This window comes from Tepidicella xavieri (assembly GCF_004363315.1).
Classification (GTDB): Bacteria; Pseudomonadota; Gammaproteobacteria; order Burkholderiales; family Burkholderiaceae_C; genus Tepidicella; species Tepidicella xavieri.
Map to the genome: position 1 here is coordinate 1 of NZ_SNYL01000006.1, position 57,671 is coordinate 57,671.

Genomic DNA, 57,671 nt, shown 5'->3' on the forward strand with positions numbered 1-57,671 from the left:
AGGGCTGCCAGGGGCTGGAAATGCGGATCCAGCCGGTTGAAAGCCGACGCAGGCAGAGCCTCGGCTGCTTCGATGGGCACTTTTTCAACGGCCTGTTACGCCCAGCACCCAGCCGCGCTGGCCTTCGCCCGCGAGATCGACGCCCAAGAATCCTGGACCGACGGCTGGGCCGAGCGATGGATCCGCCAGGCCCAGCGCCACCCACAGGTCATCCGCCTCATGACGCCCGCGCCGGCCGGCACGCCGCGCAACTGGAACGTGTACCGGGACCGCTTCATCGAACCGCGCCGACTGCAGGCCGGCCTGCGCTTCTGGCGCGAGCACGAGGCCACCCTGCGCCGGGCCGAGCAGGAGTTTGGCGTGCCCGCCTGGCTCATCGTGGGCATCATCGGGGTCGAAACTCTGTACGGCCAGCACACCGGTACCTTTCGCGCGCTCGACGCGCTGGCCACGCTCGCTTTCGACTTTCCGGCCGAACACCCCCGGGCCGAGCAACGCAGCGCCTTCTTCCGCAGCGAACTCCAGGCCCTGCTGCGCCTGAGCCGCGAGCAAGGCGTGCCCCCCACCGCCTGGCTGGGCAGCTATGCCGGGGCCATGGGCTTGCCGCAGTTCATGCCCAGCAACTGGATGCGCTACGGCGTGGACTATGACGGCGACGGACACATCGACTTGCTCAACAGCCCGGCCGATGCCATCGGCTCGGTGGCGCGCTACCTGCAGGCTTTCGGCTGGCAAAGCGGCATGCCGACCCATTACCCGGTGGAATTCGACCTCGACCGCCTGGCGCTCGATGCCCTGCTGGCCCCCAGCATCCTGCCGACCTTCGACGCGCAAACCATGGCGAGCAAAGGCGTGCGCCTGCCCTCACACGGCCGCGAGCATGCGGGCCCGCTGGCCCTCGTCGAACTGGAAAACGGCGACCCGGCGCGAGGCGGCGCCCCGCGCACCTATGTCGCTGGCACGCAAAACTTCTACGTGATCACCCGCTACAACCAGAGCAGTTACTACGCGATGGCGGTGATCGAGCTCGGGCAGGCCGTGGAAGCCCTATGGCGCCAACGTTGAGCAGCCCGTAGACTGTCAGGTTGCAGCTCTGCCACCCAGCCCGCCCATGACCGCCACCCGCCCGGCCCACTTGGAGCAAATGCCCGCTCCCAGCCCTTTCATCCATGACGCGCCGATTGCCGAGCGCATCCAATGGCTGTTCCAACTGGCCGACCGGCATGGGCAGGCTTTCCGCGGCCCGGAAGCGTGGCTGGCGCGGCAACGCTATCTGGCCGAGCACCCCACCGCCATCGCCGCGCTCAAGTGCATGGACGGGCGCATCAACCTGTCGGTGGCCACGCAAACGCCGGCCGGCATCCTCATGCCCTTTCGCAATCTGGGCGGCATGTTCAACCTCGGCTGGCCACATTTGGGCGAGATCCTCACCCACCATGTGCAGAGCATGGTGAGCGCCGGACGCCGCGTGCTTCTGCTCATCACCTACCACTGGTCCAAGGGCGACGTCAAACGCGGCTGCGCCGGCTTTCATTACAACCGGCAAGCCAGCATGGAACATGCCTGGGCCATTCGGCAGCAGGTCTCGCACCTGTTCGGCAACGCGCACCAGACCGTGTACCCGCTGGTATGCGGCTTCGAAACCGACCAGGAAGCCCTGCTGCTGCACAACCCCGCGGGCGAAACGCTGGACATGGCCGAACTCGCCCAGCAGCCCGAAGCGCCCCTGGAGCCCCGACTGGCCGCGCTGCTGCCCGACCTGCCACCGCCCATGCGCGCCGACCTGCTGCCACTGCTCCAGGGCAATATGGCCCATGTGATCGAGGTACAGGCCCAGACCGCGCGCCGCCAGCGCGAGCTGGCCATCGAGCACCGCGAATGGGTCATCTGCCTGGGCCGCGGGTTCGACTTTCTGCACACGCCCAATCTGGCGCTGATCGTCGGCCCTTACAGCCCCGATCTGGCCCACCCGATCCGCACGGCGGCGCAGATCATCCAGAACAACATGGACGCAGGCCGCATCCCCGATGACGGCTTCCTGCTGCTGGCTTCCGTGCCTTACGAAACGATGGGGGTGGAACGCGCGCGCGCAGAACTGAAATCGCGCTTTCTGGAGCAGTTCGCCGCCGACGTGATCCGCCAGGCTTACCCCCGGCTGGCCGAACGCATGCACCGCCAGGCCGCTGTGCTCGACTGGCATGCGCGGCGCCTGGAACGGCTCGACCCGCTGCCCGCGTGTCAGTAAAACCCCGGTCTCGGGGTGCTGTCATCCTGCAGTAAGATCATCAGGTCTAAACCATTCCAACAGGAGACCGTATGCGCTTGCTTCAGAAGCTCGGACTGATCGTTGGCCTGGGCGCCGCCCTCGTGGCGGGCACCGTATCGGCCCAGCAGCAACAATTCATCAATGTGCTGACAGGCGGTCAAAGCGGGGTGTACTACCCGATCGGCGTATCGCTCTCGCAAATCTTCGCCAAAGACATTCCCAACACCCGATCCACCGCCCAAGTCACGCGCGCTTCGGCAGAAAACCTCAACCTGTTGCAGGCCGGCCGTGGTGAACTGGCGCTGACCCTGGCCGACACCCTGTCTGACGCCTGGAACGGCAACGAGGAAGCGGGCTTCCGCAACAAGCTCGACCGCCTGCGCGGCTTCTCGGCCACTTACAACAACTACATCCAGATCGTGGCCAGCGCCGACTCCGGCATCCGCACCCTGGCTGATCTGAAGGGCAAGCGCGTCTCTGTAGGGGCTGCCCGCTCCGGCACCGAGCTCAACGCCCGCGCCATCCTCAAGGCCGCCGGCATGAGCTACAGCGATCTGGCCAAGGTGGAGTACCTGCCGTTTGGCGAGTCGGTCGAGCTGATCAAGAACCGCCAGCTCGATGCCACCCTGCAATCGGCCGGTTTGGGCGTGGCCTCGATCCGCGATCTGGCCACGGCCGTGCGCATCGTGGTCGTGCCCATTCCCCACGACGTGGTCGCCAAGGTGGGTGACCCGGCCTACCAGCCCTCCATGATCCCGGCCAACACCTACAACGGCCAGACCGAGGACGTGCCCACCGCCGCCATCCCCAACTTCCTGGTGACGCATGCCGGCGTGCCCGAGGAAACGGTCTACCGCATGGTCAAGGCCATGTACGACAACCTGGACACCCTGCACGCCGCCCACAGCGCCGCGCGCGCCATCAACCGTGACAACGCCATCAAAGGCATGCCCATCCCGCTGCACCCTGGCGCGGAGCGCTACTACCGCGAAGTGGGCGTGCTCAAGTGAGCCTGGCCCCTCATTGCTGATGCCATGACGCATCCGACGACGGCCCCTTTCGGGGCCGTTTCGGTTTCAACGCCTTCGAGGTTCACATGACCCCTTCCCACGCCAGCGACAGCCACCAGACCCGCGCCAGCCTGGCCGGCGCCATCTTCTGGATCGCGATCGCCTTTTCGGCCTACCAACTGTGGATGGCCGCCTTCCACCCACTGTCCAGCCAGGTCATCCGGGCCATTCACGTGGGCTTCGTCCTGCTGATGATCTTTGTGATCTACCCGCCGTTTCACGGCCGCTCCGGCGGCCTGGGCAAGGTGGGGCGCGTGCTGGGCTGGACACTGGGGCTGGCGGGCTTTGCCACCGGCATGTACCAGTGGATCTTCGAGGTCGAACTCACCGTCCGCGCCGGCGAGCTGGAAGGCTGGGACTGGGTGGTGGGCATCGTGCTCATCGCGCTGGTGTTTGACGCGGCACGCCGCGTCATGGGCTGGGGCCTGCCCATCATCTGCGGCATCTTTTTGTTGTATGCCTTGTTCGGCCAACACCTGCCGGGCAATCTGGCGCATCGGGGGTATGGGCTGGACCAGATCGTGGGCCAGCTCGGCTTTGGCACCGAAGGCATTTACGGCACGCCGACCTACGTGTCGTCCACCTACATCTTCCTGTTCATCCTGTTCGGCGCCTTCCTCGAACAGGCCGGCATGATCAAGCTGTTCAACGACTTTGCCATGGGCACCGTGGGCCATTCCCGCGGTGGGCCGGCCAAAGTATCGGTGATTTCCTCGGGCCTGATGGGCACGATCAATGGCTCGGGCGTGGCCAACGTGGTCACCACCGGGCAGTTCACCATCCCGCTGATGAAACGCTTCGGCTACAGCCCGGCTTTCGCCGGCGGGGTGGAAGCCACCTCCAGCATGGGCGGGCAGATCATGCCACCGGTGATGGGGGCCGTGGCCTTCATCATGGCCGAAACCATCAATGTGCCTTACCTGTCTATCGTCAAGGCCGCGATCATCCCCGCCATTCTCTACTTCGTGACCGTGTTCTGGATGGTGCATCTGGAGGCAGGACGCAAAGGGCTGCTGGGCCTGCCGAAGGAAGAGTGCCCCAATCCCTGGACGGCCGTCAAAGAGCGCTGGTACCTGCTGCTGCCGCTGGCCGGCCTGGTGACGTTGCTGTTCTCGGGCTACACGCCGCTGTTTTCCGGCTCGGTGGGCCTGGCGCTGACGGTGGTGCTGATCTTTGGCGCGGCGGCCATCAGCGGCGTCAACGGCTTGGCGCTGCGTGCGCTGTTCTGGGTGCTGCTGGGCTTTGCCTGCGCGGGCTTCTTCCACTTCGGCGTGGGCACTTTCTTTGTGGTGACGGCCGTGCTGATTGCCATCACCTACCTGCGTCGCATCGGCGGCGACACGCGCCAGCTGGCCGTGCGCGCGCTGGTCGATGGGGCGCGGCACGCCCTGCCCGTGGCCATTGCCTGCGCCTTGGTCGGCGTGATCATCGGGGTGATCAACCTGACGGGCGTGGCGGCAGAAATGGGCGGCTATGTGATTGCCATCGGGCGTGAAAGTCTGTTCCTGGCGCTGTTCCTCACCATGCTGACCTGCCTGATCCTGGGCATGGGCATCCCGACGATCCCGAACTACATCATCACGAGCTCGCTGGCCGCGCCGGTGCTGCTGGAATTGGGGGTGCCGTTGATCGTCTCGCACATGTTCGTGTTCTATTTCGGCATCATGGCCGACCTGACGCCGCCGGTGGCGCTGGCCGCATTTGCCGCGGCCCCCATCGCCCGCGAAAAGGGGCTGAAAATCAGCCTCAATGCCGTGCGGGTGGCGATTGCCGGGTTCATCGTGCCTTACATGGCCGTCTACAGCCCGGCGCTGATGTTGCAGGGCGACAGCTGGACGGCCACGTTGTGGATCGTCTTCAAGGCGCTGGTGGCCATCGGCATGTGGGGCGCGGGGGCGATTGGCTACCTGTTCAGCCCGCTGCAATGGTGGGAACGCATCGTGGCGGTGGTGGCGGCGAGCTTCCTGGTGGTGGCCTTGCCCATCACGGACGAAATCGGCCTGGGGTCGGTGGCCTTGTTCGTCGCCTGGCACGCCTGGCGCACACGGCGTCAGAGCCAGCACCGACACGCCAAAGCGTGAGCAGCGCCATCGGTGGGATCTGTCTGAGCCTGGCCCTGGGGGCCGGCTCGCCAGTGGTGTTCGTGCCGCTGGAACGTTTCACCCTGGCCTGGACGCATTCGATCGAGCGAGTGCGCTGGGAAGAAGACTACGCCGTGGTGCCCGACGGCGCCCGCTGGCAACTGCTGGCCGTGCAAACCCGCATCAAGGGTTCGGGGGCGGGCATGGAGCCGCCGCCCGACGCCCAGTGGCGAGGCGGCTGGTATGTGTATGCCCCCGCGAACCGGCACCCGGCCATGCTGACGCTGAGCCGCTCGGCATTCGTGCCCGACTATGAACTCTGCACGGCAGAGGGTTGCCGCCCGCTGGCCGATCACTTGCCCAGCGACGGTGGCACCACCGTGGTGCGCGCGTGCGGCGCCCACGCCCTCAGGCCGCCATCGGAATCAGAAAGTTCTGGCTGATCCGCGTGCCCAGCATGTTGACCCGATCCAGGAACTGGGTCAGGAAAGCGTGCAAGCCGTTGGCGAGGATCTCGTCGATGCGGGCAAATTGCAGTTCGGCGCGCAGCTTGCCGGCATGGCGCTCGGTTTCGGCGGAGGTTTCGTTGCTCACCGCACGCAGGTTGTTGACCACTTCGTTCATGCAGGCCAGCAGGCTGCGGGGCATGTCGGGGCGCAGAATCATGAGTTCAGCCACCCGATCGGGCGTGATGACGGTGCGGTACACCTTGCGATAGACCTCGAACGCGCTGACGCTGCGCAAGATGGCGCTCCAGTGGTAGAAGTCCAGTTCCTGGTCCTCCTGGCTGGCGGCGCCGTAAAAGTCGCTTTCCACGGCATGGAATTTGACATCGATGAGCCGCGCGGTGTTGTCGGCGCGCTCCAGGAAGGTGCCCATGCGGTAGAAGTGGAAGGCTTCGTCCTGCAGCATGGTGCCGATGGCCACCCCGCGCGAGAGGTGAGAGCGGAACTTGACCCACTCAAAGAACTCGGAAGGGTCTTTCTCGATGTGGCGGCTTTTGAGCAGGCGTTGCAGTTCGAGCCAGGTCTGGTTCTGGGTTTCCCAGAGTTCGGTGGTGAGCACGCCGCGCACGGCACGGGCGTTTTCCCGGGCGGCGCGCAAGCAGCTCACGATGCTGGAGGGGTTGCTCTCGTCGCGCACCATGAAGTGCAACACGTCCCTGGGCGTGACTTCGCCGTACTGATACTGGTAAGCGGGCATGAGCTCGCTGATGCGCAGCAAGCCCTCCCAACCCACCTGCGCCACCCCGGCCGACTGCGGCAGCAACGAGGTCTGGTAATTCACATCGAGGATGCGGGCGGTGTTCTCCGCGCGTTCGGTGTAGCGCGACATCCAGAACAGGTGGTCGGCGGTTCTCGACAGCATGTGTGTGTCTCCCCTCAGGCTTCCAGAATCCAAGTGTCTTTTGTACCGCCGCCCTGTGAAGAATTCACGACGAGCGAGCCGGCCTTGAGCGCCACGCGCGTGAGCCCGCCGGGCACCATCTGAACCTTCTTGCCGCTGAGCACGAAAGGCCGCAAATCGATGTGGCGCGGCGCGACGCCTTCGGCCACATAGGTGGGACAGGTGGATAGGCTCAGCGTGGGCTGCGCGATGTAGCCCTCGGGCTTGGCCTGCACCGCCTGGCGAAAGGCTTCGACCTCGGCCGTGGTGGCTGCCGGGCCCACCAGCATGCCGTAACCGCCAGCGCCATGCACTTCCTTGACCACCAGGTCTTTCAAGTTGGCGAGGATGTATTTCAAGTCCTCGGGCTTACGGCCCATGAAGGTGGGCACGTTCTGCAGGATGGGCCGCTCACCGAGGTAGAACTCGATCATCTGCGGCACGTAGGGGTAGATGGACTTGTCGTCGGCCACGCCGGTGCCGATGGCGTTGCACAGCGTCACGTTGCCCTTGCGGTAGGCATCGAGCAGGCCGGCACAGCCCAATGTGGAGTCGGGCCGGAAGGCCAGCGGGTCGAGGAAGTCATCGTCCACCCGGCGGTAGATCACGTCGATGCGCTTGGGGCCGCGCGTGGTGCGCATGTAGACGAAGCCGTCCTTGACGAACAAGTCCTGCCCCTCCACCAGTTCCACCCCCATTTGCTGGGCCAGGAAGGCATGCTCGAAATAGGCGCTGTTGTACATGCCGGGCGTGAGCACCACCACGGTGGGTTCGGCCGTGTGGGCGGGGCTGACGGCGCGCAGCGTCTCCAGCAGCAGGTCGGGGTAATGGGCCACCGGCGCGACGCGGTTCTGGCTGAACAGTTCGGGGAAGAGCCGCATCATCATCTTGCGGTCTTCGAGCATGTAGCTCACGCCGCTGGGCACGCGCAGATTGTCTTCCAGCACGTAGTACTCGGCCTGGCCGCTGCCACCGGGCACCGGGGCCCGCACGATGTCGATGCCCGCGATGTGTGAGTACACCCCCCCGGGCACGTCCACGCCCATCATCTCGGGTCGGAACTGGGCATTGCCTTCGATTTGCTCGCGCGGCACGATGCCGGCCCGGATGATTTCCTGCCCGTGATAGATGTCGTGAATGAAGCGGTTGAGGGCATGGACGCGCTGGATCAGGCCTTTTTCCAGTTGGCGCCATTCGTGCGAAGGAATGATGCGCGGAATCAGATCGAAAGGGATGAGCCGCTCGGTGCCGGCGCCGTCCTCGTCTTTGTCGCCGTACACGGCAAAGGTGATGCCCACCCGGCGAAAGATGACTTCCGCTTCTTCCCGCATGTGCGCCATGACTTCGGGCGGCTGCTCGGCCAGCCAGCGGGCGTAGTTCTGATAGTGGGCCCGAACCTGATCGGGAGCGGCATACATTTCGTCGAAGGTCGGTCGGCTCATGATGGCTTCAAGAGGGCGAATCACACCCGATGGCTGGGGACGTTTCCATCTTAGCAAGGAGCGGGCCAGCACGGCCAAAACGGGCCGCAGCCAGCCGACCGCACGCCGTCACGGATATGAAACAAAACCTTCATACAGTCACAGCTCCAGCCTTTCGGGGCTTGCCGAGTCGATATGTCTGCCCAGATTCTTGCCTTGCCTGTTGCCCCAACCCCTGTCAGCGATGTCCGCGATGTCGTCTCGCAAGGGCTGTTGCACATCCATTTTCAGCCCATCGTTCACATGGCCGAGGGGCGCGTCTTCGGCCACGAGGCGCTGATCCGCCCCCAGTCGCCGTCTCCCTGGACGACGCCAGACACGCTCTTTGCCGCGGCCCGGCAATGCGGCTGGACGATCGAACTGGAACTGGAATGCCTGCGCCTGGCCTTGCAAGCCTGGGCCCGCTCGGCCGAGCGCGGCTGGCTGTTCGTCAACCTCAGCGCCGAGGCCTTGATCCAGGCCCTGATGCGCGATGGCCTGGAACGGGTGCTGCGCCAGGCCCGCTCGGCCGGCTTGCCACTGTCGTGCGTGGTGGTGGAACTGACGGAGCACGAGCATGTGCAGAACGTGGACGCGATTCAGCAGGCCCTGTCGATGCTGCGCCGGTACGGCGGCTCGCTGGCGCTGGACGATTTCGGCGACGGGCGCTCCAGCTTGCGGCTGTGGTCGGAGCTGCGCCCGGAGTTCGTCAAGATCGACAAATACTTCATCCGCCACGTGCACGAGACCAGCCACAAGCTCAAGACGCTGCGGGCGCTGCAACAGCTGGCCGACACCTTTGGCTCGCGGCTGATTGCCGAAGGCGTGGAGGACGCCGACGAGCTGATGGTGCTGCGTGACCTGGGGATGGACTTCGTGCAGGGATACTTCCTGGGTCGGCCGCAAGCGCAGGCCGTCGATGCCTTGCCTCAAGAGGCGCTGGACGTGCTGGGCAACCGCGAGATCGCCGTCTTGCCCCAGGACCGCCACGCCTCCAACCGGGGGCTGACGGCCCGCACCCTGCTCAAGCCCGCGCCCAGCCTGCCGGCCACGGCCACGCACGACGAGGTGGCCGCCCTCTTCAACCGCCGCCCCGACCTGCACGCCGTGGCGCTGGTGGAAGGGGACCGGCCCGTGGGCCTGATCGCGCGCAAGACCGTGCAGGACCTCTACCTGCGGCTGTATTTCCGCGACCGCTACGGGCCGCGCCCCTGCACCTTGCACGCCAACCTCAACCCGCTGCTGGTGGACGTGCACACGCCCGTGGAACAACTGACCAAGGTGCTGACCTCCAACGACCAGCGCTACCTGACCGAAGGCTACGTGATCACCGAAGGCGGCCGCTACCTGGGGCTGGGCACCGGGGAACAGCTGGTGCGTGCCGTCACGGAAGCCCGCATCGAAGCCGCGCGACACGCCAACCCGCTGACCTTTCTGCCGGGCAACGTGCCCATCACGCTGCACATCGAACGCTTGCTCGACAACGGGCAGGACTTCGTGGCCTGCTATGCTGACCTCAACCATTTCAAGTCCTACAACGACCACTACGGCTACTGGCGCGGCGACGAGATGATCCGCCTGCAGGCCGAATGCCTGACCGGGGCCTGCGACCCGCGGCGCGACTTCGTCGGCCATGTGGGCGGCGATGATTTCGTGCTGCTGATGCAAAGCGCAGACTGGCAACGGCGCATCGAATCGGCGGTGGCCCACTTCAACCGCCGCGCCCGAGGTCTGTTCGACGAAGCCGCCCGCGCCGCCGGCGGCATCTGGGCCGAAGACCGCCAAGGCGTCCAGCGCTTCCACCCCTGCACCACGCTGAGCGTGGGCGTGCTCAAAGTGGGGCCAGACCAGTTCCACCGGGCCGAGGAAGTGGCCTCGGCCGCGGCATGGGCCAAGCACCTGGCCAAGCAAAGCGCCGGAGGCATCCATCTGATGGACGGCCGCGAGGCCATCGCGCGGCTGAACCAGCAGGCTGCGGCTCACCCCCTGCCAGGGTGATGCCAGTAGCGCCGCGTCACATCGCGGTGGCAGACGACCTCATCCGGCCGCGCGCTGTGACCCATGGCCGCGCCGCAACTGGGGCTGCTCACCCAGCGGATGCCACGCGCCTCCAGGCGCCGCAGCACCGTGGTCGAAGGGTGGCGGTAAGGGTTGCGGTAGCCGGCCTGAATCACCACCCAGCGGGGCTGTACCGTGTCCAGCCACACCGGCCCCGTGGACGTGGCGCTGCCGTGGTGGGCGGCCAAGGCCACCGCCGCGCGCAAGTCGGGCTGGGCCAGCGCCAAGCGGGTTTCTTCGGCCACCGTGATGTCGCCCGTCAGCAACAACGCGGATTCGCCTTCCCCGACCTGCAACACGCACGAGCGGGCATTGGCCGACAGGGCGGCGCCTTCGTCCTGCGGCCAAGGATGCAGAAAGCGAAAGGGCACGCCATCCCATGTCCAGCTCACCGGGGCCTCGCAACGCCGGCTGACCACGCCCCAGCGGGGCTGGGTGTCGAACGAGGTCCACCAGACTGCGTGGGGATAGGCACGGGCCAGGGTGCCCATGCCCCCGGCGTGATCGCTGTCGGCATGGCTGACGACCACGGCATCGGGAGCCTCGCCGTGTCGGCGCAGCAGCGGCAGCAGCACCCGCTGGGCCGCGTCGGCGTGCGGCCCCAGCGGCGGCCCCGTGTCGTACACCAATGTGTGATGCCGGGTGCGCACGATCACGGCCGTGCCCTGCCCCACATCGGCGGCGATCCATTCAAACGTCCCCGTCGCCGGACGGGGCGGCGTGTAGGCCAGCGCCGGCCAGACGAGCAACAGCCCCCAGACGCGCCAGGCCAACGGCAACCGGCTGACCGAGAGCACGCCCCCCAGCACGGCCAGCCAGCCGAGCCAGGCGGGCACCGCCGGCCGGCTCACCGCTGCCCAGGGCATGGCGGCCAAAGCCTCCAGCCCCCGCAAGAGCACCTCGACCGCCCAGGCCCCGACCGTCCACAACGGCGTCACCACCGCCCCGGCCAGCGCCACAGGCGTGACCAGCAGCGTCACCCAAGGAATGGCCACCAGATTGGCCAGCAAGCCCGCGAGCGAGAATTCCCCAAACCACAGCAAGGTCAACGGCGCCAACGCCAGTGTCATCAGCCCTTGGGTGCGGGCCATGCGCTTGAACGCCCCACGCACCCCTTCGCCGGCCTGTGGGAGCGGACCGCCCGTGGCAAACAGCACCGCCACGGCCACGAAGCTGAGCCAAAACCCGGCACGCAACAGGGCCCAAGGATCCAGCCAGGCCACCAGACACATCGCCGCCAGCCACATCACCGGCCAGGGCCAACGTCGGCCGCTGAGCTGTAGCCCCACCACCGCCGTCAGCATCCAGATGGCGCGCTGCGCCGGCACGCCCCAGCCAGAAAACACCGCATACCCCCAACCCAGCGCCAGACCACCCACGGCCGCCGCCACCGGCAAAGGCACCGCCAGCAACAGCCCGGGCCAGAACCGGCTCAGCCCCCGCCAGAGCCCGCCCACCACAGCCACGGCCAGCCAGGCGAACAAGGTGATGTGCATCCCCGAGACGACGACCAAATGCGTCACGCCCGTGAGGCGAAACGTCTCCCACAACGGCCGAGCGATCGCGCCCTGATCGCCCGTGACCATCGCCGCCAGCACCCCGGCCGTGCGGGGGTCGGGCACCTGCTGCCACACCCGGTCCCGTATTGTCTGGCGGGCCCGCTGCACCGGGTAGCGCCACGTATCCTCCAGCCATTGGGGCGCGGGCACGCCCGGCCCCTGCCGCACATACCCGTTGGCCTGCAAGCCCTGTTCCCACATCCACAGTTCGGTATCGAAACCGTGGGGGTTGGACCAGCCATGCGGCCGCTTCAGCCGCACCACCAAGCGCCAGCGCTGCCCTGGCCGCAGGCCGGATGCGTCCAACGCACGCACAGCCCCTGCGGGTGACGCCTGAGCCCCGGGCTGTGGCCGGTCGATGGCGCTGAGGCGGATGCGAGGCGGCAAGGCAACGGGTTCATCGCCCACCCAGGCCCGCTGCGGTGCCAGCTCGAACTGCCAACCCTCATCGGCCCGCCGCGGCATGCCCGCCACCCACCCCTCCACGAGCACGTCGCGCCCTTCGAGCGCCGGGCTCAGCGCCTGGGCCTGGAAATGCGCCGCGCGCCAACCCGTGACCGCATACATGCCCACCACGGCCACCGCGCACCAGACGGCGGCCTGCCACCCAGGCCGCCAGCGCCGCCCCGCCACCAGCGCGATGCAGGCCGCCACAGCCGCCCACGCCGCACCCCAGGCATAAGCACCCGCCGGCCACAGCGCCACCTGCTGCAACTGCAGCCATGCGCCCAGCACACTGCCCCCCATGAAGGGCACCAGCCGCACCATGGCCACCCCTCAATCGCGGCCGCGTGGCGACACACGGATTGGCGCAATCCTTGCTAGGATGGTTCTTGACGACATGCCCTCTTTCCTCCCCCTGATCTTCTGACTGTCGAAGGCTCACATGGCGATCCACGTTGCCCTCCATCATATGACGCACTACCGCTACGACCGGCTCGTGCGTCTGGCCCCCCAGGTGGTGCGCCTGCGCCCCGCCCCTCACAGCCGCACGCGGGTGCTGTCGTATTCCCAGCGCATCGAGCCCGAGAAGCATTTCATCAACTGGCAGCAAGACCCGTTCGCCAACTACCAAGCGCGACTGGTGTTTCCCGAACCGATGCGGGAATTCAAGGTGACGGTGGACCTGGTCGTCGAAATGGCGGTGTACAACCCGTTCGACTTCTTCCTGGAGCCTTACGCCGAGCACGTCCCTTTCACCTATCCCCCGGCCTTGAAGGCCGAGCTGGCCCCGTATCTCATCGCTGGCGAACGCACCCTGCGGCTGGACGCTTACCTGCAAGCCGCCCGGGCCCGGCTGGCCAGTGGGCCGACGCGCACCGTGGATTTTCTGGTGTCGCTCAACCAGCAGTTGCAGAAGGACATTGCCTACACCATCCGGCTGGAGCCAGGGGTGCAGACGCCTGAGGAAACGCTGGCCAAGGCCAGCGGCTCTTGCCGCGACAGCGGCTGGCTGCTGGTGCAGATGCTGCGCCACCTGGGGCTGGCGGCGCGCTTCGTCTCGGGCTACCTGATCCAGCTCGCGCCCGACGTGAAGGCCGTGGACGGCCCCAGCGGCCCCGAGGCCGATTTCACCGATCTGCATGCCTGGTGCGAAGTGTTTCTGCCGGGCGCGGGGTGGATCGGGCTGGACCCCACTTCCGGTCTGCTGGCCGGCGAGGGGCATATCCCCCTGGCCTGCACGCCACAACCCTCCAGCGCCGCGCCCATCGAAGGCGCCCTGGACGAGTGCGAGGTGGATTTTCGGCACCACATGCAGGTGACCCGCATCCACGAATCACCCCGCGTCACCAAGCCCTACAGCGAAGCGCAATGGGCCGCCATCCAGGCGCTGGGCCGGCAAGTGGACGCCGACCTGCAGCGCGGCGACGTGCGCCTGACCATGGGGGGCGAACCCACCTTCGTGGCCACCCGCGACCGCGACGCCCCCGAATGGAACACCGACGCGCTGGGCCCCACCAAGCGCCACTACGCCACCGAACTGTTGCACCGTCTGCGCGATCACTACGGCGCCGGCGGCTTTCTCCACCTGGGCCAGGGCAAGTGGTATCCGGGCGAACAGTTGCCACGCTGGGCGCTGTCGCTGTTCTGGCGTGCCGATGGCCAACCCGTCTGGCACAAGCCGGAACTGCTGGCCGACGAACGCGAGCCGGCCCGCTACACCGCGCAAGACGCCCAGCGCTTCATCCAAACACTCGCCCGCAAACTGGGCCTGAGCACCCAGTACATCACCCCAGGCTATGAAGACACGTGGTATTACCTCTGGCGCGAACGCAAGCTGCCCGTGAATGTGGACCCGTTCGACGCCAAGCTCAACGACGAGCTGGAGCGCGTGCGATTGCGCCGGGTGTTCAGTCAAGGGCTGGAGCAAGTGGTCGGTTACGTGTTGCCCCTGCAGGCGCATGCGCAGCCCGATGGCTCCCCCAAAGGCGTGCGCACCGGCGTGCCCGCCACCCGCTGGGCCACCGGCCCCTGGTTTTTCCGCGACGAGCGCATGTACCTCATCCCCGGCGACTCCCCCATGGGCTACCGGCTGCCGCTGGATTCGCTGCCCTGGGTGGCCCCGGGCGACTACCCCTACCACATCGAGCAGGACCCGGCCGCGCCGAGAGACCCGCTGCCCGAAGGCACCGCGCTGCGCCAACAATACGCCCCCCATCAAATGGGCGGTGGCTTCGCCGAAGGCGGCGTGGTGTCACTGCAAAGCAGCCCCTACCCCGCGCCTGCCGACCGCGCGGTCTCCAGCGACCTGCCCGCCTGGCAAGGTGATCCGATCGGCCTGGGCGTTGCAGGGGCAGCCCCTGCCCAGCCCATGAGCGCCCGCTATCCCCAGCGCGGCGAATCGGCCGCCTGGCTCACCCGCACCGCCCTGTGCGTGGAAGCGCGTGATCCGCAACGCGCCAACGGCCCCCAGGCAGAGGCCACCCTGGGCGGCCAAAGCAGCCACCTCTACGTCTTCATGCCTCCGCTGCAACGGCTGGAAGACTATCTGGACTTGCTCGCCGCCATCGAAGCCACCGCCGACAAGCTGGGCGTGAACATCGTGCTCGAAGGCTACCCGCCGCCCCGCGATCCGCGGTTGAAGATGCTGCAAGTCACCCCAGACCCGGGCGTCATCGAGGTCAACATCCACCCCGCCCACGATTGGGACGAACTGGTCGAGCACACCGAATTCCTCTACGAGGCCGCCCACCAGACCCACCTGTGCGCCGAAAAATTCATGACCGATGGCCGCCACACCGGCACCGGCGGCGGCAACCATTTCGTGCTCGGTGGCGCCACCCCGGCCGATTCGCCATTCCTGCGCAAGCCCGAACTGCTCGCCAGCCTGATTGCCTACTGGCACAACCACCCGTCGCTGAGCTACCTGTTCAGCGGCCTGTTCATCGGCCCCACCAGCCAAGCCCCGCGCGTGGACGAAGCCCGCAACGACCAGCTCTATGAGCTGGAAATCGCGCTCAACCAGATCCACAAAAGCCGCCAGACGCACGGCGCCGACATGCCCCCCTGGCTCGTGGACCGGACCCTGCGCAACATCCTCATCGACGTCACCGGCAACACCCACCGCAGCGAGTTCTGCATCGACAAACTGTTCAGCCCCGACGGCCCCACCGGCCGCCTGGGCTTGCTGGAACTGCGCGCATTCGAAATGCCACCCCACGCCCGCATGAGCGTGGCGCAGCAATTGCTGCTGCGCGCCCTGGTGGCCCGGTTCTGGCACGAACCCTGGCACGGCAAGCTCACCCGCTGGGGCACCGAATTGCACGATCGCTTCATGCTGCCCACCTTTGTGCGCATGGACTTCGAAGACGTGCTCGACGATTTGGCACGCCATGGCTACCCGTTCGACATCGGCTGGTTCGCCCCCCATTTCGATTTCCGCTTCCCGCTGATCGGACAGGTGGCCGCGCGTGGCATCGAGCTGACGCTGCGCCACGCGCTGGAGCCCTGGCATGTGATGGGCGAGGAAGGCGCCATCGGGGGCACCGTGCGCTATGTGGACTCTTCCCTGGAGCGGCTGGAGGTGCACGTCAGCGGCCACAACGACAGCCGCTATGTGGTCACCGTCAACGGGCATGCCCTGCCGCTGCAAAACACCGGCACCGTGGGCCAGTACGTCGCCGGCGTGCGCTACAAGGCTTGGAACCCGCCCTCCAGCCTGCACCCCACCATCGGCGTTCATGCGCCCCTGACTTTCGACATCGTCGATACCTGGAACCAACGCTCACTGGGTGGCTGCCAATACCACGTGGCCCACCCAGGTGGACGCCACTACGACACCTTCCCCATCAACGCCTACGAAGCCGAAAGCCGGCGACTGGCCCGCTTCTTCCGCATGGGCCATACTCCAGGCACCCTGCAAGCCCAGCCTGCGCCACAGAGCAAGGAGTTTCCGTTCACCCTGGATCTGCGCCGCGTCTGAACCGCCTGCTGCGCTTTGCGGCATACTGCCAGCCCGTGACGAAAACCCCGCTGCCCCTGTTCGACGACGACCCCGGCGCCACCAGCGTCTGCGCGCTGGCCGCCCAGGCGGCCCTGCCTGCCGCCCCAGGCCACTATGACGAGCTGCGCGTGGGCGGACGCAGCGGGCAGCCTTTGGCCCCTCACTGGGCCCGGTTTTTCGAATGGCTCGGCTTCGAAGGCTTCGGCGACCTCAACCGCCGCCGCCACAGCCTGGAGCAGCAACTGCGCGACAACGGCGTCACCTACAACGTCTACGCCGACGAGAACAGCCAGCAACGCCCCTGGGCGCTGGACCTGTTCCCCCTCATCCTGACACCCACTGAGTGGGCCGCCATCGAAGCGGGGGTGTTGCAGCGCACCCGGCTGCTCAACCAGATGCTGGCCGACCTGTATGGCCCCCGCGAACTGCTGCAACGCGGGCTGCTGCCCCCTGCCCTGGTGCAAGGCCACCCTGGCTATCTGCGCCCCATGCAGGGCGTGCAGCCCCCGGGGGGCACCTGGTTGCACATCGCCGCGTTCGACCTCGCCCGCGGCCCCGATGGGCGCTGGTGGGTGGTCAACCACCGCACCCAGGCCCCTTCCGGGCTGGGCTATCTGCTGGAAAACCGGATTGCCATCTCGCGCCAGTTCCCCAAAGCCTTCGCCGAGATGCGCGTGCAACGGCTGGCCGCCAGCTACAAAGCCCTGATGCAAGGGTTGTGCAGCCTGTCGCCCAAAGGGCGGGAAGCGCGCGTGGCCCTACTCACCCCTGGGCCCTACAACGAAACCTACTTCGAGCACGCCTACCTGGCCCGCTACCTGGGCCTGAGCCTGGTCGAAGGCAGCGACTTGACGGTGCGGGATCGCCGCGTCTTCCTCAAAACGCTGAATGGCCTGGAGCCGGTGGACGTGCTCATCAAGCGGCTCGACGACCAGTGGCTCGACCCCCTGGAGCTGCGCAGCGACTCGGCGCTGGGCGTCCCGGGCTTGATGCAGGCCGTGCGCGCAGGCCATGTGCTGCTGGCCAATGCCCCCGGCTCGGCGCCGCTGGAGTCCTGCGCCTTGCTGGGTTTTCTGCCGGCCATCTGCGAGCACCTGCTCGGCGAGCCGCTGGCTCTGCCGTCGTTGGCCACCTGGTGGTGTGGCGAGGCGGCCAGCCTGCACCAGGGGCTGCCGCTCATCAAGCAAAGCGTGGTCAAGAGCACCTGGCCACACTGGGGCAGCGAAGCCGTCATCGGCCCCAGCCTCACCCCAGCCGGGGTGGAGCAAATCACCGGGCGCATCGTGCGCCAGCCCGACGAATACACCCTGCAGGCGTATCTACCCTTGTCGCAACAGCCGACCTGGCGCGGCGGCGACATCGCCCCCCGGCCGGCCATGCTGCGGGTGTTTGCCTTGGCCGACGGACCGCAATCCTGGCGGGTGCTGCCGGGCGGCATGGTCCGGCTCGCCCCACCCGGCCAGGCCATCGCCTCCATGCAGCGTGGCGGCAGCAGCGCCGACTGCTGGGTCCTGACCGATGGCGAGGTGGACCGCACCAGCCTGCTGCACAGCGCCCCCAGCACGCTGAGCATGGCCATGCAAAAACGCATCGTCACCAGCCGTTCGGCAGAAAACCTGTTCTGGCTGGGCCGCTACACCGAACGCGCGGAAAACAGCGTGCGGCTGGCCCGCACCGCCTTGCGCAGCCTGCAGGGTGAAAGCGAGGGCGAAGGCGAATCGAGCCCCGAACTGCAGGCCTGGCTGTCGGCTTGCGCCAAGTACAACGGCCTGGTGCTGCCAGCGGTGCCCGATGCCCAGCAGTCGCCACGGGTGTTCGAGCGCGCGCTGCTGGCCATGCTCAGCCCCGACTCCCCCGCCCAGAGCGTGGGCTACACCCTCAAGGCGCTCAGCCGCGCCGCCAGCCATGTGCGCGAGCGCTTGTCGCAAGAACAGCGCAACCTCATCGAACGCCTGCAAGCCGAATTCAGCGCCCAAACCCAGGGCCTGGGCGCCGATGACGACTTTGCCACCCAAGAAGCGCTGGACGCCTTGGAGCAGGCCAGCGAACTGCTCTCCGCCATCACCGGGGCGCAGACCGACCGCATGATGCGCGATGACGGCTGGCGCATGCTCAGCATCGGCCGCCACATCGAGCGGCTGGCCACGCTGTCTCACGCGCTGGCCGAAGCCCTGCAAAGCGGGGCGGCCTTCGAGCACAGCGGGTTCGAAGCCTTGCTGACCTTCTTCGACAGCACCATCACCTTCCACGCCCATTACCAGCAGCGGCGCGACCTGGTGGCCCTGCTCGACATGCTGGTCACGCAACGCGACAATCCCCGCTCACTGGCCTGGGTGCTGGCCACGCTGCGCTCCCGCCTGCAAAAGCTCCCCACGGCCCATGTGGGCGGCCCCGATCAGTTGCTGCAAGGCCTGCCCGATCCGCAAAGCTGGGACCTGATCGCCCTCAGCGGCGCCATGTCCGGCCCCGCCGGGCAGCAAAACGCCTACCTGGGCCTCATCGAACTCCTGCAGACCTGCACCCAGGCGGCCTATGACCTGTCGGACCGTTTGGGCCATCTGTACTTCAGCCATGCGGACCGGGTCAACCGCAGCTTCCTGCTCTGAACGACCATGCGGCTGCGCATCCTGCACCACACTCGCTACGCCTACCAGGCGCCGGTCGTGCTGGCCCAGCACCTGGCCCACCTGCGTCCGCTGGACGATCATGGACAGACGGTGCTGCGTCACGATCTGCATATCGCGCCCACGCCGATCCTGCAGGAAACCATCCGCGATGCCTTTGGCAACTGGCGCACCTTCTTTGCCCTGCAAAGCCCGCACGAAACGCTCGATGTCACGGCCGACAGCCTGATCCAGACCCAGGCAGGCGAGCCCCTGCCCGACAGCCCGCCTTGGGAATCGGTCCGCGAACGGATGCAGTACCGCGCCCAAGCCCCATATGAGCCCAGCGCGGAATTCGTGTTTCCCTCCCCCTATGCGCCACGCCACGAGGCGTTTGCCGACTTCGCTCGCCCGGTCTTCACCCCTGGGCGGCCTTTTCTGCAAGCCTGTGAAGCGCTCATGGCGCTGATCCACGCCGAACTGCGCTACCTGCCGGCCAGCACGGCCGTCAACACCCCGGCCCAGCAAGCCCTGGCCCAGCGGCAGGGCGTGTGCCAGGACTTTGCCCACATCATGATCGGTTGCTTGCGCAGCCTGGGGCTGCCGGCCCGCTATGTCAGCGGCTACCTGCTGACCCACCCGCCTGCGGGCCAGCCGCGCCTGATCGGCGCCGATGCATCGCACGCCTGGGTGGCCGTTCCCCATGTCCAAGCGCCACCCAGCGCCGGCGAGCCTGCTCAGGCCACACGCTGGGCGCATTTCGACCCCACCAACCACCGCAGCGGCCTGCATCGCCCCGGCGAAGACTATGTCATCCTGTCCGTCGGGCGCGACTTTGGCGATGTCTCGCCGCTGCGGGGCGTCATCCAGGGTGGCGGCGAGCACACCCTGGATGTGGCCGTGACCGTGGCGCCGCCCGAAGAACTGGCCACGCTCATGGGCAATGAAACCGCCTGATCCGCCCATCCCCGGCCCCGTGCGCACACCGCCCCCCTCGCACCGCTGCATAGAATCGGACACGACAGACCGTGCTGGGTGTTTCGCGGTGAAACGCCCCGGCCTGCTTCGGAGGACACCCACATGCCCCACAACGTGTACGACACCCTGCAATCGCTACAGATCCAACTGCCCGAAGTGGCCACGCCGGCCGCCGCCTACGTGCCGTTCGTGCACACCGGCAAGCTGGTGCTGCTCAGCGGCCACATCGCCAAGCGCGACGGCAAGCCCTGGGTCGGCCAACTCGGCCTGACCATGACCACCGACGAAGGCAAGGCCGCCGCCCGCGCCGTGGCCATCGACCTGCTGGGCACGCTGCACGCCGCTTGCGTGGCCGCCGGCACCGACCTCAATGGCGTCAAGCGCATCGTCAAGGTGCTCAGCCTCGTCAACTCCACCAACACTTTCACCGAGCACCACCTGGTGACCAATGGCTGCTCCGAGCTGTTGGGGCAGGTGTTCGGCCCGCAGGTGGGCGCGCACGCCCGCAGCGCCTTCGGCGTGGCGCAGCTGCCGTTTGGCGTGTGCGTGGAAATCGAGCTGATGGCCGAACTGGCCTGACGGCCCGCCTCACCGATCGCCTCAAGCGGGCGGCGGCAGGGCCAGCCCGCTTTCCTCGTAAATGGTGGCAAAGTCCGTGGTCAGCTCCACGCTGCTCCACGCCACCGGGTCGCCCGGCGTCAAGGTGATGCGCTGCCAGCCGATGTCGCCTTCGCGGCGATAGATCTCGATCAACGCCTCGTCCTGCGCGATCAGCACATATTCCTGCAGGCTGGGCAGGGTGCGGTAGGCCATCAGCTTCTCGCGCCGGTCGGTGCCCGCGGTGGATTCGGAGAGCACCTCCACCACCAGGCGCGGCGACTCAACCAGAAAATCCTCGCTGCCGACCTGCTGGTGCTGCGGGTGGCAGGTCACCATCACATCGGGGTAGTAGATGCTCTGCTGCTTGGCCACGCGCAGCTTGGCATCCGCCATGAACGTGCGGCAGGGGCTGCCACGCAGGTGGTGACGCAACAGCGTGTAGACATTGCCTGCAATGATGTTGTGCCGCAGCGACGCGCCGGTCATGGCGTAGATCTGCCCGGCCACGTATTCGTGGCGCACGGGGCTGCAGGCTTCGAGGCGGAGGTACTCCGCCTCGTCCAGGGGCCGGTAGAGTTCTGCTTTCATGGCGGAGTCGTCTCCCAAGGCTGGGGGCGTGACGCCCTATTATCGCCAAGGCAAGCGCCTCAGCGCACCCCTTACTGCACGCGCCAGACGGCTGTGGGCTTGAAGCCGAAGCTGGCGTCGCGCCCTTTGCGGCCACGGGCGGCGCGGGCGTTGTTGAGGCTGCGGATTTCCAGCACTTCATCCCGCCATTTGCCACCCCGCCCCACGCCGTCGATGCGCACGCTGCGCAGGTAGGCCACGGCGCCGGCCAGGGTGTCTTTGCCCTCCAGCCCCATGAGCATGAGACCGCGCCCGCCCTTGGGCTGGTGCTTGAGGTCGCTCAGATCGAAGGTGAGGACCCGCCCGCTGCTGGAGACGCAGCACACCTGGGTGGCCGGTGCCAGCGCGGCCTGGGCCTCCCCACCTTCCGGGGCAGTGGGCGGGGCGAGCACGGTTCCGTCCGGGGCGGCCAGCCGCACCACCATGCCGCCGCTGACCAGCGCGGGGCGGCACACCGTCTCGCCCTCGTTCAGGGTGACGAAGGCCTTGCCGCCCTTGAAGCGGCTCGTCATGTCCTCCACCGTGGCCAGGAAACCATAACCGCCCGAGCCACTGAGCAGCCACATGGACGACGCGGGCCCCGCCAGGTAATGCACCGGCTGCGTGCCTGGCTCCAGGTCGATCAAGGTGGTGATGGGCTGACCGTCGCCGCGCGCCCCCGGCAGGCTGGCCACGGGCACACTGTACACGCGGCCATTGCTGCCCAGCACGATGAGCGTGTCCACCGTGCGGCACTCGAAGGTGCCGTACAGGCCATCCCCCGCCTTGAAGGCAAAGCCCCCCGCGTCGTGCCCGTGGCCGGTGCGCGCGCGCACCCAACCCTTGGCCGACACCACCACCGTCACCGGCTCGTCCACCACCTTGATTTCGGCCACGGCCTTCTTCTCGGCCTGAATCAGCGTGCGGCGCTCATCGCCAAAGGTCTTGGCGTCGGCCTCGATCTCTTTGACCATCAGGCGGCGCAGGCTGGCCGGGTTGGCCAGAATGTCTTCCAGCTTGCCCTGCTCCTCGCGCAGTTCCTTCAACTCCTGCTCGATCTTGATGGCCTCCAGCCGTGCCAACTGGCGCAAGCGGATTTCCAGAATGTCCTCGGCCTGCCGGTCGCTCAAGTTGAAGCGCGCGATCAGCGCGGCCTTGGGCTCGTCACTGGCTCGGATGATGGCAATCACCTCGTCGATGTTGAGCAGCACGATCTGCCGCCCCTCGAGGATGTGGATGCGATCCAGCACCTTGTCCAGCCGGTGGCGGGAGCGGCGGGTGATGGTCGTCTGGCGGAAGGCGATCCACTCCTCCAGCATCTGCCGCAAGCTCTTGGGCACGGGCTTGCCGTCGAGGCCCACCATGGTCAGGTTGATGGGGGCCGACGTTTCCAGGCTGGTGTGGGCCAGCAGCGCGGTGATCAGTTCCTGCTGCTCGATGCGGCTGCTCTTGGGCTCGAACACCAGGCGCACGGGCGACTCCTTGCTGGACTCGTCGCGCACGCCATCGAGCACCGCCAGCAGGCTGGCCTTGAGCTGCGTCTGCTCCTGCGTGAGTGCCTTCTTGCCGGCCTTGACCTTGGGGTTGGTGATGTCTTCGATTTCCTCCAACACCTTCTGAGCGCTCACGCCGGGCGGAAGCTCGGTCACCACCAGCTGCCACTGGCCGCGGGCCAGGTCTTCGATCTTCCAGCGCGCGCGCACCTTCAGGCTGCCGCGGCCGCTGCGGTAGGCGTCGTGGATGTCGGCGGTCGGGCTGATGATCTGGCCGCCACCGGGGTAGTCCGGCCCCGGCAGCAGGGCGAACAGGTCGTCGTCAGGCAGTTGCGGGTTTTTGACCAGCGCCACGCAGGCGTCGGCCACTTCGCGCAGGTTGTGGCTGGGGATCTCGGTGGCCATACCGACCGCGATGCCGCTGGCGCCATTCAACAGCACGAACGGCAACCGGGCCGGCAACTGGCGCGGTTCCTCGGTGGAGCCGTCGTAATTGGGCACCCAGTCCACCGTGCCTTGATCGATCTCGTCCAGCAGCAGGGTGCTGATGCGGCTCAGGCGGGCTTCGGTGTAGCGCATGGCGGCGGCACCGTCGCCGTCGCGGCTGCCGAAGTTGCCCTGCCCGTCGATGAGTGGATAGCGCTGCGCGAAGTCCTGCGCCATGCGCACCAGCGCGTCGTAGGCGGCCTGGTCGCCGTGGGGGTGGAAGCGGCCCAGCACATCCCCCACCACGCGGGCGCTTTTCACCGGCTTGGCAGGGGTGTTGGCGTTCGGGCCGCTGTAGCCCAGGCCCATGCGCTGCATCGCGTACAGGATGCGCCGCTGCACGGGCTTTTGGCCGTCGCACACATCGGGCAGCGCCCGGCCCTTGACGACGCTCAGCGCATATTCCAGATAGGCCCGCTGGGCGTAGGCGGCCAGGCTGTCGGGGTCATCGGCGCAAGCGCCAGCAAGTGGGGGGTCGGAAGGAGGCAGGGATTCGAAACTCATGCCTTATTGTCTATGAGCACAGGCAGCGCCACCGCGCAGCGCATCCGAACCGTCAGAACTCGACCGTGCGCACGCCTTGCGCGGTGCCCAGCAGGCACACGTTGGCCTTCTGGTGGGCAAACACGCCGACGGTCACCACGCCCGGCCAGTCGTTGACCATGCTCTCGAAGGCCAGCGGCTCGGTGATGCGCAAACCGCTGACGTCCAGAATGTGCTGGCCGTTGTCGGTGACCCATGGCGCCCCGTCCTTCAAGCGCAACCGGGCCTGCCCGCCCAAGGCTGCGAAACGGCGCGCAATCTGCTGCGCGGCCATGGGGATGACTTCCACCGGCAGCGGAAAACGCCCCAGGGTCTCCACCCATTTGCTTTCGTCGGCGATGCAGACGAACCGATCGGCCAGCGCCGCCACGATCTTTTCTCGGGTCAGCGCCGCGCCACCGCCCTTGATCATGCAGCCGCGGGGGTCGATTTCATCGGCGCCGTCCACATACACCGACAGGCGTTCGACCTCGTTGGCGTCCCACACCTCGATGCCCAGCGCGCGCAGCCGCGCCGTGGAGGCTTCCGAGCTGGAGACCGCGCCGCGGATGCGGTCTTTGACGCTGGCCAGCGCATCGATGAATTTGTTGACCGTCGAGCCGGTGCCGACCCCCACGATCTGCCCCGGCTCGATGTATTGCAGGGCGGCACGGCCCACCAGGGCCTTGAGTTCGTCTTGGGTCAGGGTGCTCATGGGTAAAAAATGTCCGAAGATGAAATGCGTTGCGGGGCCGATCTGCAACAATCCGTGCGATCCGGGGCACGTCGCCCCGCCCAACACCGGCGATTATCCAATGTCCCTGCTGCCTTACTGGTTGGCTCGCCCGTTTCTGTTTCGCATGGAGGCAGAGGAAGCCCATGAACTGACCCTGCGCCACCTGGAACGCATCCAGCGCACGCCGCTGATGGGGCTGCTGGCGCAACCGCGCGTCAGCGACCCGGTCACCTTGGCCGGCCTGACCTTTCCCAACCGGGTCGGGCTGGCTGCCGGCCTGGACAAGAACGCCCGCTGCATCGACGCCTGGGCCGCCCTGGGCTTTGGCTTCGTGGAGGTCGGCACGGTCACCCCGCTCGGTCAGCCGGGCAACCCTAAGCCGCGCATGTTCCGGCTGCCGCAATGCCGCGCCCTGATCAACCGCCTGGGCTTCAACAACGAAGGGCTGGACGCTTTCTTGGCCCATGTCCAACGCTCTCGCTTGCGTCAGGCCCCGCAGGCCGGCGGGCTGGTGCTGGGGCTGAACATCGGCAAGAACGCTGCCACCCCGATCGAGCGCGCCACCGACGACTACCTGGCCGCGCTGCGGGGCGTGTACCCTCATGCCGATTACGTGACCGTCAACATCTCCAGCCCCAATACGCAGAATCTGCGCAGCCTGCAAAGCGACGAGGCGCTGGAGCAACTCCTCGGCGCCCTGGCAGACGAGCGGCAGAAGCTGGCCGAGCAGCATCAGGTGCGGCGCCCGCTGTTCATCAAGATCGCCCCCGACCTGGACGAGTCCCAGGTCAGCGTGATCGCGGACGCGCTCAAGCGCCACGGCATGGACGGCGTGGTCGCCACCAACACCACCCTTTCACGGGACGCGGTGCAGGGCCTGCCCCATGCGCAGGAAGCGGGAGGGCTCTCGGGGGGGCCGCTCTTGCAGGCCAGCAACGCCATCATCCGCCTGCTCAGGGAACGGCTGGGCAAGCATTTCCCCATCATTGGCGTGGGCGGCATTCTCAGTGGGGAAGACGCCATCGCCAAGATCAACGCCGGCGCCGATGTGGTGCAGATTTACACCGGGCTGATCTACCACGGGCCGGCCCTGGTGACCGAAGTGGCCCGCGCCCTGCTCAAGACCCGGGTCTGACTGGCCGGAGCGGGCGCGTCAGTCGCGCAGCAGGCCAGCCACGTGCTCGCCGATGGCCAGCGCGCTCGTCAGCCCCGGTGACTCGATGCCCAGCAGATTCACCAGACCAGGCACGCCATGGTCCTGCGGGCTATCGACGCGGAAATCGGGCGCGGCCTGCCCTGGGCCGTAGAGCTTGGGCCGCACGCCGCTGTAGGCCGGTTGCAGGGCGCCGTCGGGCAGCCCCGGCCAATATCGGCGCACCTCGGCATAGAAAGCGTCGGCCCGGCGCGGGTCCACCGCATAGTCGATGGCGGCAGGGTCATCCACGTCGAGCCACTCCAGATCGGGGCCAAAGCGGGCTTGCCCTCCCAGATCCAGCGTGAGGTGCACGCCCAGCCAGGCATCCTGCGGGGCCGGGTAAATCAGACGCGAAAACGGCGCCTTGCCACTGAGCCCGTAATAACTGCCTTTGGCGAAATACGGCCGGGGCTGCCACTCGGGGCCCAGGCCATCGATGCGCCGGGCCACATCGCAGGCGTGCAGTCCGGCCGCGTTGACGAGCCGCCGACAGGCCAGCGTCCACACCTCCGCTCCCGCCCGCACCCGCAGGTGAAAGCCGTCGCTGGTCGGCTCGGCCCGCTCCAAGGTCGATGCGAGCGCCACCATGCCGCCGGCGCCTTCCAGATCGCCCTGCAGCGCCAGCATGAAACCATGGCTGTCCACGATCCCGGTCGATGGCGACCACAGCGCCGCCACGCAGCGCAGCGCCGGCTCCATGGCCTGGGCCTGCGCGGCGTCCAGCAGGCTCACCGGCACGCCAAGGCGTTGCGCTCGTGCGGCCATGGCCTCCAGGGCGGCCAGTTGGGCCGGATCGCTGGCCACCACCAACTTGCCGCATTGGCGGTGTGACACGCGCCGCGAAGCGCAATACGCGTAGAGCAGCGCCTTGCCCCGCACGCACCATTGCGCCTTGCGCGAGCCTTCCGGGTAATACAGCCCGGCATGAATCACTTCGCTGTTGCGCGCGCTCACGCCGGTGCCAATGGCCGTCTCGCGCTCCAGCACCACCACCTCGTGGCCAGCCAGGGCCAGCGCGCGGGCCACCGCCAGGCCCACGACCCCGGCGCCCACCACCACGGCATCGACACGGTCCATGGTTCAGCGCCGCTTGAGCAGCCCCCAGAACAGCAGCGCCCCGAGCAAGGCCATGCCGCTGAACACCAGGAAGGACCAGTTGGCAATCGTCAGTCCCAGGAAGGTCCAGTCGATCTTGGAGCAATCACCCGTGCCGCGAAACACCATCGGGATGACACGGCGCAACGGAAAGCTCTCGATCATGCCGTACAAATCGCGCCCGCAGCTGAGCACTTCGGGGGGGAACCACTGGAGCCAGCTCTGGCGGGCGGCGGTGAACGCGCCAAACACCGCCATCACCACCACGCCCAGCGCGCCAGCCATGTGGGCGCCACGCTGCGCAAATGCGGCGGCCAGCAAGGCCGCCAGCCCCACGCCGATCAGGGCATAGCGCTGCACGATGCACATCGGGCAAGGGTCCAAGCCCTCGACATGCTGCAGATACATGCCAAAGGCAAACATCCCCGCGCACACAGCCGCCAACAGCAGGAGCCAGCGCCGGGGATGGGCCGAGAGGAGATGCCACACGCTGTTCACGCTCATCATCAAAGACCTCAGCTTTCGGCAAAGGCGCGTTCGATGACGAAGTCGCCCGGCGTGCTGGTATTGCCCTCCACGAACTGGCGCTCTTCCATCATGCGCTTGAGGTCGCGCAGCATCTCGGGGCTGCCGCAGATCATCACCCGGTCCTCGGCCGGATTCAGCTTGGGCAGCCCCAGGTCGGCTTCCAGCTTGCCGGTTTCGATCAGCGTGGTGATGCGGCCGCGGTTCTTGAACGGCTCACGGGTCACGGTGGGGTAGTAGCGCAGCTGCTTGCTGACCATCTCGCCCAGGAACTCGTGCCGCGGCAAATCCACGGTGATGTACTCGTAATAGGCCAGTTCGTTGACCTGGCGCACGCCATGCACCAGGATGACTTCCTGGAATTTCTCATAGGTCTCCGGGTCGCGGATGATGCTCATCCACGGCGCCAGACCCGTGCCCGTGCCCAGCAGATAGAGGCGCTTGCCGGGCAGCAGGTAGTCGATCAGCAATGTGCCCGTGGGCTTGCGCCCCACGATGATCTTGTCGCCAGGCTGGATGTGCTGCAACTGACTGGTCAGCGGGCCATCGGGCACCTTGATGCTGAGAAATTCCAGGTGTTCCTCATAATTGGCGCTGGCGATGCTGTAGGCACGCAACAAGGGTTTGCCATTGGGCTGCTTCAGGCCGATCATGGTGAAGTGGCCATTGGAAAACCGCAAGGACTGATCCCGGGTCGTGGTGAAGCTGAACAGGCGGTCGGTCCAGTGGTGGACCGTCAGGACACGTTCCTCGTTGAATGCACTCATGATGAAAGCAGCAGGCCGACGCCCCGCCATGGCAGGCACGGAGCGGCGACGGTTCAGAAAAAAGACGATGGCGCGGGCTGCCAGCCAGCCGATGCGACAGCCGCAAGTGTAGCCACTGCCCGCTGCCAGCGCCTTGACATCGCGCAAGCCCGCCACGGCATGGGCCTTTGGGCGCTTGGGTTACAGTGACGGCTGGTTGCGGGCAGCCACGCGCTGGCAGCGGCGAAGGCGGATTCTGCCCCATTGCCGATCAAACCCGAAAGAATAAAAACTCATTTGCACATAACGCCAACCCGATCTGAAGGACGATTCATGGCACGCATGGTTCAATGCATCAAACTCGGCAAGGAAGCCGAAGGCCTCGACTTTCCCCCCTACCCCGGCGAACTGGGCAAGCGGATTTTTGACAACGTGAGCAAGCAGGCGTGGGCCGACTGGCTCAAGCACCAGACGATGCTCGTCAACGAGAACCGGCTCAATCTGGCCGATGCAAGGGCCCGCCAGTATCTGGCCCGGCAGATGGAAAAGCACTTCTTTGGCGAAGGCGCCGACCAGGCCGCGGGCTACGTGCCGCCCACCCAGGGCTGAGCCGGCCCGATGGCGGACTCGCCCGTGGCGTGGCTGCCAGACGGCACGCCGCACTGCCCCCGCTTTGACGACATTTACCGCAGCCGCGGCACCGATGCCTTAGGCCCGTGGGCACAGGCGCGAGAGGTGTTCCTGCGCGGCTGCGGCCTGCTGGCCGACAGCCAAACGCCGGCACGCTGGGCACGCCAGCGCCAATGGCACATGCTGGAAACCGGCTTTGGCCTGGGGCTGAACTTCCTGGCTGCCTGGCACGCCTGGCGCGCTGACCCGGACCGCCCGCAGCGGCTGTTTTTCAGCTCCATCGAAGCCTGGCCCGTGAGCGCCGAAGACCTGCGGCGCAGCGCCGCGCCTTTCGAGGCTCTGCGACCGCTGGCCGACGAGCTCGCCCGCCAGTGGAAGGGGCTGCTGCCCGGCACACACCGGCTGGTGCTCGACGACGAACAGGTGCATCTGACCCTGTACGTGGCCGACGTGGAACGCGCCCTGCCCCTGATCGACACCCCGGCCGACAGCGTGTTGCTCGACGGCTTTTCGCCGCGCAGCAATCCCCAGATGTGGAGCCCCGCGGTGATCAAGGCCATCGCGCGGCTGTGCCGCCCAGGCACTGGGCTGGCCACCTGGACGGTGGCCCGGTCGGTGCGCGATGCGCTGCAACAACACGGATTTCGGGTCTGCAAAGCCCCAGGACTGCCGCCCAAGCGGCACCGGCTCGAAGCGGTCTTTGAGCCACGCTGGCCAGTCGGACGCGCATGGCGCGCCGCGCACCACGCCGCGCCACCGGGGCGGGCCGTCATCGTCGGCGCCGGGCTGGCCGGATCGGCCGCGGCCTGGAGCCTGGCTCGGCGCGGCTGGACGGTCGAGGTGCTGGATGCCGCCGCGGCGCCTGCCGCTGGCGCATCCGGTCTGCCCGCAGGGCTGATTGCCCCCCACGTGTCGCCCGATGACGCCCCCCTGTCGCGCCTGAGCCGCGCCGGCGTGCGGGCCACGCTGCAACGGGCCCATGCCCTGCTCGACCACGGCAAGGATTGGGCACCCACCGGCGTGCTGGAGCACCGGGTGGAAGGCAAGCGCGCCCTGCCTTTGGCCGCTGACGATGAAACCGCCCTCTGGATGGCGGACTGGACCGCGCCCGCTGACATCCAGCGTACCGTGCCGAGCGCCCTGCCCCCGCAAGCCCAGGCCTTGTGGCATGCCTGCGGCGCCTGGATTCGCCCTGCCCGGCTCGTGCGCATGCAGCTCAGCCATCCGGGGATACGCTGGCGCGGCGGCTGCCCGGTGAGGACCGCAGAGCGCACGGCCGCAGGCTGGCGGCTTCTGGACGCAAACGGCTCCCCCCTGGCCGAAGCCGATGTGCTGATCCTGGCCTGCGCCTACGCCACTCGGGCATTGCTGGCGCAAGTCACCGGTGCCGAAGCCACGCTGCCGGCCCACCCGCTGCACGGCCAAGTGAGCTGGGGGCCCATGTCGGCCGTGCCCGCCGCCGCCAACTGCCTGCTGCCGCCTTGGCCGGTCAACGGACACGGCAGTTTCCTGCACGGCATCCCGGGCGATGGGGGCCAACCTTTTTGGATCCTTGGCTCCACGTTTGACCGCGGCCAAACCCAGCCCACCGTCAGCCCGGAGGGGCATCGAGCCAACCTCGCGCGGCTGCAACGGCTTCTGCCCGCTCTGGGCGAGGCCATGGCGCCCGCCATCGAGCAGGCCCAGGGCTGGGCCGCCGTGCGCTGCACCCTCCCCGACCGCATGCCGGCCATTGGCGCCATCGATCCGGGGCGCTGGTCTGGCCTGTATGTCTTCACCGGCCTGGGCGCTCGGGGGCTGACCCTGTCTGTCCTCGGCGGAGAATGCTTGGCGGCCCAGCTGCACGGCGAGCCCTGGCCGGTTGAACCAGCGCTGGCCAAAGCCCTTCAGGCCGGCCGCTTCATGCGTTGACCACCGCCTGCTTTATTTCCATATGGAATGACGGCATGAGAAAAATGTAGTTTGCATTCATGTAAACAACCCGTACAGTCGCGAGCCAATCCTCCATTTTTGGTGCCCAAGCCCGCGACGCATGTACGCTTACACCGATTTCGATCGCCAATTCATCCGAGAACGCGCGGCACAGTTCCGCGACCAGCTTCAACGCCATCTGGCTGGCTCCCTCGACGCCGAAGCCTTCAAGCCCCTGCGGCTGCAAAACGGCTGGTACATCCAGCGCCACGCCCCCATGCTGCGCGTGGCCGTGCCCTACGGCGAGCTCTCCAGCCGCCAGGTTCGGGCGTTGGCCCGCATCGCCCGCGAGTACGACCAGCCCAGCCACGAGGTGTTCCAAGGCGCAGTAGCGGCCCAAAACCGGCTCGGCAGCATCCAGCTGCGTGATGGCCGGGCCATCGCCAGCCGGCTGCCCACGGGCTACGCGCACTTCACCACCCGGCAGAATGTGCAGTTCAACTGGATACCGCTGCACTTGGCCGCCGACGTGATGGACCTGCTGGCCAGCGTGGACATGCACGGCATCCAGACCAGCGGCAACTGCATCCGCAACATCACCACCGACGCGCTGGCCGGCATTGCCGTGGACGAAGTGGCCGACCCTCGCCCCTTCGCCGAAATTCTGCGCCAATGGAGCACGCTGCACCCCGAGTTCGCCTTTTTGCCGCGCAAATTCAAAATCGCCATCACCGGCGCGCGCGAAGACCGCGCCGCCATCCACTGGCACGACGTGGGCCTGCGCCTGGTACGCAACGAGGCTGGGCAGCTCGGCTTCAAAGTGCTGGCCGGTGGCGGCATGGGCCGCACCCCCACCATCGCCACGGTGATGCGCGAATTCCTGCCCTGCGACCAGATCCTCAACTACCTGGAAGCGCTGGTGCGCATCTACAACGCCTGGGGCCGGCGCGACAACATCTACAAGGCCCGCATCAAGATTTTGGTCAAAGCCGAAGGCCAGCGCTACATCGACGAGGTGGAGGCCGAGTACCGCCGCATCGTGGAGCAAGACGGCGCCCCGCACACCATCACCGCTGCCGAGTTGGAGCGCGTGAGCCGCTGCTTCGCGCCACCACCACCCAGCGCCTCGGCCCACTGCACCGACGAAAAAGTCGCCCGCATCCTGCGGGCCGCTGCCGACGATGATGTGGAGTTCGGCCGCTGGATCCAGCAAAACGTCCATCCGCACAAAAACCCCGATCTGCGCGCCGTCACGCTGTCGTTCAAGCGCCTGGGGCAAGCCCCGGGCGACGCCACGGCCGACCAGCTCGACGCGGTGGCCGAACTGGCCGACCGCTACAGCGCCGGCGAGGTGCGCGTGACCCACGAGCAGAACCTCCTGCTGCCCTGGGTGCGCTGCGACGCGCTGCCCGACCTGTGGCGCGACGCCCGCCGCCTGGGCCTGGCCCGCCCCAATATCGGCTTGCTGACCGACATGATCGCCTGCCCGGGCGGGGATTTCTGCGACCTGGCCAACGCCCGTTCGCTCACCGTGGCCGAAGCCATCGCCACCCGTTATCAAGATCTGGATGAGCTGCACGACCTGGGCCCAATCGACTTGCACATCAGTGGCTGCATCAACAGCTGCGGCCACCATCACAGCGGTCACATCGGCATCCTTGGCGTGGATAAGGACGGTCAGGAGTGGTATCAGCTCACCTTGGGCGGCTCCGACGGCACCGACTTGAGCGGCCCCCCCGGCGCTGGCAAGGTGGTGGGGCCGTCCTTTTCGGCGCAAGAGATCCCCGAAGCGGTGGAGGCCGTGCTCGACACCTACCGCGAACTGCGCCAGCCTGCGGAACGCTTCATCGAGACGCTGCGGCGCGTCGGGCACGACCCGTTCAAGGCCGCCGCCAACGCCGTGCGCGTGACCACGGCCCGCGCCAGCTCGGAAGCGGCTGCCCTGGCCTGACTCACCTCCACGCAGACCCGACACCTACCCCCATGCGACTGCTGACCACCGAACCCCCATCTACCGCCGGACTGCTGCGGTTGGACAACACCGCCGACGTGCGCCACATCGCCCTGGACGGGGTGCAGTGCATCGAACTGCACTTTCCCAAATTCACCGATGGCCGGGCCTTCACCCAGGCCGTGCTGCTGCGCCGGCAGCGCGGGTTTACCGGCACCTTGCGCGCCACGGGCGACGTGTTGATCGACCAGTTGCTCCAGATGCAGCGCTGCGGATTCGACGAAGCGCTGCTACGCCCCGACCAGGACGCCGCCCACGGCCAACGGCTGCTGCGCCACTTCAGCGGCTTCTACCAGGGCGATGCCCAACAAGCCCGGCCGCATTTTGCCCGCGCGCGCTGACGCTGAGGCCACCTGCCAAGGAACCGACACCATGCCCGAGACACCCGCTTCCCCGCTGCCACAGGCATCGGCCTGGCCAACTGCGGCTGCGCCTGCGCCGGCCCCCGTCCCGGCCACCCGGCTGCATGCCCGCCCATCGGCCGATTACGCCGCCAAATTGGCCGAAACCGAAGCCCTGCTGCGCCATGCCGCCCAGGACCATCAACCCGTCGTCCAGGCGTCCAGCCTCGGGGCGGAAGACGTGGTCATCACCCACCTGGCCAACCGGCTGGCGCTGAGCATCCCCCTGTTCGTGCTCGACACCGGGGCGCTGCACCCCGAAACGCTGCAATTGCTGGCCCGCACCCAGGCTGGCTCGCGCAACCCGGTCACGGTGTACCGCCCGCAGCCCCAGGCGGTGGCCGACTTCGTGGCCCGCGAAGGCGCCGACGCCATGTACCGCAGCATCGAGCTGCGCAAAGCCTGCTGCGGCATCCGCAAGATGGAACCCTTGGCGCGCGCCTTGCGCGGCCACAAAGGCTGGATCACCGGTCTGCGGCGCGAACAATCCTCTGCCCGCGCCGAAGTGCCCCTGATCGACACCACCGAAGCCGGTCTGCCCCCGGGGCACGGCGGCTCGCCCAGCGCCGGGCTGACCAAATTCAACCCGCTGGCCCGCTGGACTTGGGGAGACGTGTGGCACTACATCGCCACCGAAGGGGTGGACTACAACCCCCTGCATGACCAGTTCTACCCCAGCATCGGCTGCGCCCCCTGCACCCGCGCCATCACCCTGGGCGAAGACTTTCGCGCCGGCCGCTGGTGGTGGGAAAGCGAGACGGCCAAGGAATGTGGCTTGCACGTCAAGAAACACCAGGAGACCGCATGAACGCCCGCACCGACCCCCATCTGCTGCACCCCCCCACATCCATGAGCCACCGACTCGACAACACCCATCTCGACGCGCTGGAAGAAGAAACCATCTTCATCCTGCGCGAAGTCGCTGCCGCCTTCGAGCGACCCGCGTTGCTGTTTTCAGGGGGCAAGGATTCACTGGTCATGCTCAAGTGCGCGGAAAAAGCCTTTGGCATCGGCCGGCTGCCTTTCCCGCTGCTGATGATCGACACCGGGCACAACTTCCCTGAAGTCACGGCGTTTCGCGACCAGCGTGCCCGGGAATTGCAGGCCGAACTGATCGTGCGCAGCGTCGAAGACTCCATCGCCCGCGGCACGGTGCGCCTGAGCCGGCCCGATGAAAGCCGCAACGCCCACCAGTCCGTCACCTTGCTGGAGGCCATCGAGGAGTTCCGTTTCGACGCCCTCATCGGTGGCGCGCGCCGCGACGAAGAAAAGGCCCGGGCCAAGGAGCGCATCTTCAGCCACCGCGACGCCTTCGGCCAGTGGCAGCCCAAAGCCCAGCGCCCCGAGCTGTGGACGCTCTTCAACACCCGGCTGCACCCCGGCGAGCACTTCCGTGTGTTCCCCATCTCCAACTGGACGGAGCTGGACGTGTGGCAGTACATCGAACGCGAACACGTCGGCCTGCCCAGCCTGTACTACAGCCACCGGCGCGAAGTGGTGGAGCGCCGCGGGCTGCTGGTGCCCGTCACCCCGTTGACGCCGCCACGCCCTGGCGAAACCGTGGTGGTGCGCGACGTGCGCTTCCGCACCGTGGGCGACATCACCTGCACCTGCCCCGTGCCCAGCACCGCCGCCACGCCGACTGAGATCGTGATCGAGACCCTGACCGCCGACTTGAGCGAGCGCGGCGCCACTCGCATGGACGACAAGACCAGCGACGCCTCGATGGAGAAACGCAAACGCGAAGGATATTTCTGATGGACGCCCTCAAATTCATCACCTGCGGCTCGGTCGATGACGGCAAGAGCACACTGATCGGCCGCCTGCTGGTGGACAGCAAGGCCGTGCTGCAAGACCACCTGGCCGGCGTGCAACGCGGGGGGGAAACCGACCTGGCCCTGCTGACCGACGGCCTCTCGGCCGAGCGCGAGCAAGGCATCACCATCGACGTGGCCTACCGCTACTTCAGTACCGAAGCACGCAAATTCATCATCGGCGATGCGCCCGGCCACGAGCAGTACACCCGCAACATGGTCACGGCCGCCTCCAGCGCCGATGCCGCCGTGGTACTGGTGGATGCCACCAAGCTGGACTGGGCCCAACCCGCCGTGCCCCTGCTGCCACAAACCCGGCGCCACGCGCTGCTGTGCCAACTGCTGCGCGTGCCCAGCATCGTCTTTGCCGTCAACAAGCTCGACGCGGTGGCCGACCCGGCCCTGGCCTTCGGGCACATCCGGCAAGCCTTGGAGCGCTTCGCTGCCGAGGCCGGCATTCCCGTGCGCGCCACCGTGCCCATTTCCGCCCTCAAAGGCTGGAACGTGGTGGATTTCGGCCACGAGCAACCCGGCTGGTGCGGCTATGACGGACCCTCCCTGCTGGAAATCCTCGAACAACTCCCCACCACGCCGCAAGACACCACCGCCCCCGTGGCCTTCCCGGTGCAGTGGGTGGAAAAGCTGCACGATAGCCACGTGACCCACCAGGGCCGCCGCATTTTCTGGGGCCGGCTGGCCGCCGGCACGGTGCAGCCGGGCACCGAGGTGCAGGTGTTCCCCAGCGGCCAGCGGGCCGTGGTGGCTCAGGTGCTGGACCACGTGCGTCGCTCGGGCGCCGTCGGCGCCGGGCACAGTGCCGGCATCGTGCTCGACCGGGAGGTGGACGTCTCGCGCGGCGACTGGCTGCTGGCAGCCCCCATCCACAGCGACGCCCCGGCACCAGAGGACGACTTCGGCGACAGCCCGGCCACACCCGCCAGCGCGTACCCGGCCAGCCGCGAGCTCCAAGCCACCATTGCCTGGCTGGACGAAGATCCGCTGCTGCCGGGCCGGGTGTACTGGGCGCTGCATGGCCACCGCTGGGTCAAGGCCAAGGTGCGCCGGGTGGCGCATCGGCTCAACATCCACACCCTGGCCGCCGAACCCGCCGACCGCCTGGAGGCCAACGCCATTGGCCATGTGGAGCTGCTCCTGCAAGAAGCCATCCCCACCGTGCCGTATGCGCAATCGCGCCAACTCGGCGCATTGATTTTGGTGGATACCGCCAGCCACAAAACCTCGGGCGCGGTGTTGGTGAACTGAGCCGCCCCGGCGGCCGATCGGTGCCTTGCCCCTTAAAATCCACGTTTTGAGCCCAACCGGCCGGCGTGCCCCCTTGGCGTGTGCCGGCCGGCTTCTCATCCACGAAACCGCTGCCCATTGCGCAGCGCCCCCACCATGACCCACGTTGTTACCGAAGCCTGCATCGCCTGCAAATACACCGACTGTGTGGACGTCTGCCCCGTGGACTGCTTCCGCGAAGGGCCCAACTTCCTCACCATCGACCCGGACGAGTGCATCGACTGCGCCGTCTGCATTCCGGAATGCCCGGTCAGCGCGATCTATGCCGAAGAAGACGTGCCCAAAGACCAGCAGCACATGATTGCGCTGAATGCCGAACTCGCCAAGCTGCCGGGCTGGAAGAGCATCACCAAACGCAAGGCCCCCCTGCCCGACCACGAAAAATACAAAGACCAGACCGGCAAGCTGGCGCTGCTGCAGCGCTGAAACGGCGGGGGCGGGCACGTGGTGGAAACCGATGCCGTCGTCATCGGCGCCGGGCCGGTGGGGCTGTTCCAAGTCTTTCAACTCGGCCTGCAAGACATCCGCGCCCACCTGATTGACGCGCTGCCCCACCCCGGCGGCCAGTGCGCCGAGCTGTACCCGGACAAACCCATTTACGACATTGCGGGCCTGCCCGTTTGCACCGGCAGCGAGCTGACGAAGCGGCTGTTGCAACAAATCGCCCCCTTCGCCACGCCCATGCATTTGGGGCAGCAGGTGCAAAGCCTGCAACGCCAGCCCGACGGACGGCTGCTGCTGAGCACCACGGCCGGGCGGCAATGGCTCACCCGCGCCGTTTTTCTGGCCGCGGGCGTGGGCGCCTTCGTGCCGCGCAAAGTCGCCGTTCCGGGGCTGGACGCCTTCGAGGCCGGACCTCACCCTCAGGTGCGCTACTTTGGCGTCGATGCGGCGACGCTCTCAGGTCAGCACGCGGTCATCATGGGCGGGGAAGACGCCGCCCTGGAAACGGCTTTGCAACTGCTGCGCAGCCAGCATTGCGCCAGCGTCACCCTGCTGCACCGCAGCGACCGGTTCAAGGCCGAAGCGGCTTTGGAGCAGGCGGCACGGGAAGCCATCGGCCAAGGCGCGCTGCGCTTCGTGGTGGGCCAGCCCTTGGCGCTGGAAAGCACGCCTGGCCCCCAAGGCCCGCGGCTGCAGGCGCTGCGGTTGGCCACGCCAGACACCCCTGAAGGGCAGACCCAGCCCTTGCCCGTGGACGTGCTGCTGCCCCGGCTGGGCCTCAGCCCCCAATTGGGCCCAATCGCCGAATGGGGGCTGGCGATGGAACGCAAACAGATCGTGGTGGACACCGCCCGCTTTGCCACGAGCGAAGCCGGCATCTTCGCCGTGGGCGATGTCTGCACTTACCCCGGCAAGCGCAAGCTCATCGTCTGCGGCTTTCACGAAGCCACCCTGGCCGCGTTTGCCGCTGCCGAACTGATCCACCCCGAGCGCCGCGTGCTGCTGCAATACACCACCACCAGCCCACGGCTGCATGCATTGCTGGGCGTGGCTAGCCCAGCACGCGGGTAGGCCGCGGCGCATGGCCGTGGTTCAGCGGCCCGCTGCCGCCCCCCGTGGTCACGGCGGCGCCGGCTTCGATGGCCCCGCGAATGTAGCCATGGGCGGCCTGCACCGCTTCTTCCAGGGTATGCCCCAGCGCCAGATGGGCCGCGATGGCAGAGGACAAGGTGCACCCCGTGCCATGCACATTGCGGCTGGCAATGCGCGGGCCACTGAGGCGCTGCCAATATGCCGGTGGCTCGGCGGCCAGCGCCAGCACGTCGGTCACCATGTCGCCGGCCAGGTGCCCGCCTTTGAGCAGCACCGCCTGGGCGCCTTGGGCCAGCAAATCGGCGCAGGCGGCATCGAAATCTTCCAGCGCTTTGACGGGCCGGCCCAGCAGCAGCGCGGCCTCGTCCAGGTTGGGCGTGATCACCGTGGCGCGGGGAAACAGCTCGCGCACCAGCACTTGCACGGTGGCAGGCTCGATCAGCGCATCGCCACTGGTGGCCACCATCACCGGGTCCAGCACCACCCGATCGAGCCGATACGTATCGATGGCCCAGGCCACCGCCTGCACGATGTCGGGCGCATGCAGCATCCCAATCTTGACCGCATCGACCCCGATGTCTTCGACCACCGCCGCGATTTGCGCTTTCAGGAAATCGGCCGGCACCCCGTGAATGCCCTTGACGCCCAGCGTGTTTTGCGCGGTCAGCGCCGTGATGGCCGACATGCCGTAGCAACCCAACGCGGCAAACGTCTTGAGGTCGGCCTGGATGCCAGCGCCACCGCCCGAGTCGCTGCCGGCGATGGTCAACACACGCGCATAGCGCAAAGCGCCCGTGGCGCATGAAGTCGGCGTTGCAGTCATGGGGCGAATTATCGGGCAACCGCCCGCCTCACCGGCGGCCGCGGGCGGGGCTGTGATGTAATTCCGGTTTGTCCCTCATGACCTCTATGCCTGCTTCTGCCTCCATCCGACACAGCGCCGAACCCGTGCTGGTGCTGGGTGCGGGCCTGATGGGGCGGCTGCTGGCCGTCCTGCTGGCCCAAGCCGGTCACCCGGTGCGCATCGTGGACGCTGGCGGCCCCGATGGCCAAGGCGCGGCCGCCCGGGTCGCCGCCGCCATGCTGGCGCCGCTGGCCGAATCGGCCATCACCGAGCCCAACGTCGTGGCCATGGGCCGGCACGCGCTGGCCCGCTGGCCCCAGATTCTGGCGCGGCTGGACGCGCCGGTGTACTTCCAGCAAAACGGCACCCTGATCGTCTGGCACCGGCAAGACGGCCACGAAGCCCGACGCTTCCAAGCCCTGCTGGCCGCCACCGGCCGCGCCCTGCCTGAGCTGCCTGCTCCACAGCCGCTGGAGGCCGGCTGCCTGGCGGCATTGGAGCCGGCCTTGGCCTCGCGCTTTCACCAAGGGCTGTACCTACCGGAAGAAGGGCAGCTGGACAACCGGCAACTGCTGCACGCCCTGACCCAGACCTTGGAGCGGCTGGGGGTGCGGATCGAATGGCACAGCGCCTGGACCGACGCCCAAGCCCTGGCGCACCAGCGCCAATCGGGCGGCTGGGTGCTGGACTGCCGCGGCCTGGGTGCGCGGACCGATTGGCAGGCCCTGCGTGGCGTGCGGGGCGAAGTGGTGCGGCTGCATGCCCCCGACGTGACCCTACAGCGCCCCACCCGTCTGCTGCATCCGCGCTACCCCATCTATATCGCGCCCAAGCCCGATCACGTGTTCGTCATCGGCGCCACCGAAATCGAAACCGATGACCTCTCGCCCGCGAGCGTGCGCTCGGTGCTGGAACTGCTCAGCGCCGCCTATGCCGTGCACCCGGGGTTCGGGGAAGGGCGCATCCTGGAGCTTTGCACCCAGTGCCGCCCCACCCTGCCGGACAACCTGCCAGCGGTCGAAGCCATCGCGCCGCGGATGCTGCGCATCAACGGCCTGTACCGGCACGGCTTCATGATCGCGCCGGCCTTGGCCGATGTGGTGCTGCAACACCTGCACGAAGGCCATGCCACCCTGGCAGAACAACTGGGCCTGCGCTTTCATCATGTCCCCGACCCTGCCGCCTGCGTGGCCGAACACTGACACCGGCCCAACGCCTGTTCAACGCCTGATCCTGCCCCATGCATGTGCTGATCAACCAACGCCCTTACGACCTGCCAGAAGGCGCGAGCCTGGCCGATGCGGTGCAAGTCCTGCAACCTCAAGGCCCGTATGCCGCTGCCGTCAATCTGCGTTTCGTGCCGCGCGCTGAGCATGCCCAGACCCCCTTGCACGAGGGCGACCACATCGAAATCATCGTGCCGGTGACGGGGGGATGACCCCCATTTCCCCCCGGCCCCCGGACCCCGCTCCGACATTCACACCCATCGCCGCCCATGAACGCCACGGCCACCCCGCCCGACGACGCCCTGACCCTCTACGGCCAGCCCTTTGCCAGCCGGCTGCTGCTGGGCACCGCCCGCTACCCCTCGCCACGGGTGCTGCAGCAGGCGATCGAGCGTGCCCAGCCCTGCATGCTCACCGCCTCCTTGCGGCGCCAAGGCGCGGCCGGGCTCGATGCAGGCCATGGCATCTGGCCCCTGCTGCAAGCCATGGGCGTGCCCGTGCTGCCCAACACCGCCGGCTGCCACAGCGTGCAGGAGGCCATCACGACGGCCGAAATGGCGCGCGAAGTGTTCCAGACCCCCTGGATCAAGCTCGAACTGATCGGCGACGACTACACCCTGCAACCCGATACCCTGCAGCTGGTCGGCGCTGCCGAACACCTCATCAAAGCCGGCTTTCATGTGCTGCCTTACACCACCGACGACCTGGTGTTGTGCCAGCGGCTGGTCGATGTCGGCTGCCAGGCCGTCATGCCTTGGGCCGCCCCCATTGGCACGGGCAAGGGCCCGATCAACCCCTATGCCTTGCGGCTGCTGCGCGAACGGCTGGACGTGCCCTTGATCGTGGACGCCGGGCTGGGGCTGCCCTCGCACGCCTGCCAGGTCATGGAATGGGGGTTTGACGCCGTGCTCCTGAACACCGCGGTGGCCTTGGCCCAGAACCCCGTGGCCATGGCCGGCGCCTTTGCCGATGCCGTGCGCGCGGGGCGAGACGCCTTTTTGGCCGGCGCCATGACGCCCCAAGAGACGGCGCAACCCAGCACCCCGGTGCTCGGCACGCCCTTCTGGCATCAAGCCTGACGCCCCTCCCCCATCGCCCTCGCTGCCATGCCCGACACCGCGCTTGCCCTGCAAACCCTCGTGCAACACCACCAGGCCCTGGGTCTGAACAGCCACGTCGAGCCGCACGCCATGCCGCCAGACGACAGCCCCTACGCCATCGCCTACGCGGCCGCGCGGCGTCTGGGCTTCATCCCGGCGGATGCGGACTGCATCGCCCAAGCCTGGCAGCGCCAGTCCGAGCGCACCGGGCGGTTCGACCCCACGGCGTGGCCGTGCGAGCCGAGCGACTTTGGCCTGCCCCCTCCGCAGAGCGCCGGGGGCTTCGCGCCCGCGCCATCGGCCCTGGGGCTGTATGCCGTGCTGCCCGATGCGGGCTGGATTGGCCGCATGGCCCGCGCTGGCGTGCCGACCCTGCAATTGCGCTTCAAGTCCACCGACGCCGAGGCCATCCGCGCCGAAGTCCGGGCCGCGGTCGCCGCGGTGGCGGGCACACCGGCGCAGCTCTACATCAATGACCACTGGCAAGCCGCCATCGAGGCGGGCGCCTACGGCGTCCACCTGGGGCAGGAGGACCTCGATACACTGGCGCCTGAGGATATCGAGCGGCTGCGCGCCAGCGGCCTGCGCCTGGGCATCAGCACCCACGGCTACGCCGAAATGTGCCGGGCCGCCGCGCTGCGCCCCAGTTACATCGCCTTGGGTGCGGTGTTCCCCACCACGCTCAAAGCCATGCCCACCCCGCCACAAGGGTTGGCTCGGCTGGCCGCCTATGCCTGGCTGCTGCGCAGCTGGCCGACGGTGGCGATCGGCGGCATCGGCCTGGAGCACCTGAACGCCGTCGCGGCCACGGGGGTCGGCTCGTTCGCCGTGGTGCGGGCCATCACTGGCGCGAGTCACCCGGAGCAGGCGGCCCAAGCCCTGATGGCCGCCTGGGCCCGCGCACGCGGCGCCCAGACTTGAGGGGCTGATCGCAGCGACTGGATCACAGCGGCTGAACGACGGACGGGTCGGGCCGCTGCAGCCATTGGGCCCACTCGTCGGCCAAGCGCTCGCTGGCGGCCACGGCCGTTCTCCAGTCCCGCATCCGGGCATCCAGGTCGCTGCCGTAGCGGGGGAAGTCGGTGCGGTCTGGCAGCTTGCCGTTGGGCAGCCGGCTCACCCACGCCGGATCGGGCGCCAGCACCACCGTGTGGTCCAGAAAAGCGGTGGCCTTGTGCCGCCATTTCAGGGCTTTGTCGAGCCAGCCGGGCACCACATGGCGCTGGAAATGCGGATACAGCACCAACCCGCGTTCGGGGCGGTAGGGCAGATGCAGGTGATAGTCGGTGATGCCGCCATCCCAGTAAGCGCCCCGCGGCGCCCCCGCAATGTCGTGCACCGCCTCCAGCACGAAAGGAATCGAGCAACTGGCCTGCAACGCGGGCATGAAGTTGGCTTCGGTCAGCGGCACCTGGCGGGTGCGGTAGTCGTGGGTGGCAAACGGCAGCGGGGCCGCGGGCTGGCTGAACACCACCCGCTCCAGCCACACGCCCATGGCCTGGCGCCGCACGGCGTTGGTGAGATAGGCGCCGAGGTAGCCAGCCGGCGTGCGCCAACGCCCTTCGCGCGCCAGCACATGACGCCCGCGAGAGGTGACGATATGCACCCGATAGCGGGGATGCCCCAGCACCTCGGCCACCCGGCCGCCATAGAAAGCCTGAAGGCTTTGGCCAAACCGCTCGCTCACGTGGCGAGGAATCGGCCGTTTGCGCCCGGGCGGCACCTGATAGTCTTGCGCGATGTAGTCCTGCTCCAAGCGGCGAAACGCCGCCACCGGATCAGCCAGACAGGCCGTGGCCATGCGCCAGGCGCCGATGGAGGCGCCCACCAAGTCCACCGGCTGGCTGCTCGCCGGCAGCCATTGCCCGAACAGAAAACGGTCCAGCGGCCCCAGGATCAGCCCTTTCGGCCCGCCGGCGGCCCCGGCCACCACGCCCACGTGCGCCGGCTCCAAGCCCTCACGCCGAATGTGCTCCAGGGCCTTGGGCCCGGCATAGATGCGCAATGCCTGCATTCGCCTCAACCTCCGGCCGTCGTCAGCACATGCAGGCCGGCCAGTTCGGGATCGACCAGCAGGTCGGGGTCCAGCCCCAGCACCTCGCCCATGGCATCGGGATAGGTGTGGATGAGGTCCTCTCGGCGGTTGCCATGGACCAGCACCCGCGCTCGCCAACTGGCCAGGTGCACGACGACGGCCAGCGGGTCGATGGGGTCGTGCTCCAGCGGGTCGGCATGTTGGCCGATGGCGTCGGCCAGCAGGCGGGGCAACCGCCAGTGTTGAGCCAATGCGCCACCGGCTTCGGCATACGAGTACCCCAAGGCCAGATACTCGGCCCGGGCCCGGTCCAGCTCGAACACGTCCACTTTCTGGTCGATGGCCAGCATGGTTTCGGGCATGCCCATGTGCATCACCAGCTCACCCACGCCGTGCAGCAAAGCGGCGGTGAAGGCCAGGTTTTCGTCGAGCCGCCGAGGGGTGCAGACCAGCCGCGCCACGGTGGCGGCGGCAAAGCTGAAATGCCAGAAGCGGTCCAGATTGACGCCACTGACGGCATGAAAGCTGGCATTGAGCGCCGCGCCGATCACCAACGCCCGCACCTTGTTGAGCCCCAGCACCATCACGGCATCGCGCACGGTGGCCACCGGCCGCAGGAGGCGGAAAAACGAGGAGTTGGCCTGTTGCAGCAGGCGCGCGGCCATGGCCGGATCGCGTTCGATCTCGGTGGCGATGCGCGACAGATCCACCTCCGCCTGATCGAAGGTCTGGATCAGCCGGGCCGCCAGTTCAGGCACCACCGGCAAGGCATGGGGTTGACGCAGCAATTCCTCCAGCCGCATGCTCACCCCATGAAGGCCGACAGTTCTCCGGCCGAAGTCCACTCGCTCGGGTCTTTGTCGAGCACCATTTGCAGATCGAGACCCAGCAGAATGGCCACCACATCGGGGAACGTGGCGGCCAACCCCTCACGGTCCATGCCGATTTCTTGGGCGCGGGCCCGCCATGACGCCATATGTACCACGCCCGCCATGGGCTCGTAGATGTCGCCCTCAAAGGGCACGAGCTGGTGTTTGAGCGCGCGGACGATGGCCTCAGGGAAATCCCATTTCAGGGCAAAGGCCGCGCTGACATCGGCGTAGGTGTATCCCAGCGCGGCGCGCTCGGCCTCGGCCCGCTTCATGTCCAGGGGCGAGACGGTCCAGTCCAACTTGGCCATCGCATCGGGCATGCCGATGTGCATCACCAAATCGCCCACCGCATGCACCAGCCCGGCGGTGAAGGCCGCGCCGTCGTTGTAGCGCAGGCTTTTGGCCAGCGTGCGGCAGATCTTGGCGGTGTTGAGGCTGTAGCGCCAGAATTGCTCCAGATTGACGCCCGGCACCGATTTGAAGCTGCTGCTCAGGGCCACGGCCTGCACCAGGGTGCGCACATGGTTGAAGCCCAAGACGCTGATGGCATCGGATACGCTGACGACTTCGCGGGTGAGCCCGAAAAACGCGGAGTTGGCCAGCTTGAGCAGGCGAGCGGTCAGGCCCGGATCGGTGGCCACGGCCTCGCTGATGGCGCGCGGGTCGGGGTCGTCCTTGTTCAGCTCGGTCATCACTTCGGAAACCACCCGCGGGATGCTGGGCAGCGCCTTGGCTTGGGCCAGAAGCTCTTCGAGTTGCATGGCGGCAGTCGGAATGTCGGATGCGGTCAGTATAGTGGAGGGATCGGGGCTCAGCGCTTGAGCCCTTGGAGCTTGGCAAAGGCCGAGGCCATGGCCCCCAGGGGCGCGGCGGCGGCTTGCCGTCCGCCCTGCCCTGGGCGGTGGGCGCGGCCTGCCGGCTCGAAGCGGTTGGCCCCCTCGCGGCGCTGCGAGCGGGCGCCCGGCTCATCGCCGAGCCGCATGCTCAAGCCGATGCGCTTGCGCGCCACATCCACTTCCATCACCTTGACCTTGACGATGTCGCCGGTCTTGACCACGTCGCGCGCGTCTTGCACGAACTTGTGGGACAGCTGGCTGACGTGGACCAGGCCGTCTTGGTGCACGCCGATGTCCACGAAGGCACCAAACTGGGCCACGTTGCTGACCGTCCCCTCCAGAATCATGCCTTCCTTGAGGTCGGTGATGTCTTCCACCCCCTCGTTGAAGCGGGCCACCCGGAAGTCGGGGCGCGGGTCGCGGCCGGGCTTTTCCAGCTCGCCCAGGATGTCGCGCACGGTCACGATGCCGAAGCGCTCGTCGGCAAACCATTCGGGCTTGAGGGCATGGATCAAGTCCACCCGGCCCATGAGCTCGGCCACCGGCTTGCCGGTGCGGGCCATGATGCGCTCGACCACAGGGTAGGTTTCGGGGTGCACGCCGGTCATGTCCAGCGGGTTGTCGCCCTCGCGGATGCGCAAGAAGCCGGCGCTTTGTTCAAACGTCTTGGCCCCCAGGCCGCTGACCTGTAGCAACTGCTGGCGGCTGCGAAACGCCCCATGCGTCTCGCGCCAGCGCACCACGGCCTTGGCCACGCTGGGCGACAAGCCCGAGACCCGCGCCAGCAGCGGCACGCTGGCGGTGTTGAGGTCCACCCCCACGGCGTTGACGCAGTCCTCGACCACGGCGTCGAGCGTGCGGGCCAGCTCGCTTTGGTTGACGTCGTGCTGGTACTGCCCCACGCCAATGCTCTTGGGCTCGATCTTGACCAATTCGGCCAAGGGGTCTTGCAGGCGGCGGGCGATGCTGGCGGCCCCGCGCAGGCTCACGTCCACATCGGGCATTTCCTCGGAGGCGTATTCGCTGGCGGAATACACCGAGGCCCCGGCCTCGCTGACCACGACTTTCTGGGGCACGGCCACGCCGTCTTGGGCCCGAGCGGCCAGGCGCTGGATGAGATCGGCGGCCAGGCGGTCGGTTTCGCGGCTGGCCGTGCCGTTGCCGATGGCAATCAGCTCGACGCGGTGCTTGAGGCACAGCGCGCCCAAGGTCGCGATGGCGCCTTCCCAGTCGCGCCGGGGTTCGTGGGGGTACACGGTGGCGGTATCGACGAGCTTGCCCGTGGCATCGACCACGGCCACCTTGACCCCGGTGCGGATACCCGGGTCCAATCCCATGACGGGGCGCGGCCCAGCGGGGGCGGCCAGCAGCAGGTCGCGCAGATTGTCGGCGAACACTTTGATGGCGACTTTTTCCGCCGCTTCGCGCAGGCGGGCAAACAGGTCGCGCTCGATCGACAGGCTGAGCTTGACGCGCCACGTCCAGGCCACGCATTTGCGGATCAGGTCGTCGGCAGGGCGGCCTTGGTGGCTCCAGCCGAGGTGGCGGGCGATGCGGCCCTCGGCCAGCGAGGGCTGGGGCGCGGGCTTGCCTGCCGACTCGCTGGCCGCCGGCAGCGGCTCCGGCGCGACCAGCCGCACGTCCAGGATGTCTTGCGCCCGGCCCCGGAACACGGCCAACGCCCGGTGCGAAGGCACGCGGCCGATGGGCTCCTCGTAGTCGAAGTAGTCGCGGAATTTCGCCACTTCGGGGTCGGCATCGCTTTTGCCTTCGACCTTGCGGCTTTGCAACACCCCCTCTTGCCACAGCCACTCACGCAAGCCCTGCACCAGAGTGGCGTCCTCGGCCCAGCGTTCGCTCAGGATGTCGCGCACCCCGTCGAGCACGGCGGCCACGGTGGTGAAGTCGCTGCCATCGTCGCCCTTGGCGGCCTTGACGTAAGGCTGGGCCTCGTCGGACGGCACCCGGGTGGGGTCGGCCAACAGCAGGTCGGCCAGCGGCTCCAGGCCGTTTTCCCGGGCGATCATCCCTTTGGTGCGGCGCTTGGGCTTGTAAGGCAGGTACAGGTCTTCCAGCGCTTGCTTGGTGGCAGCGGCTTCGATGGCGCTGCGCAGCTGTGGGGTCAGCTTGCCCTGCTCCTCGATGCTCTTGAGCACCGCGGCCCGCCGCTCTTGCAGTTCGCGCAGATAGGTCAGACGGGTTTCGAGCTCACGCAGTTGGGCATCGTCGAGGCCGCCGGTGGCTTCTTTGCGGTAGCGGGCAATGAAGGGCACGGTGGCGCCACCGTCCAGCAGGGACACGGCCGCTTCGACTTGGGCGGGGCGCACGCCCAGTTCATCGGCAAGAAGAGAAACGATAGAAATACTCACAGTCGAGAGAGGCTCGTCGAATCGAAAGTGCGCAAGTTTGCCACAGCGAATGCCGCGGCACGCGGCTTGCTAACTGGCCAATCGTGATCGTTCATCATCATTGACCCCCTGCCGCATGAGCTTACCTGCCACCGCTGTCGACAACTACCTGCCCTACATGCCCGACGTTTCCCGCTGTGAGACGTCGCTGCGCGAGCTCAACCTGATGTGGCGCCTGATCGAGTCGACCGCGCGCATGGTCTGCCCGCAGGAGGCGCAGGCCATCCTGCCGACGATTGCCGCCACCCGCGCCGGCTTCGACCGGCTGGAACGCGAGCTGGTGCGCAGCCTGGTGGCGGAGAAGATCGACCACGCGATGGCGGCGCTGGGCACCCGCGCCGGCTACGTGATCGACATCGTCGTTCGCAACCTGTACGAGCGCACCGCCGACGTCGGCTTCCTGGCCACCGACCGCGTGCTGTGCGAGTTCGTCGCCGGGCTGACTCGCGACGCCGACGCCGTGCGCGCGCGGCTGCTGTCGTACCGGCGCAAGTACACGGTCTACGACGAGATCCTGCTGCTGGATCCGCAGGGCAACGTGCTGGTGCAGACCGACCCCGCGCACGCGGTGGAGGGCACGCAGGACCCGCTGCTGGCGCAGGCGCTGGCCTCGGACGGCTACGTGCAGATCTTTCGCCCGACCGACCTGCGCCCAGGGCTGGGCGCCAGCCTCATCTACGCCCAGCGCATGCTGCACCCGACGACGCGTCAGCCGGCCGGCGTGCTGTGCCTGGTGTTCGGCTTCGAGGCCGAGATGGCCGGCATCTTCCGCTCGCACGGCGACCCGGCCGGCCGCTCGATCCTGCTGCTGCTCGACGGCCAGGCGCGCGTCATCGCCAGCTCCGACGAGCACTGGATCGCGCGCGGCGCCCAGGTGCCGGTCAACCCCGACGGCGCGCCGCGCCTGCTGCTGCACGCCGGGCGCGAGTACCTGGTCTGCACGCGCCGCGCCGAGGGCTACCAGGGCTACATGGGCCCGGAGGGCTGGCAGGGGCAGGTGATGGTACCGGTGGACCTGGCCTTCACGCGCGACGAGGGCAGCGCGCTGGAGGCGCTGGACCCCGGCACCGCCGCCGGCCTGCTGTCGCACGCGCGCAGCTTCAGCCCGCCGCTGTACGAGGTGATCCGCGCCACCGAGTCGATCCGGCGCGTGGTGTGGAACGGCCAGGTCGTCACCGCCGGTGGCGACATCGACCGCCAGCGCCTCAAGACCATCCTCGACCAGATCAGCGAGACCGGCGCGCGCAGCAACACGCTGTTCGCGCAGTCGGTGCGCGACCTCTACGACACCGTGCTGGCCTCGGGCCTGCAGCGTGTCGGTTTCGTCGCCCACCTGGCGGTGGACCTGCTGGACCGCAACCTGTACGAGCGCGCCGACGACTGCCGCTGGTGGGCGATGACGCCGGAGCTGCGCACCATCCTGGCGCAGCCGGAGCCCCAGGACGGTGCGCGCGAGACGATCACGCCGCTGCTGCGCTACATCCACTCGCTCTACACCGTCTACACCCGGCTGTTCGTCTACGACCGCGGCGGGCGCATCGTCGCCCAGTCGCACGACGGCGGCGACGACGGGCTGGTGGGCCGCCGCGTCGACGAGGCCACGCTGCAGGCCGTGCTGGCGCTGCCGGACGAGCAGAGCTACCACGTCTCGCCGTTCCAGGTGGAGCCGTGGACCGACGGACGCCCGACCTACACCTACCACGCCGCGATCCGCCACCCGGAGGACGGCCACGTCGTAGGCGGCATCGGCATCGTCTTCCACGCCGAGCGCGAGCTGCTGGCGATGCTGCGCGGCGCGATCGGCCAGCGGGCGGACGCGCGCGCATACCTGACCGACCGGCAGGGCCGCGTCATCGCCAGCACCGACCCGGCCACGCCGGTGGGGGCGGTGCTGGCCGCCGCCGGCCCATGGCTGGAGCTGCCCAACGGCGCCACCGCCAGCCGCGTCATCGAGCACGAGGGGCACTACGTGCTGCTGGGCGCCTCGGCCTCGGCCGGCTACCGCGAGTTCAAGACCAGCGACGGCTACCGCGACGACGTGCTGGCCTTCGTGATCGAGACGCTGGGCCCGGTGCGGCGTGCCTCCACACGCGCCGACACCACGCAGCACGACGGCTGGACGAACACCACCCGCGGCGGGCGAGAGTACGCCACCTTCTACCTCGGCGACGGCCTGCTGGCGCTGGATGCGGCCTGCGTGCGTGAGGCCGTGCCGGCCGAACGCATGACCCCCGCCCCGCCACAGGGGCATCCCGCTTTGGTCGGGATGCTGCCCCCCACCGACCACACCGCCCTCCAACATTTCATCTGGGTATACGACCTTGGGCGGTTGTTGGGAGGCAACGCCTCGGCCGATTCCGCGGCGCAGGGGCGCCAGATCATTCTGCTGGAGCACGATGGCCAGACCGCCGGCCTGCTGGTGGACGAACTGCACGCGGTGCCAGAGTTTGGCGTCGACGAGATCATCCCCGCGCCATTTGGTGGCGCCGCCCGTCGCCTGATCGAGCACCTGATCCGCGCGCGTGGCGGCGATCTGTTGATTGCGGTGCTGGATACGCAGCGGTTGTTTGCGGCCCTGCGCAAGACCGAGGGCATGCCTTCAAGCGCCTGAGCGCAACGCCGCGCGCAACTGCGCCCCCACTTCCGGGCGCTCGGCAAAGGGATCGGGGGGATTGCGGCCTTCGACGATGGCTTCCAGGCGGGTGCGCACATTGCCCAGGGCCTTGGGGTGGCTGTAGATGTAGAACCGGCCCTGCTCGATCGCTTGGAACACCTGGGCCGCCACTTCCGCCGCCGTGACCTTGCCGCTGCTGACGGCCTTTTCGCTCATGGCCTGGCCAATGAGCTGGCTGCGGGTGGGGGCGGCCGAGGGTAGGTCCGTCGGGCGGTTGCGCTGACTCTGGCTGATTGCGGTGGGCACGAAGTAAGGGCACAGGACGCTCGCCCCCACCTGGTCGGTGACCAGCGCCAGATCTTGATAGAGGGTCTCGGTCAGCGCGACCACGGCATGCTTGCTCACGTTATACACCCCCATGTTCGGGGGCGTAAGCAAGCCCGCCATGCTGGCCGTGTTGACGATGTGCCCTCGATAGGCTGGGTCGGCCTGCGCGGCGGCCAACATCATGGGCGTGAACACGCGCACCCCGTGCACCACCCCCCAGAGGTTGACGCCCAGCACCCAGTTCCAGTCGGCCACGGTGTTTTCCCAGATCAGGCCACCGGCGGCCACTCCCGCGTTGTTGAACACGAAGTGGGGCGCGCCGAACCGTTGCCGCACTTCCGCGCCGAGGGCATCCATCGCCTCGGCATGGGAGACATCCACGCGACGGGCCAGCACCGTCGCTGCGGCAGCCTCCAGTTCCTGCCGGGCACGGTCCAGCGCATCGGCCTGCACGTCCACCAGCACCAGGCGCATGCCGCGTGCTGCGGCCAGGCGCGCCACCTCCAGCCCGAAGCCCGAACCGGCCCCGGTGATCACAGCCGTCCGGCCAGCGAAGGTATCCAGCATGTATGCGTCTCCTCGTGTGTGTGGTTTCAGCGCGGGCGGGCCCGCTCGATGATGGCATCCCAATCGACGCCAGCCCCCAGGGCGCCGAAACTGTGCCCCCAGCGGCTATCGAGCCGTGAGTCACAGAAGGCACCCAACACGACCCCTGGCGCACAACGGGCCAGCCACGCGGCTTGCACGGCCAGCGCCACGCGCTCGGCCAGCCGGCGGGCCTCCCACTCGGTGGCCAGGTCTTCCATCTGAGCCGGCAGGTGATCGATCCAGCGGTCCAGCGCGGGGTGAGCGCCACGCGCAGGCGCCAATTCCTGGGCCAGGGCGGCAGCGGCATCGGCTTGCCGCAGCGCGCGCAGCAAGTCCAGCGCCATGATGTTGCCCGCGCCTTCCCAGATGCTGTTGACCGGCATTTCGCGATAGATCCGGGCCATCACGCCCTCGCCCTGCTCCTCCACGTAGCCGTTGCCGCCCAGGCACTCCATGGCCTCCTGGGCAAAGGGGCTGCCGCGCTTGCAAATCCAGAACTTGGCCACGGGAGTGAGCAGGCGTTGCATGACGCGCTCATGCGCGTCGCCACCGGCCCGGTCGAAGCTGTGCGCCAGCCGCAGGGCCAACACGGTGGCCGCCTCGGACTCCAGCGCCAAATCGGCCAGCACGTTTTTCATGAGCGGCTGCTCGATGAGCGGCTTGCCGAAAGCGCGGCGCTGGCGGGTATGGTCGATGGCCAGCGCCAGGGCCTGACGCATCAGTCCGCTGGTGCCCAGGGCGCAATCGAGTCGGGTCATGGTGCCCATGGCCAGGATTTGCGGCACGCCCCGGCCCTCCTCCCCCACCAGCCAGGCCGTGGCGGCGTGAAACTCCACCTCCGCGCTGGCGTTGGCTTTGTTGCCCAGCTTGTCTTTGAGGCGCTGGATGCGCAGCGCATTGACCGATCCGTCCGGCAGCACGCGCGGCAAAAACAGGCAGGACAAGCCCGCCGGCGTCTGGGCCAGAATCAGGAAAGCGTCACACATGGGCGCGGAAAAAAACCACTTGTGCCCGGTGACCACGAAGCGCCGGCCCCAGGCGTCCTCGCCGTCGGGCACGGCTTGGGTGGTGTTGGCGCGCACGTCGGAGCCGCCCTGCTTCTCGGTCATGCCCATGCCCATGGTCACGCCGGCCTTGTCGGTCCAGCGGCGCATGACGGGGTCATAAGCCCGGCTGGTCAGTGCCGGCGCCCAGTCGCGGTAGATGGCGGGATTGCCCCTCAAGGCCGGCGTGGCCGCATAGGTCATGGAAATGGGGCACAGCGTCGCTGGCTCCAGTTCGGTAAAGAGCATGAAGCCGGCGGCGCGGCGCAGATGGGCGTGCCCGCTGGCCTGCTCGGCATCGGCAAAAGGGGCGCCATGCAGACCGGCGGCCACCGCAGCGCCCATCAGCGCATGGTAGCTGGGGTGGAATTCCACCTGATCGATGCGGTGCCCTTGCCGGCTATGGGTGCGCAGCTGGGGCGTGAACACATGGGCCAGCCGGGCGTGCATCTGCATCTCGGCGCTGCCGGCCAACGCCCCCAACTCGACCAGCGCCGATCGGTCCATCGCGGGCGCCAGCCGGTCGAGCGCGTCCTGCATGGGCCGGTTGCCCGCGAACAGGTTGACGTCCTGCAGCGGCAGGGGCTGATTGAATACCTCGTGCGTCTCGTTCATCTCGCTGGCCTCCGTGACCGATGCCGCCCCAGCCCGGCTTCAAACCAGCTTGACGAGCTGCTTGCCGAAGTTGCGCCCTTTGAGCAGGCCCAGAAATGCCTCTGGCGCAGACTCAATGCCGTGGGCCACGGTCTCGCGGGGGCGAAAACGGCCGCTGCCCACCAGTTCAGCCAGTTCGGCCAGCGCCTCGGGCCAGACTTCCATGTGCTCGCTGACGATAAACCCCTCGACCCGCAGGCGATTGATCAGGATCAGCGCCGGGTTGGCCATCGGCAGGGGCTGGCCGTCGTAGCCAGCAATCATGCCGCACACGGCCATGCGGGCGAACGGGTTGGTGCGCAGCATCACCGCGTCGAGCACCATGCCGCCGACGTTTTCAAAATGCCCGTCGATGCCGTGGGGGCAGGCTTGCTTGAGGGCCTTGGCCAATGAAGGGTAATCACGGTGTTGCCGATAGTCGATGCAGTCATCAAAGCCCAATTCATCCTTCACGTAGGCGCATTTGTCAGGCCCACCGGCAATGCCCACCACGCGGCAGCCCCGGGCCTTGGCCAAGGCGCCGACCGCGCTGCCCACGGCGCCACTGGCGGCGCTGACCGTCACGGTCTGCCCGGGCTTGGGGTCGATGATCTTGACCAACCCGTACCAGGCCGTCACGCCGGGCATGCCCACCGCCCCCAGGTAGTGGCTCAACGGGACGTGTGTCGTGTCCACCTTGCGCAGCGCGCCAGGCTGGGAGGCATCCACCACGCTGTACTGCTGCCATCCCCCCATGCCCACCACCTGGTCGCCCGGCGCATAGCGGGGGTGGCGGCTCTCTACCACCTCGCCCACGGTGCCGCCGATCATCACCTCACCCAGCGGCTGCGGTTCGGCATAGCTTTTGGCGTCATTCATGCGCCCGCGCATGTAAGGGTCCAGGCTAAGGTAATGGTGCCGCACCAGCACCTGCCCCTCGGCCAGTGGGGGCGTCTCCACCGTTTCGATGCGGAAATTGCTCACGCTGGCTTCGCCGCGGGGGCGGTTGTCCAGCAGGATACGGGTGTTCAGAGGCATGTCATCTCCTGATGCGGGGCTCAGGCCCCGGAAAGGGAAGCGAAGGAATCAGTCGGTGGAAATGCCGGTGGCAGGCGCATTGAGTGACTGCACGCCCTTGGCCCCCACCGGCAGCCGTTTCACATACTTGAATGTGCCCGTGGCATGGGCGCACAGCCGGCCCTCGGCGTCAAACACCCGGCCTTCGGTGAAGGCCATGGTGGCGGTGCGGTGCAGCAGCCGTCCGCGCGCGCGCTGCAGCCCCTTGGCCGCCTGCATGAATGAGGTTTTCATTTCGATGGTCACGGCCCCCATGTCCGGCTGCACGCTGCGAGCGGCGTGGGCCATCACCACGTCGAGCAGGGTCATGGTGGCCCCGCCGTGGACCACGTTGAACGAATTCAGGTGCTCCGGCGCCGGATCGAAGGTGATTTCGGCCTCGCCATCCTGCCAATGCCGCAGGACGAAGCCCAGATGCTCGACGAAGGGGATTCGGACTGGAAACGCCACTCAACCTCCCGTGATGATGCTCACGCCACCGTCCACCGCCAGCCATTGGCCGGTGATGTGCTTGCCGGCGTCGGAGGCGTACAGCAGCGTCAAGCCCTTGAGGTCTTCATCGTCACCGAGACGGCCCAGCGGGGCGTGCGCGGCCATTTTGTCTTCTCCCAGCGCCTCCAGCGTGCCCTTGGTCATCTTGCTGGGAAAGAAGCCCGGGCAAATGGCGTTGACGCGAATGCCGTAGGGGCCCCATTCGGCCGCCAGCGCCCGGGTGAAGTTGATGACCGCGCCTTTGGAGGTGTTGTAGGCGATGGTGTTCATGCCACGCGGGTTGCCGCCCAGCCCGGCGATGGAGGCCACGTTGATGATGCTGCCTTTGCGCCGGGCGATCATGTGGTGCTTGGCCAGGTATTGACTCAGGATGAAGTAACCGCGCACGTTGAGGTTCATCACCTTGTCCCACGCCTCGATGGGGTGGTCTTCGGCGGGCGCGCCCCAGGCCGCCCCCGCATTGTTGACCAGGATGTCCACCGCCCCCATGCGCTGCAGGGTGTCGGCCGCCAGGCGGTGGATGTCGGCTTCCTTGGCGCAATCGGCGGCGATCCATTGCGCGTCGATGCCCGCCCCACGCAGTTGCGCCACCGCGCCTTCGAGTTCGTCGGCCTTGCGGGCCGTCACCAGCACGCGGGCGCCGGCCTCGCCCAGCGCGTGGGCCATCTGCAGCCCCAGCCCGCGGGAGCCGCCCGTGACGAGCGCCACCCGGCCCTTGAGGTCAAAGAGTTCGTGTACGGTGCGTGACATGCGTGTCTCCTTCTGGGCCCCCAGGGCCCGGTTCAAAATGCGTCTTCAGCCAGTTCGGCACAGGTCATGTCGCGCTGCGTGACGACTTGAAGCCAGGCGCCGATTTTGGGCAACTCGTAGTGAAAGAAGTAGCGGCAGGCGGCCAGCCGGCCCTGCCGGGCCGGTGATGGCGCAGCCAGCAACGCCGCCAGCGCCACATCGAGCCAGATCCAGGCCAGCACGGTGTGCCCAAACGCCTGCATATAGGGTACGGCATTGGCCAGGGCTTCGGTGGGCTGGCCTGTCGCCCATGCGGCTTGGGTGGCGGCACCCACTTGCTGCAAGGCTTGCGCCAGGGCCTGGGCATGGGCCGCCAACTCAGGCCGCTGCATGGCCCGGGCGATAGTACCCTGCATGCGGGCGACCAGCCGTTGCAGGCCTTGGCCGTTTTCCATCAACACCTTGCGGCCCAGCAGGTCGAGCGCCTGGATGCCATGCGTGCCTTCATGGATCATGTTGAGGCGGTTGTCGCGCCAGTACTGCTCCACCGGGAAGTCGCGCGTGTAGCCATAGCCGCCGTGAATCTGGATGGCCAGGCTGTTGGCCTCCAGACACCATTCGCTGGGCCAGCTCTTGGCGATGGGGGTCAGCACTTCCAATAGCAGACGGGCGTCATCGGCCGCTGCGGCGTCGCCGGTGCGCTGCTCGTCCACCAGACGGGCGCAATACAGCTCCAGCGCCAGCGCCCCTTCGCAATAGGCCTTCTGGGCCAGCAGCATGCGCTTGACATCGGCGTGCTCGATGATCCGGACCTGGGGTTGGGTCGGGTCTTTGCCGGCCGGCCCCATGGGGCGCCCCTGCGGGCGGGTTTTCGCATAGTCCAGGCTCGCGTGGTAGCCGGCCATGCCCAGCATGGTGGCTGCCATGCCCACCCCGATGCGCGCCTCGTTCATCATGTGGAACATATAGCTCAGGCCTTTGCCCGGCTCGCCCACCCGATAGCCGATGGCCCCGGCTCCCCGGCCGTCGAGCCCGGCGCCCAAGCCCTCGCCCTGCACCGGGAAACGGCCTTCGCCGAAATTGAGCAGCGTGTTCGTGGTGCCGCGCCAGCCGCATTTGTGGTTCAGGCCGGCCAGGGCCACGTCGTTGCGCACGCCGGTCAAGCGGCCTTGGGTGTCTACCAGCTTCTTCGGCACGATGAACAGGGAAATGCCTTTGACCCCCGGCGGCAGCTTGCCGTCCGGCCCGGGAATCTTGGCCAGCACCAGATGGACGATGTTTTCGGTCAACTCATGCTCGCCGGCCGAAATCCACATCTTGTTGCCGCGCAGGCGGTAACGGGGCCCCAGGGGGTCGGCCTCGAAGCCCTCGCCGTCGGGTGTGGCGCGCGTGGCCACGTCGCTGAGACTCGAACCCGCCTGCGGCTCGCTCAGGCACATCGTCCCGGAAAACCGGCCGCTGAATGCGTTGCGGGCAAACACCTCGCGCTGCAAAGGTGAGCCGTGCGCCATCAGCAAGTTGGCGTTGCCCACCGTGAGCATGCCTGCCCCGATGCTGACGGAGGCCATGGCGAAAAACGCGTTGCCCGCCGCCTCCACCGTGTAAGGCAGCTGCATGCCGCCCACGTCATGGTCTTGGGCCGCGCTGAGCATGCCAGAGGCGGCATAGGCGTCCCAAGCGTCTTTCGTGGCCTGGGGCAAGATCACCTTTTCGCCGTCGAATTGCGGCTCCTGGGTGTCCACCAGGCGGTTGAAGGGGGCGAACTTCTCGCGGGCGATGCGCTCGCAGGTGTCGAGCACGGCGTCGAAGGTCTCGCGGCTGTGGTCCGCGAAACGCGCGCGCTCGCTGAGGGTCTGCACCCCCAGCCAGTCGTAGAGCAGAAAATCGACGGTGGGGCGCAGGCTCATGCTCACTCCGTCGTCACAGCACCTCGAACACGCCAGCGGCCCCCATGCCCCCGCCGATGCACATGGTCACGCACACCCGCTTGGCGCCCCGGCGCTTGCCTTCGATGAGCGCATGCCCGGTGAGCCGCTGGCCACTGACGCCGTAAGGGTGCCCCAGGGCGATGGCGCCGCCGTTGACGTTGAGCCGCTCGTTGGGAATACCCAGCCGGTCGCGGCAGTAGATCACCTGCACCGCAAAGGCCTCGTTGAGCTCCCACAGGTCGATGTCTTCGACCTTCAGCCCCAGTTTGTCGAGCACCTTGGGCACGGCGAATACGGGGCCAATGCCCATCTCGTCAGGCTCGCAGCCGGCCACGGCAAAGCCCAGGAAACGCCCCAGCGGCTGGAGGTTGTGGCGGCTGGCATACGCCTCACTGACGACCACGCAGGCCCCGGCCCCATCGCTGAACTGGCTGGCATTGCCCGCGGCCACCAGCCCGCCCGGCAGCGCCGGCCGAATGCCGCTGATGCCTTCTTTGGTGGTGCCTTCGCGCAGCCCTTCGTCTTTGCTCACCGTCACCTGCCGGGTGATGAGGCCCAGCGTCTTGTCGGCCACCCCCATGGTCACGGTAATCGGCGCGATTTCCGCCTCGAACAACCCGGCGGCCTGCGCCGCGCAGGCTTTCTGCTGGCTCGCCGCGCCATACTCGTCCATCGCGTCGCGGCCGATGCCGTACCGCTTGGCCACCTGCTCGGCCGTTTGCAGCATGGTCCAGTAAATCTCAGGTTTTTTCTTCTTCAGCAGGGGATCGAAGGCCATGTGCATGTTCATTTCCTGCTGCACGCAGGAAATGCTTTCCACGCCACCGGCCACGTACACATCGCCCTCACCGGCGATGATGCGCTGCGCCGCCAAGGCAATCGTCTGCAAGCCGGAGGAGCAAAACCGGTTGACCGTCAGCCCGGAGGTGGTGATCGGGCAGCCGGCGGCCAACGCGATCTGGCGCGCGATGTTCATGCCAGTCGCCCCTTCCGGGTTGGCGCAGCCCATGATCACGTCTTCCACCTCGGCGGCGTCGATGCCGGCGCGGGCAATCGCGTGCTGCACGGCATGGCCCCCAAGGGTGGCGCCATGGGTCATGTTGAAGGCCCCTTTCCAGCTCTTGGCCAGCGGGGTGCGTGCGGTCGATACGATGACGGCTTGGGTCATGGTCGTTCCTTGCGATTCGGGATGGGGTGGCGAGGCATCAGCGGTTGAGGTCGGCGAAGGTCTTGCCTTCGGCCAGCAGGCGCCGGATCAGAGGGGCGGGCTGCCAGAATTGCGCGTCGTCATGCGGATTGCGGGCAAAGCGCTTCATGGCCTCGGCCACGTTGAACAGCCCCACGAAATCGGCGTAGTGCATCGGGCCGCCCCGGTGGACCGGGAAGCCATAGCCCGTGAGGTACA

47 protein-coding genes (1 of these 47 running past the window's edge) are annotated in these 57,671 nt (G+C 67.7%); 25 read left to right on the forward strand and 22 right to left on the reverse strand.

All coding sequences use genetic code 11. The features are described from left to right. Window positions 1-72: 72 nt before the first annotated feature. From mltB to DFR43_RS06245, 5 genes are all read left to right on the forward strand, one after another. Window positions 73-1,065 (forward strand): lytic murein transglycosylase B, encoded by a 993-nt coding sequence (gene mltB / locus DFR43_RS06225; protein WP_133596742.1) that lies wholly within the window; start codon window positions 73-75, stop codon window positions 1,063-1,065. Between the two features lie 46 nt (window positions 1,066-1,111). After that, window positions 1,112-2,245 carry a hypothetical protein gene (locus DFR43_RS06230; RefSeq protein WP_211338612.1) on the forward strand — a complete coding sequence of 378 codons (1,134 nt, stop codon included), beginning with the start codon at window positions 1,112-1,114 and terminating at the stop codon, window positions 2,243-2,245. Between the two features lie 71 nt (window positions 2,246-2,316). Beyond that, complete coding sequence (locus tag DFR43_RS06235) at window positions 2,317-3,276, forward strand: TAXI family TRAP transporter solute-binding subunit (RefSeq protein WP_133596744.1); 960 nt, start codon at window positions 2,317-2,319, stop codon at window positions 3,274-3,276. A gap of 86 nt (window positions 3,277-3,362) precedes the next feature. Further along, window positions 3,363-5,417, forward strand: coding sequence for a TRAP transporter permease (locus tag DFR43_RS06240; RefSeq protein WP_133596746.1), 2,055 nt, complete (start codon window positions 3,363-3,365; stop codon window positions 5,415-5,417). Further along, window positions 5,414-5,860, forward strand: coding sequence for a DUF1850 domain-containing protein (locus tag DFR43_RS06245; protein WP_133596748.1), 447 nt, complete (start codon window positions 5,414-5,416; stop codon window positions 5,858-5,860). Before DFR43_RS06240 ends, DFR43_RS06245 begins: the two co-directional genes overlap by 4 nt. On the opposite strand, the gene DFR43_RS06250 is transcribed toward DFR43_RS06245, so the two are convergent. Both DFR43_RS06250 and DFR43_RS06255 read right to left on the reverse strand, forming a co-directional pair. Beyond that, window positions 5,826-6,785, reverse strand: a complete 960-nt coding sequence (locus DFR43_RS06250; RefSeq protein ID WP_133596750.1) for an alpha-E domain-containing protein — start codon at window positions 6,783-6,785, stop codon at window positions 5,826-5,828. The genes DFR43_RS06245 and DFR43_RS06250 overlap by 35 nt on opposite strands. Window positions 6,786-6,799: 14 nt before the next feature. Further along, the gene (locus tag DFR43_RS06255; protein WP_133596752.1) at window positions 6,800-8,245 is read right to left on the reverse strand and encodes a circularly permuted type 2 ATP-grasp protein; all 1,446 of its coding nucleotides are present in this window, start codon (window positions 8,243-8,245) and stop codon (window positions 6,800-6,802) included. A 195-nt stretch (window positions 8,246-8,440) separates the two neighbouring features. Between DFR43_RS06255 and DFR43_RS06260 the strand changes: the two genes are divergently transcribed. Beyond that, entirely contained in the window at window positions 8,441-10,261 is a 1,821-nt protein-coding gene (locus DFR43_RS06260) for an EAL domain-containing protein (protein WP_245988850.1), read from the forward strand. Here DFR43_RS06260 and DFR43_RS06265 read toward each other — a convergent pair. Then, window positions 10,243-12,648: a DNA internalization-related competence protein ComEC/Rec2 gene (locus DFR43_RS06265; RefSeq protein WP_133596757.1), complete on the reverse strand. Its 2,406-nt coding sequence runs from the start codon at window positions 12,646-12,648 to the stop codon at window positions 10,243-10,245. The two genes, DFR43_RS06260 and DFR43_RS06265, sit on opposite strands and share 19 nt — an antisense overlap. A gap of 118 nt (window positions 12,649-12,766) precedes the next feature. Here DFR43_RS06265 and DFR43_RS06270 point away from each other — a divergent pair, with 118 nt between their 5' ends. The 4 genes from DFR43_RS06270 (at window position 12,767) to DFR43_RS06285 (ending at window position 20,484) form a co-directional block, all read left to right on the forward strand. Next, complete coding sequence (locus DFR43_RS06270; RefSeq protein ID WP_133596758.1) at window positions 12,767-16,303, forward strand: transglutaminase family protein; 3,537 nt, start codon at window positions 12,767-12,769, stop codon at window positions 16,301-16,303. A 35-nt stretch (window positions 16,304-16,338) separates the two neighbouring features. Further along, window positions 16,339-18,930: a circularly permuted type 2 ATP-grasp protein gene (locus tag DFR43_RS06275; protein WP_211338613.1), complete on the forward strand. Its 2,592-nt coding sequence runs from the start codon at window positions 16,339-16,341 to the stop codon at window positions 18,928-18,930. 6 nt (window positions 18,931-18,936) lie between these two features. After that, window positions 18,937-19,884, forward strand: coding sequence for a transglutaminase family protein (locus DFR43_RS06280; protein WP_133596761.1), 948 nt, complete (start codon window positions 18,937-18,939; stop codon window positions 19,882-19,884). Between the two features lie 123 nt (window positions 19,885-20,007). After that, window positions 20,008-20,484, forward strand: a complete 477-nt coding sequence (locus DFR43_RS06285) for a RidA family protein (protein WP_133596763.1) — start codon at window positions 20,008-20,010, stop codon at window positions 20,482-20,484. Between the two features lie 21 nt (window positions 20,485-20,505). Here DFR43_RS06285 and DFR43_RS06290 read toward each other — a convergent pair whose 3' ends face one another. The 3 genes from DFR43_RS06290 to rpiA all read right to left on the reverse strand — a co-directional run bounded on the left by DFR43_RS06290 (window position 20,506) and on the right by rpiA (window position 24,327). Further along, complete coding sequence (locus DFR43_RS06290; RefSeq protein ID WP_133596765.1) at window positions 20,506-21,093, reverse strand: Uma2 family endonuclease; 588 nt, start codon at window positions 21,091-21,093, stop codon at window positions 20,506-20,508. 71 nt (window positions 21,094-21,164) lie between these two features. Then, window positions 21,165-23,594 carry a DNA topoisomerase IV subunit A gene (parC, locus tag DFR43_RS06295; RefSeq protein WP_133596767.1) on the reverse strand — a complete coding sequence of 810 codons (2,430 nt, stop codon included), beginning with the start codon at window positions 23,592-23,594 and terminating at the stop codon, window positions 21,165-21,167. Window positions 23,595-23,646: 52 nt separating this feature from the next. Next, window positions 23,647-24,327, reverse strand: coding sequence for a ribose-5-phosphate isomerase RpiA (gene rpiA, locus DFR43_RS06300; RefSeq protein ID WP_133596770.1), 681 nt, complete (start codon window positions 24,325-24,327; stop codon window positions 23,647-23,649). Window positions 24,328-24,427: 100 nt separating this feature from the next. Between rpiA and DFR43_RS06305 the strand changes: the two genes are divergently transcribed. Then, window positions 24,428-25,483, forward strand: coding sequence for a quinone-dependent dihydroorotate dehydrogenase (locus DFR43_RS06305; RefSeq protein WP_133596772.1), 1,056 nt, complete (start codon window positions 24,428-24,430; stop codon window positions 25,481-25,483). 18 nt (window positions 25,484-25,501) lie between these two features. Here the strand turns inward: DFR43_RS06305 and DFR43_RS06310 are convergent, their stop codons facing one another. From DFR43_RS06310 to DFR43_RS06320, 3 genes are read right to left on the reverse strand one after another with little or no spacing between them, the layout of a single operon-like run. Then, on the reverse strand, window positions 25,502-26,620 hold the full coding sequence (locus tag DFR43_RS06310; RefSeq protein ID WP_133596774.1) for an NAD(P)/FAD-dependent oxidoreductase: 1,119 nt from the start codon (window positions 26,618-26,620) through the stop codon (window positions 25,502-25,504). 3 nt (window positions 26,621-26,623) lie between these two features. Beyond that, window positions 26,624-27,142 (reverse strand): disulfide bond formation protein B, encoded by a 519-nt coding sequence (locus tag DFR43_RS06315; protein WP_133596776.1) that lies wholly within the window; start codon window positions 27,140-27,142, stop codon window positions 26,624-26,626. Window positions 27,143-27,153: 11 nt separating this feature from the next. Further along, on the reverse strand, window positions 27,154-27,930 hold the full coding sequence (locus DFR43_RS06320) for a ferredoxin--NADP reductase (RefSeq protein ID WP_133597046.1): 777 nt from the start codon (window positions 27,928-27,930) through the stop codon (window positions 27,154-27,156). Window positions 27,931-28,242: 312 nt separating this feature from the next. Here DFR43_RS06320 and DFR43_RS06325 point away from each other — a divergent pair, with 312 nt between their 5' ends. The 9 genes from DFR43_RS06325 to DFR43_RS06365 all read left to right on the forward strand — a co-directional run bounded on the left by DFR43_RS06325 (window position 28,243) and on the right by DFR43_RS06365 (window position 37,493). Beyond that, entirely contained in the window at window positions 28,243-28,518 is a 276-nt protein-coding gene (locus DFR43_RS06325; RefSeq protein WP_133596778.1) for an oxidative damage protection protein, read from the forward strand. Window positions 28,519-28,527: 9 nt separating this feature from the next. Further along, the gene (gene mnmC, locus DFR43_RS06330) at window positions 28,528-30,450 is read left to right on the forward strand and encodes a bifunctional tRNA (5-methylaminomethyl-2-thiouridine)(34)-methyltransferase MnmC2/FAD-dependent 5-carboxymethylaminomethyl-2-thiouridine(34) oxidoreductase MnmC1 (protein WP_133596780.1); all 1,923 of its coding nucleotides are present in this window, start codon (window positions 28,528-28,530) and stop codon (window positions 30,448-30,450) included. Window positions 30,451-30,571: 121 nt separating this feature from the next. After that, a complete protein-coding gene (locus DFR43_RS06335; RefSeq protein ID WP_133596783.1) occupies window positions 30,572-32,401 on the forward strand; it encodes a nitrite/sulfite reductase in 1,830 nt (609 codons plus the stop codon). Window positions 32,402-32,433: 32 nt separating this feature from the next. Then, a complete protein-coding gene (locus DFR43_RS06340; protein ID WP_133596785.1) occupies window positions 32,434-32,802 on the forward strand; it encodes a DUF934 domain-containing protein in 369 nt (122 codons plus the stop codon). Window positions 32,803-32,833: 31 nt separating this feature from the next. Further along, window positions 32,834-33,670 carry a phosphoadenylyl-sulfate reductase gene (locus tag DFR43_RS06345; RefSeq protein WP_133596787.1) on the forward strand — a complete coding sequence of 279 codons (837 nt, stop codon included), beginning with the start codon at window positions 32,834-32,836 and terminating at the stop codon, window positions 33,668-33,670. Continuing rightward, window positions 33,667-34,620, forward strand: coding sequence for a sulfate adenylyltransferase subunit CysD (gene cysD / locus DFR43_RS06350; protein ID WP_133596789.1), 954 nt, complete (start codon window positions 33,667-33,669; stop codon window positions 34,618-34,620). The genes DFR43_RS06345 and cysD overlap by 4 nt, the downstream gene beginning before the upstream one ends. Beyond that, window positions 34,620-35,939, forward strand: a complete 1,320-nt coding sequence (locus tag DFR43_RS06355; RefSeq protein WP_133596791.1) for a sulfate adenylyltransferase subunit 1 — start codon at window positions 34,620-34,622, stop codon at window positions 35,937-35,939. The genes cysD and DFR43_RS06355 overlap by 1 nt, the downstream gene beginning before the upstream one ends. 135 nt (window positions 35,940-36,074) lie before the next feature. Next, on the forward strand, window positions 36,075-36,404 hold the full coding sequence (gene fdxA / locus DFR43_RS06360) for a ferredoxin FdxA (RefSeq protein WP_133596793.1): 330 nt from the start codon (window positions 36,075-36,077) through the stop codon (window positions 36,402-36,404). Between the two features lie 18 nt (window positions 36,405-36,422). Further along, the gene (locus tag DFR43_RS06365; RefSeq protein WP_133596795.1) at window positions 36,423-37,493 is read left to right on the forward strand and encodes an NAD(P)/FAD-dependent oxidoreductase; all 1,071 of its coding nucleotides are present in this window, start codon (window positions 36,423-36,425) and stop codon (window positions 37,491-37,493) included. On the opposite strand, the gene thiD is transcribed toward DFR43_RS06365, so the two are convergent. After that, entirely contained in the window at window positions 37,474-38,337 is an 864-nt protein-coding gene (thiD, locus tag DFR43_RS06370; protein ID WP_133596797.1) for a bifunctional hydroxymethylpyrimidine kinase/phosphomethylpyrimidine kinase, read from the reverse strand. The genes DFR43_RS06365 and thiD overlap by 20 nt on opposite strands. 86 nt (window positions 38,338-38,423) lie before the next feature. Between thiD and thiO the strand changes: the two genes are divergently transcribed. From thiO to DFR43_RS06390, 4 genes are read left to right on the forward strand one after another with little or no spacing between them, the layout of a single operon-like run. Next, the gene (gene thiO / locus DFR43_RS06375; protein ID WP_133596799.1) at window positions 38,424-39,560 is read left to right on the forward strand and encodes a glycine oxidase ThiO; all 1,137 of its coding nucleotides are present in this window, start codon (window positions 38,424-38,426) and stop codon (window positions 39,558-39,560) included. Window positions 39,561-39,598: 38 nt separating this feature from the next. Then, window positions 39,599-39,796 (forward strand): sulfur carrier protein ThiS, encoded by a 198-nt coding sequence (thiS, locus tag DFR43_RS06380; RefSeq protein ID WP_133596801.1) that lies wholly within the window; start codon window positions 39,599-39,601, stop codon window positions 39,794-39,796. Window positions 39,797-39,853: 57 nt separating this feature from the next. After that, on the forward strand, window positions 39,854-40,663 hold the full coding sequence (locus tag DFR43_RS06385) for a thiazole synthase (protein ID WP_133596803.1): 810 nt from the start codon (window positions 39,854-39,856) through the stop codon (window positions 40,661-40,663). 27 nt (window positions 40,664-40,690) lie between these two features. After that, window positions 40,691-41,605 carry a thiamine phosphate synthase gene (locus DFR43_RS06390; RefSeq protein WP_133596805.1) on the forward strand — a complete coding sequence of 305 codons (915 nt, stop codon included), beginning with the start codon at window positions 40,691-40,693 and terminating at the stop codon, window positions 41,603-41,605. A 22-nt stretch (window positions 41,606-41,627) separates the two neighbouring features. On the opposite strand, the gene DFR43_RS06395 is transcribed toward DFR43_RS06390, so the two are convergent. Genes DFR43_RS06395 through DFR43_RS06410 form a run of 4 tightly spaced genes read right to left on the reverse strand, consistent with a single transcriptional unit; the run spans window position 41,628 to window position 46,796 of the window. Continuing rightward, window positions 41,628-42,698: a patatin-like phospholipase family protein gene (locus tag DFR43_RS06395; protein ID WP_133596807.1), complete on the reverse strand. Its 1,071-nt coding sequence runs from the start codon at window positions 42,696-42,698 to the stop codon at window positions 41,628-41,630. Window positions 42,699-42,703: 5 nt separating this feature from the next. Continuing rightward, window positions 42,704-43,522 carry an HDOD domain-containing protein gene (locus DFR43_RS06400; RefSeq protein WP_211338614.1) on the reverse strand — a complete coding sequence of 273 codons (819 nt, stop codon included), beginning with the start codon at window positions 43,520-43,522 and terminating at the stop codon, window positions 42,704-42,706. Between the two features lie 2 nt (window positions 43,523-43,524). After that, the gene (locus DFR43_RS06405) at window positions 43,525-44,352 is read right to left on the reverse strand and encodes an HDOD domain-containing protein (protein ID WP_133596811.1); all 828 of its coding nucleotides are present in this window, start codon (window positions 44,350-44,352) and stop codon (window positions 43,525-43,527) included. A gap of 50 nt (window positions 44,353-44,402) precedes the next feature. After that, on the reverse strand, window positions 44,403-46,796 hold the full coding sequence (locus DFR43_RS06410) for a Tex family protein (protein WP_245988851.1): 2,394 nt from the start codon (window positions 46,794-46,796) through the stop codon (window positions 44,403-44,405). 115 nt (window positions 46,797-46,911) lie between these two features. Between DFR43_RS06410 and DFR43_RS06415 the strand changes: the two genes are divergently transcribed. Then, window positions 46,912-49,446, forward strand: a complete 2,535-nt coding sequence (locus tag DFR43_RS06415; protein ID WP_133596813.1) for a chemotaxis protein CheW — start codon at window positions 46,912-46,914, stop codon at window positions 49,444-49,446. Here the strand turns inward: DFR43_RS06415 and DFR43_RS06420 are convergent. The 8 genes in view from DFR43_RS06420 to DFR43_RS06455 are tightly spaced (at most 48 nt apart) and all read right to left on the reverse strand, a layout consistent with a single transcriptional unit that may run on beyond the window. Next, complete coding sequence (locus DFR43_RS06420; protein ID WP_133596815.1) at window positions 49,435-50,343, reverse strand: SDR family oxidoreductase; 909 nt, start codon at window positions 50,341-50,343, stop codon at window positions 49,435-49,437. The genes DFR43_RS06415 and DFR43_RS06420 overlap by 12 nt on opposite strands. A gap of 26 nt (window positions 50,344-50,369) precedes the next feature. Continuing rightward, a complete protein-coding gene (locus DFR43_RS06425) occupies window positions 50,370-52,022 on the reverse strand; it encodes an isovaleryl-CoA dehydrogenase (protein WP_133596817.1) in 1,653 nt (550 codons plus the stop codon). Between the two features lie 39 nt (window positions 52,023-52,061). Next, window positions 52,062-53,078, reverse strand: coding sequence for an NADP-dependent oxidoreductase (locus DFR43_RS06430; protein ID WP_133596819.1), 1,017 nt, complete (start codon window positions 53,076-53,078; stop codon window positions 52,062-52,064). A 48-nt stretch (window positions 53,079-53,126) separates the two neighbouring features. After that, window positions 53,127-53,567: a PaaI family thioesterase gene (locus DFR43_RS06435; protein ID WP_133596821.1), complete on the reverse strand. Its 441-nt coding sequence runs from the start codon at window positions 53,565-53,567 to the stop codon at window positions 53,127-53,129. Then, a complete protein-coding gene (locus DFR43_RS06440) occupies window positions 53,568-54,359 on the reverse strand; it encodes an SDR family oxidoreductase (protein ID WP_133596823.1) in 792 nt (263 codons plus the stop codon). 32 nt (window positions 54,360-54,391) lie between these two features. After that, window positions 54,392-56,245, reverse strand: a complete 1,854-nt coding sequence (locus tag DFR43_RS06445; protein WP_133596825.1) for an acyl-CoA dehydrogenase — start codon at window positions 56,243-56,245, stop codon at window positions 54,392-54,394. Window positions 56,246-56,258: 13 nt separating this feature from the next. Next, window positions 56,259-57,434, reverse strand: a complete 1,176-nt coding sequence (locus DFR43_RS06450; protein ID WP_133596827.1) for an acetyl-CoA C-acyltransferase — start codon at window positions 57,432-57,434, stop codon at window positions 56,259-56,261. A gap of 37 nt (window positions 57,435-57,471) precedes the next feature. Beyond that, window positions 57,472-57,671 carry the 3' end of a 3-hydroxyacyl-CoA dehydrogenase NAD-binding domain-containing protein gene (locus tag DFR43_RS06455; RefSeq protein ID WP_133596829.1) on the reverse strand. Its footprint extends 1,924 nt past the window's final position, so only the last 200 of its 2,124 coding nucleotides appear in the window; its start codon lies beyond the right edge, outside the window; its stop codon occupies window positions 57,472-57,474.

Excerpts from the sequence above, each read along its gene's own strand:
- DFR43_RS06290 (WP_133596765.1), bottom strand. The coding sequence starts at position 21,093 with ATGAAAGCAGAACTCTACCGGCCCCTGGACGAGGCGGAGTACCTCCGC.
- mltB (WP_133596742.1), top strand. The coding sequence starts at position 73 with ATGGGCACTTTTTCAACGGCCTGTTACGCCCAGCACCCAGCCGCGCTG.
- DFR43_RS06425 (WP_133596817.1), bottom strand. The coding sequence starts at position 52,022 with ATGAACGAGACGCACGAGGTATTCAATCAGCCCCTGCCGCTGCAGGAC.
- DFR43_RS06240 (WP_133596746.1), top strand. The coding sequence starts at position 3,363 with ATGACCCCTTCCCACGCCAGCGACAGCCACCAGACCCGCGCCAGCCTG.
- DFR43_RS06340 (WP_133596785.1), top strand. The coding sequence starts at position 32,434 with ATGCGACTGCTGACCACCGAACCCCCATCTACCGCCGGACTGCTGCGG.
- DFR43_RS06250 (WP_133596750.1), bottom strand. The coding sequence starts at position 6,785 with ATGCTGTCGAGAACCGCCGACCACCTGTTCTGGATGTCGCGCTACACC.
- thiS (WP_133596801.1), top strand. The coding sequence starts at position 39,599 with ATGCATGTGCTGATCAACCAACGCCCTTACGACCTGCCAGAAGGCGCG.
- DFR43_RS06280 (WP_133596761.1), top strand. The coding sequence starts at position 18,937 with ATGCGGCTGCGCATCCTGCACCACACTCGCTACGCCTACCAGGCGCCG.
- DFR43_RS06385 (WP_133596803.1), top strand. The coding sequence starts at position 39,854 with ATGAACGCCACGGCCACCCCGCCCGACGACGCCCTGACCCTCTACGGC.
- DFR43_RS06255 (WP_133596752.1), bottom strand. The coding sequence starts at position 8,245 with ATGAGCCGACCGACCTTCGACGAAATGTATGCCGCTCCCGATCAGGTT.
- DFR43_RS06405 (WP_133596811.1), bottom strand. The coding sequence starts at position 44,352 with ATGCAACTCGAAGAGCTTCTGGCCCAAGCCAAGGCGCTGCCCAGCATC.
- DFR43_RS06450 (WP_133596827.1), bottom strand. The coding sequence starts at position 57,434 with ATGACCCAAGCCGTCATCGTATCGACCGCACGCACCCCGCTGGCCAAG.
- DFR43_RS06310 (WP_133596774.1), bottom strand. The coding sequence starts at position 26,620 with ATGGACCGTGTCGATGCCGTGGTGGTGGGCGCCGGGGTCGTGGGCCTG.
- DFR43_RS06270 (WP_133596758.1), top strand. The coding sequence starts at position 12,767 with ATGGCGATCCACGTTGCCCTCCATCATATGACGCACTACCGCTACGAC.
- thiO (WP_133596799.1), top strand. The coding sequence starts at position 38,424 with ATGCCTGCTTCTGCCTCCATCCGACACAGCGCCGAACCCGTGCTGGTG.
- rpiA (WP_133596770.1), bottom strand. The coding sequence starts at position 24,327 with ATGAGCACCCTGACCCAAGACGAACTCAAGGCCCTGGTGGGCCGTGCC.
- DFR43_RS06415 (WP_133596813.1), top strand. The coding sequence starts at position 46,912 with ATGAGCTTACCTGCCACCGCTGTCGACAACTACCTGCCCTACATGCCC.
- DFR43_RS06395 (WP_133596807.1), bottom strand. The coding sequence starts at position 42,698 with ATGCAGGCATTGCGCATCTATGCCGGGCCCAAGGCCCTGGAGCACATT.
- DFR43_RS06285 (WP_133596763.1), top strand. The coding sequence starts at position 20,008 with ATGCCCCACAACGTGTACGACACCCTGCAATCGCTACAGATCCAACTG.
- DFR43_RS06445 (WP_133596825.1), bottom strand. The coding sequence starts at position 56,245 with ATGAGCCTGCGCCCCACCGTCGATTTTCTGCTCTACGACTGGCTGGGG.
- DFR43_RS06265 (WP_133596757.1), bottom strand. The coding sequence starts at position 12,648 with ATGGTGCGGCTGGTGCCCTTCATGGGGGGCAGTGTGCTGGGCGCATGG.
- parC (WP_133596767.1), bottom strand. The coding sequence starts at position 23,594 with ATGAGTTTCGAATCCCTGCCTCCTTCCGACCCCCCACTTGCTGGCGCT.
- DFR43_RS06315 (WP_133596776.1), bottom strand. The coding sequence starts at position 27,142 with ATGAGCGTGAACAGCGTGTGGCATCTCCTCTCGGCCCATCCCCGGCGC.
- mnmC (WP_133596780.1), top strand. The coding sequence starts at position 28,528 with ATGGCGGACTCGCCCGTGGCGTGGCTGCCAGACGGCACGCCGCACTGC.
- cysD (WP_133596789.1), top strand. The coding sequence starts at position 33,667 with ATGAACGCCCGCACCGACCCCCATCTGCTGCACCCCCCCACATCCATG.
- DFR43_RS06400 (WP_211338614.1), bottom strand. The coding sequence starts at position 43,522 with ATGCGGCTGGAGGAATTGCTGCGTCAACCCCATGCCTTGCCGGTGGTG.
- DFR43_RS06335 (WP_133596783.1), top strand. The coding sequence starts at position 30,572 with ATGTACGCTTACACCGATTTCGATCGCCAATTCATCCGAGAACGCGCG.
- thiD (WP_133596797.1), bottom strand. The coding sequence starts at position 38,337 with ATGACTGCAACGCCGACTTCATGCGCCACGGGCGCTTTGCGCTATGCG.
- DFR43_RS06325 (WP_133596778.1), top strand. The coding sequence starts at position 28,243 with ATGGCACGCATGGTTCAATGCATCAAACTCGGCAAGGAAGCCGAAGGC.
- fdxA (WP_133596793.1), top strand. The coding sequence starts at position 36,075 with ATGACCCACGTTGTTACCGAAGCCTGCATCGCCTGCAAATACACCGAC.
- DFR43_RS06345 (WP_133596787.1), top strand. The coding sequence starts at position 32,834 with ATGCCCGAGACACCCGCTTCCCCGCTGCCACAGGCATCGGCCTGGCCA.
- DFR43_RS06420 (WP_133596815.1), bottom strand. The coding sequence starts at position 50,343 with ATGCTGGATACCTTCGCTGGCCGGACGGCTGTGATCACCGGGGCCGGT.
- DFR43_RS06440 (WP_133596823.1), bottom strand. The coding sequence starts at position 54,359 with ATGTCACGCACCGTACACGAACTCTTTGACCTCAAGGGCCGGGTGGCG.
- DFR43_RS06355 (WP_133596791.1), top strand. The coding sequence starts at position 34,620 with ATGGACGCCCTCAAATTCATCACCTGCGGCTCGGTCGATGACGGCAAG.
- DFR43_RS06230 (WP_211338612.1), top strand. The coding sequence starts at position 1,112 with ATGACCGCCACCCGCCCGGCCCACTTGGAGCAAATGCCCGCTCCCAGC.
- DFR43_RS06235 (WP_133596744.1), top strand. The coding sequence starts at position 2,317 with ATGCGCTTGCTTCAGAAGCTCGGACTGATCGTTGGCCTGGGCGCCGCC.
- DFR43_RS06430 (WP_133596819.1), bottom strand. The coding sequence starts at position 53,078 with ATGCCTCTGAACACCCGTATCCTGCTGGACAACCGCCCCCGCGGCGAA.
- DFR43_RS06320 (WP_133597046.1), bottom strand. The coding sequence starts at position 27,930 with ATGAGTGCATTCAACGAGGAACGTGTCCTGACGGTCCACCACTGGACC.
- DFR43_RS06390 (WP_133596805.1), top strand. The coding sequence starts at position 40,691 with ATGCCCGACACCGCGCTTGCCCTGCAAACCCTCGTGCAACACCACCAG.
- DFR43_RS06305 (WP_133596772.1), top strand. The coding sequence starts at position 24,428 with ATGTCCCTGCTGCCTTACTGGTTGGCTCGCCCGTTTCTGTTTCGCATG.